The organism is Providencia sp. PROV210 (assembly GCF_028479445.1).
Classification (GTDB): domain Bacteria; phylum Pseudomonadota; class Gammaproteobacteria; order Enterobacterales; family Enterobacteriaceae; genus Providencia; species Providencia rustigianii.
On record NZ_JAMPNQ010000009.1, the window covers coordinates 57,672 to 115,342 of the forward strand.

Below are 57,671 nucleotides of genomic sequence, written 5' to 3' on the forward strand. Positions count from 1 at the left end.
ATCAATACCGCAAGGAAGAAGCTTCCATAATCACCAAATGTATATTGGACATATGCGTGTAAGATATCTGCGCCATCAGCAGGATTAGGGATCAGCGAGCCGCTATTTTCACCTAATTTAAACAGAGAAAGATAAACTAAGGTCAGTAATACACCAGCAATCAAACCAGCCCACATTGTATAGCGAGTCAGTAATGATGAGTTTTCAATTCCTCGGGAACGGGCAGCGTTAACAATGACGATACCAAATACCATGGCTCCCAAGGTATCCATGGTCAGATAACCATTAATAAAGCCATTGGAGAATGCCATCTCTTGGTATGCCTGAGTCGCCATAATCGGCTCACCGGCAGGCCACATGACAGCAGCAATACCTAACACCGCCAGCGCTAAAATTTTAACCGGTGCAAGAATATGCCCAACACTATCCAATAATTTGCCTGGATACAGAGAAATTCCGACCACTAAAACGAAATAAATCGCACTATAAATAAGTAACGAAATTTCTGATTCGCCACCCAGCAATGGTGCAATACCGACTTTATAGGAAACAGTTGCCGTCCTAGGTGTCGCAAATAGTGGACCAACAGATAAATACGCAACGATAGCTAATAAAAGCCCAGCCACTTTACCAACCGGCGTGCTGAGGGCTTCAATACCACCGCCAACTTTAGCGAGAGCAACAACAGTAAGAACGGGAAGACCGACCCCAGTAACAAGGAAACCCAGTGCCGCAGTCCACACTTGATCCCCTGCTTGTAAGCCGACCATTGGTGGGAAAATGATATTTCCAGCACCAACAAACAATGCAAAGGTCATAAGACCTAAAGCAATAATATCTCTGGATGATAAACGATGAGCCATAATATGTTAATTTTTAGTAATTTACGGAGACAAAATAGGATATTTCAAGAATAACCTATTGAAACATATATGACGAAATAGAGTTCTGATTAACATGGCATTAACAATATAAAATGCATGTCTTAGTTAGCTTTGCAATACTAAACATCAAAAAACAGTAAAAATCGCCAATAACTGGCGACAAGTAAAACTTTTATAGGGGAAAAAGGCAATAGCAAACCTTAAAACAAGAACAAACAACCAAACTAAATTTAAGAACCAGTGATTACTATCAGTAAAATTGCAATATCCACTATATATTCAGCTTAAAAATTAAGCAATAAAACATTATTTAGTCACTTAAGATGAAAACTAGCAGGATAAGATGAAGAAAATTGCAGGATTAAAACAAAAATATAGTGTAACCGTTAATTTTTACGCCAATTTTAGACGAGCAACAAGATAAAAAACCTTGGTAATTATATGATTTAATTACCAAGGTTTGTTTTTATCTTAGTTTTTCTCTATCAACTTTTTATCAGTAACAATAAATACATTCGGTAGGGTAAATGCGAATTCACTTCCTTTGCCTAATTGGCTCGTCACCGATAATTGACTGCTATGGTGCTGAACGGCATGTTTGACAATTGCAAGGCCTAACCCTGTACCACCTCCGCCTTGACGAGAGCGAGCCTTATCGACGCGATAGAATCGTTCAGTTAGTCGAGGTAAATGCTCTGCAGGGATCCCTGAACCATTATCACTCACGCTAAACCGTGCACCACTGCTGTTTCTCTGCCAAGTCACCTTAATTTTAGTGCCTTCTGGAGTGTGATTCACTGCGTTATACACAAGGTTTGCTACGGCGCTGCGTAGCTGTTCTTCATTACCATACACCCGTAGTTTTTCATCAATATTAAATTCAAACTCGTGGCGCCCTTGGCTTAAGCTAATCGCTTCCTGCTCAATCATTTTGAGGATCACCGGCATGTTAATCTCTTCATCGAGATTGATATGTGGTGCAACTTCAATACGCGATAGCTGCAACAGCTGCTTCACCAAGTTATCCATTCGATGGGTTTGCTCTTGCATCACCGTGAGCGCTTTTTTATTGATTGGTGAAATTCCATCTTGATCATCCATGACTTCAAGATACCCTTGGATAACGGTCAGTGGCGTACGTAACTCATGGCTGACGTTAGCAAAGAAATCTCTACGCGCTTTTTCCAGCCGGCGCTTTTCAGTCACATCCCTAGCAACCATTAATAACTGTCCACTGGTGTAAGGTAAAATACGAAACTCAACAATTTCCCCACTGTTCAATTCGATGGTCAACGCTTGTTCATACTGTTTGACAGTAAAGTAACGACTGAAATCTGGGTAACGCAGTAAATTGAAGATATGTTGTCCATTATCCTCAGGCCAACGAAAACCCAGAAGTTGCTGAGCATGCCGATTACACCAGAAAATACTTCCCTCCGTCGTCATCATCACGACAGCATCGGGAAGTGATTCAGCCCCACTTCGAAAGCGTTTAATCAATTGCCCAAGTTCACGGCGACGCTTACGGTTACGCTGCTGCATCTGATAAATACCGTAGAATATAGGCTCCCATCCGCCTTTCCCTTCTGGTGGAAGCATACTTCTATCAAGCCATAGCCAGTCAGATAATTTTAAGAGGTTATAACCGTGCCATAATAAAGCAGCCAGCAATGAAATCACCAGCAGCCATGAAAGATGACCGATAAAAATAGACAATATTAATGCGGGTAAAATAAATAAAAACAGCCCCCAAACCAGCTGTTTTATTGATAAGCGTTCAAGCACCCATGTTTCTCCCTAATGGTTTCTCAATAACGAACAGAGAAGCGATAGCCTGTACCACGTACCGTCTGTATCATTTTATCATGCCCTTCCTGCTCAAGTGCCTTTCTTAAACGACGAATATGCACATCCACCGTTCTATCCTCAACATAAACATTTGCGCCCCATACATTATTAAGTAGCTGTTCACGGCTATAAACTCGTTCAGGATGCGTCATAAAGAAATGGAGTAATTTATATTCAGTGGGTCCCATATCAATGGGGATTTCATTGCTTGTGACTCGATGAGAAGTAGGGTCTAACACTAACCCGTTCATTTCAATAATATCTTCCGTTGCCATTGGCGAAATGCGACGCAAGATAGCTTTCACCCGAGCAATTAATTCTTTTGGTGAGAAAGGTTTAATAAGGTAGTCATCGGCTCCCACCTCAAGCCCTTTTACGCGGTCTTCTTCTTCGCCACGCGCAGTGAGCATCATGACAGGAACATCACGCGTCGCACTATCGCGTTTCATGTGTTTGATAACTTGAATCCCAGAACCTCCAGGGATCATCCAATCTAGAAGGACTAAATCAGGTAAAGGATCGACTAACTGTGCGATTGCAGAATCATAATCATCGGCTTCTGTCGGTTGGAAACCGTTCTGTTCTAATACAAAACAAACCATTTCTCGGATGGGCGCCTCATCTTCAACAACTAGAATGCGTCTTGCCATGATTGTTCCTGTAAATAAGAAGAGATTTTTAATGTGAACGCATTATGCGTCAGTTTTGTGACAGAAATATGAATGCCTAAATGCAAAACTCAGATCCATCGCTAGATTAACAACTAAATGTCATTTAAGTGCAACATAAACCCCCTCTACAGTGACACATTCCTGCCTTCGTTGCGAAGCGCTTCGCAACTATTTTATCGGACTTTGCCATCATATTATCCCTATAGGGTATACTGTTCTCCAATAAACACATTGCATCTTAGTATAGTAAAAAGTGTAATAATCATAGGAAATGACAGCTCATGCGCATCATCCACACTTCGGACTGGCACCTCGGACAATACTTTTTCACCAAAAGCCGAGCGGCAGAACACCAACACTTTTTGAATTGGTTGATTGAGCAAATAACATTACACCACGTCGATGCACTGATTGTTGCAGGGGATATATTCGATACTGGCGCGCCACCAAGTTACGCCCGTGAGCTATATAATAAATTTATCGTTGATTTACAGCAGACAGGTTGCCAACTCGTGATATTGAGCGGTAACCATGATTCAGTTTCCGTGCTAAATGAGTCGAGTGAATTATTACGCTACCTTAATACCCATGTCATTACTTCAGGTGGCGAACCCCACATCATTACGTTGAAAGGCCAACATGGCCAACCCACAGGGCTAGTTTGCGCCATCCCTTTTTTACGTCCTCGGGATATTCAAACCAGTGTTGCAGGGCAAACCAGCGAAGAAAAACAACTTTCACTACAAACTGCAATTCATGATTATTACCAACATTGCTACCAACGTGCTGTTGAGCTGCGTAAATCCCTCGGATTAGATATCCCAATTATTGCCACAGGGCACTTAACCGTCGTGGGAGCTGCTCTTACTGATTCTGTCCGCGATATTTATATCGGTACGCTGGATGCTTTTCCTTCAGGCGCATTCCCTCCCGCTGACTATATTGCACTAGGGCATATTCATCGCTCCCAAGTGATTGGAGGGCAACCGCATATTCGTTATAGCGGCTCACCAATTGCATTAAGTTTTGATGAAGCACAACAGCAAAAAAGTGTTTGTTTAGTTGAATTTGATGGTCACCATTTTGTCGATGTCACTCTACTACCTATCCCGGTTTTACAACCGCTTCAAAGCTTAAAGGGCTCATTAAAAGAGCTTGAGCAACAACTTGACGCACTAAAAGAACAAGTTAGTGACCAACCAGTATGGTTAGATATTGAAGTCGCACCTCAAGACTATTTGGGGGATATTCAGCAGCGCATAGAAGAAATCACCCAACCACTTTCTGTGGAAGTCGTTCGCCTGCGCCGAGCTCGAAGGCTCCTTCAAGAGCAAAGTAATACAAAATCAAATGAAGCACTAAGCGAGCTGACTGCCGAAGAAGTTTTTTCTCGCCGCTTAGCACAAGAGTCTTTAGAAGACAAAGAATTAGAGCAACGTTTGCTACAACTATTCAAACAGTCCTATGCCATACTGCGTTCTGGACAGGGAGAATAAAAATGAAAATATTAAGTTTACGTTTAAAAAATATTAACTCTCTGAAAGGCGAATGGAAAATTGATTTCACCGAAGAACCATTTGCGAGTCATGGTTTGTTTGCCATTACTGGCGCAACCGGTGCAGGGAAAACATCCCTCTTAGATGCTATTTGTCTTGCCCTATATCACCAAACTCCACGTTTAGGTCAAATATCCATTGGGCAAAACGAATTAATGACTCGCCATACTGGGGACTGTTTAGCTGAGGTCGAATTTGAAGTTAAAGGTATTGCTTATCGCGCCTTTTGGAGTCAAAGACGAGCAGGCAATAAAGCAGATGGTAAACTGCAACCACCAAAAGCCGAATTGGCTACCGTTGTTGATGGTAAAATTCTTGCAGAAAAAATTAGCGAAGTCCGTGAAAAAATAACTCAAATAACCGGATTGGACTTTGGTCGATTCACGAAATCAATCTTACTATCCCAAGGGGATTTTGCCGCCTTTTTGAATGCGTCAGAAAAAGAACGCGCCGATCTGCTTGAAGAAATTACAGGAACTGAAATTTATAGCCAGATTTCGGTTTATATTTATAACCAACACAAACAAGCCAAAACTGATCTCGACCTACTACGCGCACAAGCCAGTAGTATAAATTTGCTAACCGAATCGGAGCACCAAGATATTGTTGAAAAACAGCAACAATTAGCCGATCAAGAGCGCGTAATCAGTCAGAATAAAAACCATCATCAGCAAGCGCTAACGTGGTATCAGCAGCATCAGCAGCTTTCGCTGAATTTACAACGTCTACAATCTGAACTTCAACAGGCTCAGCAGCAATACCAAGCGGCAGAACCAAGTTTACAGAAATTAGCCGCAAGCACTCCAGCAGAATCACTGCGCCCACTATGGCAAGAAGTCCAAAATCTTCAACGTTCACTTGAAGAACAGACACAAAAACAGCAACAACTGGCTCATGCATTAGAAACAGAGCAAAAACGGCACGAACCGCTGCTAATTCAACTCACACAAGCTCAGCAGAACCATACTCAACATATTGAGTGGGTAAAAAAAATGACTTCTGTGATCGATAATGAAGTTCGCCCATTAGATAACCAACTCACTCAACTTAGTCTGCAAAAAAATGAACTCACTGAGCACCTCCATAAATTGCAATCTGACTATCAACAAAAACAGCTGTTAGTCGACAATACCACGAACCAAATTGCACAATTCAGTCGTGAATTATCCTCAACAAATAACTTTCTACTGGAGCATCAGCAAGACGCACAAATAAGCTCTCATCTAGGAAGCTGGCAACAACAAGGAAAATTCATTTATGAACTGGAGGGGCTTCTACAAAAAAATATTAAAAAACAGGGGATTATCACAAAAGAACAGAGCGTTATACAACTTGACCAGCAACAAAAATCATCTATTTTTTTGAAAACTCAACAAGCGCTTGAGCAACAAACACATCTTTTTGCTCAGCTCGAAAAACATTTCCAAGAAAACCAAGCTAAGCTAGATATTGCCGCAACCAACCTTGCCATTTCTCAGCTACAAACTCGCTTACAACATGCTCGCTTACTTCCGATGCTGATCACCCAGCACGCCGATAAAAAACAGCAATTACAGAAACTACAACATCAACAAAATCAATTAATTGAAACCATTACTCAGCTAGAAAAACAAAGTACAACCGTCCAAGAACGTGTCATTCAGTTACAACCACAATTACAAATTTTAGAGCAGAAATTACAGCTTGAGCAAAAAATTGTTAGCTTAGAGCAAGAGCGCCAACAATTATTAGCAGGCACCCCTTGCCCATTATGCGGCTCATTGGAGCATCCCGCCGTACATGAATATCAAGGGATAACCGTCAATCAAACTCAGCAGCAATTAAAAGCACTGGCTAACCAAATTGAGTCTGAAAAAAAGCATGTTATTGAGCTACAAGCATCTCTACAAGCCGAAAAACAGCGCCAGCAAGAGAATCTCCAGCAAAGTTCGCAATTAACTGAACAATTAAGTGCACTCGACCTACAATGGCAGCAAATCTGTGAGCAAGCACTTACACCTGAATTAGCCAAAGAATTACTCGCTGTTGAGCAGCTACAAACAGAATTACAAAACCAGCTAACAAGCCAGCAAGCTATGCTCAATGAATTTGCCCAATTAGAGCGCCAATACCAAGATGCCAAAAACCAATTGCATGAGCAGCAAACTCAAGCCAAGCAACAGCAAGCTGAGTTAGCCTTACTGGATGAACGTTTAAAACATCAACGACAACAGCTAACTGAAAACCAAGTAGAGCACCAAACCCTACAACAGCGTTATGAACAGCAAGTTCAACAATTAGAAGCGTCCCTCGCGCCCTTCAAGTTAGCACGACCAACCCAAGAGCAGTTCGAGCCTTGGTTTATGGATATTGAAGAGCGTGCGAAACGCTACGAATCACAAAAAATGATAGCTCAGCAACTCACTCAAAAAATTGACGTCAATACTGCGGCTCTCACCGTTGAAACCGTCCACAAAAGTCAGTTGGAGCAAAAAATCACTTTAGATTTACAGCAATTACAACAGCTAAGCCAACAATTGGAACAGCAGCAGGCTCGACGCCGTACTTTATTGGAAGGGCAGACAGTGAATGCGTTTGTCACCCAAATGCAGGAAAAACAAACTCAGCTCTCCCTTGCTATAGAGGGACTAACTCAACAAATCAGCCATGTTGAGAAGAGCATGGCAGCCTTACAAGGTAGCTTGAAAGAACTTAACGAACTCGTTAAACAGTTAACCCATCGATATGAGCAAGTACAAAATCAATTCTCTGAATCACTGGCCAGTAGCCCATTCGATACTCAGGAACAATTTCTTAGAGCTTTGCTCCCAGCAGAAGAAAAAATGCAGTTGGAGCAATTAAAACAACAAGTTTCCCAGCAATTACTGCAGAGCGAAACGCGTTATAAAGAATGTCAGTTAGCAATCACTAACCATGAACAACAACAACTTAGTGATTTCTCTGAATTATCATTGGAACAAATTCAGCAGGCATTGCACCAATTAGATATAGAAATTAAAGAGATAAATCAGCAGCAAGGACGGCTAATCAGTCAATTAGATGCGGATAAACAACAGCGCCATCAGCAACGAGAGTTATTGAATAAAATTGAACAGAGCCAATTAAGTTACGATGATTGGAGTTATTTAAACAGTTTAATTGGGTCTGCTGAGGGGGATAAATTCCGCCGTTATGCTCAAGGGCTTACTCTCGATTGTTTAGTCTCATTGGCAAATCAACAACTCGATAAATTACATGGTCGATACCTACTCCAACGTAGTCACTTAGCGAACCTTGAACTGCAAGTGATCGACAGTTGGCAAGCTGATAGTGTACGCGATATAAAGACGTTATCTGGGGGAGAGAGCTTCTTGGTAAGTTTAGCCCTAGCCCTTGCGCTGTCTGATATGGTTAGTAATCGAACCCAACTAGAATCCCTCTTCTTAGATGAAGGTTTTGGCACTTTAGATGCTGAGACTTTAGACATTGCCCTTGATGCTTTAGAAAGCCTTAATGCATCGGGAAAAACGATTGGTGTCATCAGCCATGTGGAAGCCATGAAAGAGCGTATACCCGTTCAAATTCTCGTAAAAAAAACCAATGGTCTTGGTGTTAGTGAGCTTCCTAGTCAATATCGTATTAATTGACAAAAAATAGCATATCATTATGAATTAATTGATTTTTTAGTGCTTATTGCAAAAATTTGAATATATAGGTTAAATTTTTTTTCTATGATTTCGAATTGATAGCGCTATAGTTGTTAACAACAAAACAAGTTACGGCTTCTGAAGTTATTCAATAAATTGCCGTGCTCTACACAAAAGCAAGGGGACAAAAATGTCTAATGCATTTATCGAAATGATTAAAAATCGTCGCACTATTTACAACTTAGGCGATAAATTACCAATTTCAGAAGAGAAAGTCGCTGAACTGATTAAAGAAGCCGTCAAACATTCTCCATCCGCATTTAACTCACAAACTTCACGTATTGTCGTGTTATTTGGCGCAGAACATAAAAAACTGTGGGATATCACCAAAGAAGCTTTACGCGCTATCGTACCAGAAGCGGCTTTTGCTGGAACTGAGCAAAAAATTAATAGTTTTATCGCCGGTGCAGGTACCGTTTTATTCTTTGAAGATGAAAATGTTGTAACTGGCTTACAAGAACAATTCCCACTGTATGCAGATAATTTCCCTATCTGGTCAGAACAAGCGAGCGGTATGGCGCAACTGGCAGTATGGACGACTTTATCCCAGGAAAATGTGGGAGCATCACTGCAGCACTATAACCCATTAATTGATAATCAAGTCCAAAAAGAGTGGAATATTCCAGCTAATTGGATTTTACGTGCTCAAATGGTATTTGGTTCAATTGAACAGCCTGCTGGTGATAAAGACTTTATGGACGATGATGTTCGTTTCAAAGTTTTTAAATAAATTATCCTGAAAGATTTTTACTTAAAGGTTTCTGCATTCGCAGAAACCTTTTTTATTTTCCGTCATTTCCCTGTCATATAATCCTATTCACCAAACCATATTATCATTAATTTATTAACAATATAAAATTCCAACCTATTAGGAATATATCTACATTTAAATCTGCCATAGAATATATTAATAAAAATTAACCAACCCTATTCAAAAATAATATTTATATTTTATATTTTGGTCATTTATTTATAACAATTAAATTTGTTAATCAATAGCATGAAATAAAAACCAAACTTTAATTTGATTGATATCAATATGTTATATTCTAAAAATACTAGTATTTACGTATAGATTAAAATTTTCTTTTTGCATCATCGATATTTGAACTACACTAAAAATGAGAGCACAAAATACCATTGGATGGTGGGTCAGTGTTATAAAGGGGGTGGACTATGAAACGTTTATCTTTATTAACAACTGTTGTTGCAATATTCATTTCCAGCTGTTCTTTCGCCAATAATACAAGCCAGTCGTCAGGAGGAGCAGTTTCATTTAGTGGTTATGTTTATGAACCGCAATGCCAAGTTAATGTCTCAGAGAAAACGAATGTTAATGTTGAGTGTTATCGTAACGGCAAAACAGTTTCCGCTTCGGGTTCATTAAAAAATGGGCAACAAGTTGAATCTGAGTATGTCAAAGTCGAATATGACAAATCCAGTAAATTACCAATGTTGAACGTGCGTTATGAATAATTTAACTACCGAGAAAATAAGTCTGTATGCTCGAGGAGTCGATATTATTCCATTGCTTTAGCTCCTCGAGCTCTATTTAACATCTAAAGTCTATTTTATTGGCACATTAAATGGTCAATAAACATCCATTACTCCCTTAAATTATTTTTTTCATATAAATGTCATCCGCAAAACATTCATATGAAAAAAAGCCTGACATTCAGACAGGCTTAAAGACTTACTTTTACTGCTTAAATTATTTCTCAGTTAAATCAACTTGGTAAATAGCAAAACCAATATCATCGGTAGCGACTTGCTTCATTGGATACTGAGCATGTTGTTTAATAAATTCGGCAGCTTTCTCGCTTGGCGAAGTTTCAAAACGAACATCTAATTTTTTATCTGTTTTAATTGGTGTAAATGACCAATTGTTATCAGCTTTAGAGACTACTTCACCTTTCTCTTTCGATACTTTCGCAATATAAGCCGCTAAGATTGAACGGTTTTCATCTGGGGAAGCGAACGCAATATGGCTATCGCCTGTTCCGGCAAATTTACCACCGTAACCACGGTAGTTATTGGTTGCGATCAAGAACGTTGCTTTTGGATCAATCGGCTTGCCTTGGTATGTAACCTGTTTAATACGGTTAGCATCTTTATTAACCACTTGGCAATCAGTGTCATATTTCGCTGGCTGAGTCAGGTCAATTTGATAATTTACACCACTAATTGTGTCAAAGTTATACGTTCTAAAACCATCCCAATTAATTAAGCTTTGTGGCGCTGTAGACTGAGCATCAATCTGATTGAACATTCCCGCAGAGCATTCTAACCATTCAACCACATCGGCTCCGGTTGCTTTAACAACCACTAATGTATTTGGATATAGATAGAGATCTGCCGCATTACGGAAAGTTAAATCCCCTTTTTCGACTTCCACAAATTCAGCCGGAGCATTTTTGCGTCCACCCGCTTTGAACGGTGCAGCCGCAGCTAATACTGGTAAATCTGCCAGATCAGGGTCACCTTGGATAAAGTTACGGGTATAATCCATTTGTGCATCATTGACGATCTGTACGGTAGGGTCACTTTGCACCAATGCCAAATAGCTATACATATTTTCAGATGCTTTACCGATCAACTGCCCGACAAAATCTCGAGTTCCTTGGTGTTGCTGTTCAATAATTTTGACCAGACTTTCATCACGCTCCACCAGCGCCTTTTTATTGGCTTTATCATAGACTGGGCGAGCATGAGCTTGTGCTTCAACCACTTTCCAGTTGCCGCTGTCGTTATTCACAACTAAATCAACAACCCCTAAGTGATCTCCCCATTGTCCCGGCATGACAGCAGGAATACCATTCACGGTTCCTTTAGCAACATCGACACCTTTGATATCCGCGAACTCTTTGCTTGGAAACACACCATGGGAGTGGCCAAACATGATTGCGTTGATGCCCGGAACTTCACTGAGATAATAAACTGAGTTTTCTGCCATCGCTTTGTATGGCTCTTGAGAGAAACCAGAATGCGGGATCGCGACAATAATATCAGCGCCCTCTTTCTTCATTTGTGGAACAAATTTCTTCGCGGTTTCAGTGATGTCATTGACCTTCACTTTGCCTTCTAAGTTAGGTTTATCCCAAATCATGATTTGTGGTGGTACAAAACCAATGTAGCCCACTTTGATAGTCTGGGTTTTGCCGTCTCGGTCTTTAACTGGGGTATCCACAATAATGTATGGATTGAAGTAATTTTTACCCGTCTTAGCATCCACGATATTGGCATTAACGTATGGGAACTTAGCCCCTGCAATGGCTTGTTTTAAGTAATCTAATCCGAAGTTAAATTCATGATTACCAAAGTTACCGACCGTGTAACCCATGGTGTTCATCAGGCTATGAGCGGGATGAGATTCGCCCTCTTTTAAGCCTTTATTTGCCATGTAATCCGCCAGTGGGCTACCTTGAATTAAGTCACCGTTATCAACCAAAATCGCGTTGGTGGCTTCATTTTTAGCTGCTTTAATCAGTGTTGCCGTGCGTACAAGACCGAATTGTTCTGTTGGCTTGTCTTTATAGTAATCGAAGTCAATCAGGTTACTGTGAACATCGGATGTTTCCATTACACGTAGGTCGACGGTTGCTGCATTGACATTGAATGCCACCAGCAATGCCAGAGATGAGAGTTGTAAAACCTTTTTCACGATAAATCCCCTTAGCTGCCTTTTGAGAGAATGCCTCTCGAAAATCCCAGATTCATTTATTGGCTGTTGGCTAAAATTCCAACTGCAATTGAAATAAAACAGGTTACTGTGTGTTAGATATCAAGTTTTAATGATAATACATTGCAAACAGTAACCATTTTCTGTGACTAAATCACGGTTTTAGTCTTTTTATGAATCCTGAGTTTTATATGGCTCACAAAAATAGATTTATCTTCAAATATCCCCCTTCATTATTTGAGTTATCGACAAAATAATCTATTCACAAAATAACTCACCAGAACCTATTTCATATTCCACTTGATCAACTAAGCAACTTTTAAGTTATTTTTAGAATGATTTTTTCTATTTCATCGAGCAGTTGATTGAGAAAGCTTGAGATTTGAGATTTGAGATTTGAGATTTGAGATTTGAGATTTGAGATTTGAGATTTGAGATTTGAGATTTGAGATTTGAGATTTGAGATTTGAGATTTGAGATTTGAGATTATTTTTTACCTACTGACTATTTACAAGCTCTAAATAATTCGCGCTGTAGCAAGGCGGCAAGTGAAACTAATCCCTAGGAGCATACACAAGTATGTGACTAGGGTTAGTGAACGTAGCCAACACAGCTACGGCGTGAAGTATGACGAGCATTATTAGGCGGTAAATGACGCTAGACCCTAGGAGCATACACAAGTATGTGACTAGGGTTAGTGAACGTAGCCAACACAGCTACGGCGTGAAGTATGACGAGCATTAATTAGAGCCAGGCAGCCCCCCTCACCCCACTCGAATCCCCATGCACCGCCTTACGGATTGGCGTATCAAACTCTCTTCCAAACACCCATCTGCTAATTTTTTCTGGTAGATTTTGATACAGTTCATCCACGTTACTCATGCCTCCACCTAGTACAATCACATCTGGATCTAGCATGTTCACGGCTTGAGCTAGCGCTTTGGCTAGGCGGTCTTGATAATGTTCAAATGCTTTTATGGCATGCTTGTTGCCTTCTTGGGCTAACTGAATGATTTCTTCACCTGTTTTTGATTCGCCCGCGAGTTTTTTATAATCCGCCATAAACCCTGTGCCTGAGACAAATTGTTCAGTACAGCCTGTTAACCCGCAATAACACGTTTCGCCAGCGAGAAATAACCGGTCTTGGTCATCTTGCCAAGGTAAGGGATTATGCCCCCATTCGCCAGCAACCCCATTGCCACCAGAATGCACTTGCCCATTAATCGCAATTCCCGCACCGCATCCCGTGCCAATGATCACCGCAAAAACTACTTTAGCGCCAGCCCCTGCGCCATCCACCGCTTCAGACACCGCAAGGCAATTTGCATCATTCGCCATTTTAACTGGGCGCCCTAAACGCTGGCTTAAGTCGATATCAAAGGGTTGGCCATTTAACCAAGTAGAGTTAGCATTTTTAACTTTCCCCGTGACTGGCGATAAGGTTCCCGGAATACCCACCCCAACGCTTCCTGTTTGCCCTGTCTCAGCCTCTGCTGCGCCCACTAAGCCTTGAATCGCCTCCAGCGTCGCTTCGTAATCACCACGAGGCGTTGCAATACGCTGACGAAATAAGATCTGCCCATCATCATCCAACGCAATCACTTCAATTTTTGTACCGCCTAAGTCAATACCAATTCTCATAATGGCGCTCGCTTATTACCTATTTTAAATTTAATTGTCTCACTACATTATTAGGCTCCCTTGGTAGAAAGTAAAACACCACGAAGTTACGGGCATTTTTTTTCGCTTAATAACCGACAATTCGCTATCATAGCCCCCTTGCAAAACATGTTTTCAATGACAAAGGTAGGTTTTTCATGTGGTTCAAGAATATATTGGTCTATCGCCTGAATCGGGACTTGGCACTCTCCGCGGATGATCTGGAAAGACAACTTGCGCCGCTGGCTTATACCCCATGTGGAAGCCAGGACATGATGAAAACAGGCTGGGTTCCACCTATGCGTGGAGGCGATGCACTCACCCATGCAGCCAATAATCAGATTCTGATTTGTGCAAAAAAAGAAGATAAAATGCTGCCATCGCCAGTGATTAAGCAAGCATTACAAGATAAAATTGAAAAACTGGAAGCCGACCAAGCTCGAAAACTGAAAAAGACTGAAAAAGATTCGTTAAAGGATGAAGTGGTTCATGACCTTCTTCCGCGCGCTTTTAGTAAGTTCAGTAAAACCTACATTTGGATTGATACGGTTAACCAATTAATTATTGTCGAAGCTGCGAGTGCCAAACGAGCTGAAGATAATTTGGCCTTACTGCGTAAAAGTTTAGGCTCCCTGCCCGTCGTCCCATTGACCTTTAAAGATCCTATTGAGTTAACTTTAACTGAATGGGTTCGCTCCGGATCATTACCGCAAGGTTTTGCAGTAATGGATGAAGCTGAATTAAAAGCCATTCTAGAAGAAGGTGGGATCATTCGCTGTAAGAAACAAGATTTGATCTCAGATGAAATTGCGACACATATCGAAGCCGGTAAATTAGTCACCAAGCTCGCATTAGATTGGGAAGAACGGATCCAATTTATGTTATCCGATGATGGCTCGCTAAAAAAATTGAAATTCAGCGATACATTAAAAGATAAAAATGAAGATATCCCTAAAGAAGATTTTGCCCAAAAATTTGATGCCGACTATATCTTAATGACGGGTGAACTGAGTGCTTTAATCGCCCGTTTGATTGATGTATTGGGTGGCGAAGCCGAACAGTAATTTTTAATCCCCCCTATCTCTCGATGGCAGCGTGCATTTTTGCAAGTTGCCACTTCTTTTTAGACCCTGCTTGCATAGCCGTAATGAAGTCATTGACTGGCAATCGAATCTCTGGTTGATTAAATTACATTCACGTAACAAATCAGCAGCAATTTTCATTTATTCAATAAAAAAATAATAGCGCACTCCCTTTATGGAGTTATTGGTCAATATTAGAGCGAAGGAATTGTTATGAAAGAGTTCATCGAGCCGGAAGTGGATGAAAGTTCTCTAGTCTCCTTGCAAAAGGTTACCGCAGAAAATTTTTCCGAAATTTGTTTACTTAGCCATACACTGAGCGAAGCCCAGCGTAGCATGGTGGCAGATAATGCCTACTCCATGGTTGAAGCCCAGTTCTCAGATTGCGCTTGGTATCGAGGCATTTATGCAGATGATGTCCCTGTTGGATTCATTATGCTGCATTCTGGTTTAGATGATGATGAACTTGAATACAATGGGATCATGCTATGGCGCTTTATGATCGCTGAGCCTTATCAAAAATTAGGTTTTGGGCGTGAAGCCTTAATTCAAGTTATCCGCTATTTAAAAAAGAAAGGTTACCCACGCCTATATAATAGTTGTGGAGAAGGCGAAGAAAGCCCATTTGAATTTTATCAGAAGTTGGGATTTATCCCTACGGGTGGCTACATCGATGATGAGTGTGAGCTTGTGCTGGATATTGAGAACTGGCAGGATGAGTAACCGAACTATCACCTATAACAATCAGTTGTAATTTCACGACTGATAGGTAGCTTTAATATTTTAGGGTATCACTGAAATACGCTAAATAGTTTGTGCTGTCGCAAGGCGGCAAATGCGCTAGACCCTAGGAGCATACACAAGTATGTGACTAGGGCTAACGCATGAAGCCAACACCGCGACAGTGCAAAATATGACGCGTATTTGTTATTTTTGAATTAAATAACGAATTGTCGGACCATCCTGTTGAATATCCAACACTTTATAACCATAGTTTTTAGCATCCAACGGAATATTATTAATCGATTGAGGACAATCGCTGACCACCTCTAATATTTCTCCCGGCTTTAACGAAGGCATCGCTTCTAACGTCGCCACAGCAGGGTACGGGCAAGGTTCACCCACCATATCCAATCGATAATCAGGTACTATCTCTTTTTGGCTCATGCGGCCTCCATTGATGCACTCGCAAGTTTTTGATTACGTTTACGGAAGAAATGTTTTTCCCATAACAACATCAAAATAAATGCGATAGCTAATAAAACATAAGTCACGATCAAGCCACCTTGAGGTCCGAAGGTTTCCAGAAGGTTGACCTTATCAAAATCTGTCGCTAACCATGGGCCTAAATCATCCCAATAATACGCAAGGATAGTGGCACCAATGATATTACCGAAACCGACCCACCAGTAATGAACTTGGCCTTCTACTGCACGATACATCCAGCCCGTTTCACAGCCACCAGCGAGTACAATCCCGAAACCAAACAGTAAACCACCAATGATGGCGTTAGGACCTGCCCATAGGATTTTTGGCGTAGCGCCCAATTGCACATAACTGAAAATCCCAATCGCACTGACTGCCATACCGATAATAATCGCTTTCGCCATATGAGTGCGCCCGGTGATCCACAGGTCACGGAATGCCGAAGTAAAACAGATTTGTGCTCGTTCAATCAATAACCCAAAACCGATGCCGCAAAGGATAGCAAACCCCATCACTGGAGAGTCTAGCAATGTATAGAAGCCCCATGCCATCGCGGCAGCAAAAATAGCCATTCCTAGTTTGAAGCGCTTTTTCGCTGTATTTGGATTTTGTGTCAACGGGGATGCAGTAGAGACTTTTTTCAATTTTACAGGAATACGAAACATTGGCATCAGGGTGAATTTAGCACCGAAGTATGAACCAACTGCCGTTGCCACTGCAAAAAACCATGCATGCAGAGAAAACTGAGGGATCCCAGTAAAGAATGCCGCTAAATTACATCCCATTGCTAAGCGTGCACCAAAGCCAGCAATAATTCCGCCAAGAATGGCTTGGAAAATACGGATTCGATGTTGTGGCATTCTAACTTTGACATTATTTGCCCATAACGCAGCCGCGAAGCAACCCGCAAACATACCCAGAATCATTACACCATCAATTCTGTCGAGTGGACTTCCTTCAAAACCGATAATTTTGAAGTATCCCCATTCTTCAGGATGAGCACCAAATAATTGCATGATGTGCCCACCCCAGCGAGTAAACTCCCCTGTTACAGCCCAAAATGTCCCTGTTAACCCAAAATAATAAGTCGATAAAATCCCTGCTGCGATCACGGCAGGTAACGGTTTCCAAAAACCGATGAGATAGTGAGATTTAAACTCAGACCAAGTCATTGTTACTTCCAGATTTATTCAAGCCAGCACCTGGCAAAGAATTTCGCCGTTGTATGATGTGTTTTTAAAATGCCCCACAGCGAAGAGGGGCATATCATACTCTGTTCATTTTTATCGTGAAATAATAAACGTTAAATATTTTAAGAAATATTGATTTAAGCCTAGATTTTAGGCTCTTTTATCACATCAAATTTTCCTTATTTCAAATCTGATGACATCAAAATATTTTCAGTTAAGAGTATGCTGAAAACAAACAAAAAAAAGCGCTATCTATATGATAGCGCTTAGCGTTTTAGTCTTATATTATTTATAGAGGAGTATAATTTTAAATTATTTTTTATTACAGCTTTGCTATGTGTAGTCTAAAGTCAGCCCATTTGACTTCAGTAATAACATTTAAAACATCCTAACAATTACACTACAGATCTAAATTCAAATTTAAGTGGTTATATTTATTTTTAATATAAAGTCTAATTAAAAATTCATTTTGACTTTATGTATTCCCTAGCATTAGTAAATTTAAAAACAAGTAATTTGGAATTTAAAAAGTATGTAAAAGTGTTTCTAAATGTTATTGATTGCATTATAGCGTCATAGAAATGTTGCGCAAGTGTTTTTTCATTTTATTTAAGTCCCCCTAAGAAATTAGGGTAAAAACTAGTTATAACAGTAAGTTAATCAACTTACCTCATTATAAAGGCAACTCTTTCAATATTTATTATTTTATATTTTATTTATGCTTGAATATGATTCAATCAATAATATTTATATTAGAATACATTACAAATAAATTACCGGATTTTTTTATTTTTTCAATTAAATTAAAAGATATTAATATTTTTTATACTTATGGGAATTTATTATCATCGCGTAAAACAGGACTTATTTTAGCTTAAAATATTATTTTTTGCTTATTTTCGCATTAATCAATGACATCCGAGGAATATTCATCGTTTAACTATAAATGCATACTCTCGTTAAGAGTATGCATTTGTGGTGTATCAGGCCACATTAATCCCATACAATATGAATGGTTTATTTTAGATTAACTTTACTCGCTATACGTATCTACAAGCGAAGTAAATCATCAGAATTAAATATTACAATAGCATCAATAATCTGAGAAATTTACCCCTTAAAAATTAAACCATTTAGATGTGAAACTATAAAATAAAATATTATTTTGGAGGGAATCTCATTAAATTTAGAATGAATTTCAATCAAAAAAATGCGCCTTACTTCAAAATACTTACTCCATAGCAAGCGAGTAAACATCAAAAGTAAAGCGCACCTAGAGGAATGACGACTACTTAGCTGTAGTTGCTTCCATTCCGACTAAACCAATTTTTAGATAGCCAGATTGACGTAATGCATTCATTACGTCCATCATCGTTTCATAATCAACCGTCTTATCTGCTTGGAAAAAGATTGTCGTTTCTTTGTTGGTGTTCGTTGCTTGGTCTAATGTTATTCCAAGCTGGTCTTTACTGACCGCTTGCTCACCAATAAAGAGCTGGCTATCTGATTTCACCGTCAGAAATACAGGTTTTTCTGGGCGCGGCTGAGGCTTAGCGGTTGAAGCAGGTAAATCCACTTTAATATCAACCGTAGCCAGTGGCGCCGCAACCATAAAGATAATTAGCAAGACCAACATAACATCGATAAAAGGTGTTACGTTGATTTCATGCATTTCACCGCTATCATCTTGTTCGTCACCTAAACGCATTGCCATAATCGTTACCTTGCTTTGCTGTTTGCCAGATCGAGATCACGCCCCAGTAGTAGTGCCGCTTGAGCCGCAACATCACCAACTTGACCACGATAGTTATTGATCATACGAGCAAAAATATTATAGATAACCACCGCAGGGATTGCAGCGATCAAACCAATTGCCGTCGCGAGAAGGGCTTCTGCGATCCCCGGAGCAACCACGGCCAAGTTTGTGGTTTGCGAATGTGCGATACCGATAAAGCTGTTCATAATCCCCCATACGGTTCCAAATAAACCGACAAAGGGAGAAATTGCCCCGATGGTTGCAAGGTAGCCATTACCGCGCCCCATATAACGGCTGATTGCCGCAACCGCTCTTTCTAAGCGGAAGCCGGTACGATCTTTAATACCAGAAAGATCGTTACTGTTAGCGGAAAGCACTTTTTCAGTGGTTGCTTCAGCTAATAACATACGAGTGATACTGCCTGATTTAAACCCTTCTGCAATACTCACGGCTTCATCAAGAGATTTAGCTTCTGCAATCGCCTTCGCTTCATATTTTAAACGACGACGAGCAATTAAAATTTCAGTTCCTTTGGATAGGAATAGAGCCCATGTAATCACCGATGCGAGTAACAAGCCGATCATCACCGTTTTAACCACAACATCCGCGTTTTGATACATACCCCAAACAGATAAATCTTGGTCAAAACCTCCACCATGAGCATCCGTCGTAATATCGACGTTTTCAGTCACTACTGTATTGTTGACTGTTAATTCTTGGTTGGATGTTGCAGGCGCTGATGTCGCCTCTATATTTGAAGGTGTATTAGCGGGTGTTGATGATGTTGCTGAATTTTGAGTTGTTGCAGTTGTAGCGGGTGTGCTTGGGCTGACAGCTGGAGTTGTTTCAGCAACCGCTGTACCCATTAAGCCGATCGCCAATAGAATAGAAGCTGTTAATTTACGCATCAGTTGGCCTTTACTCTCTATATTTGTGTTGTATAAAAAAATTTATATCGATGATTGTGCCATTCATCGACTAACCATTAAAAGCAAAATTTGACTCACGCCATCCATCTCTTTCGTCAAGATGTGCAGATAATATCAAACACGGCACGAATTGATAGTAATTATCATTAGTATTCGCAATTTTTTGCAATTTCTTTGTTGTAAGCTAAATAAGCCCTTTTTTCTGTTAAGGTCATCGATACCTTTATTATGAAGAATATTCAGGTAGTCACTTTTACACTTGCTCTTATTCGCTGAAATCATTTAACTTCAGATGATAACCTAGCTACTCCCGTGAGTATTTATTAGCAAATAAGGTTATCGGCAAAGGCAAATAAGGAAGATATCATGGCAAAAATTAGACCTGAAACGCAGTTGGTACACCTAGGAAGAAACCCTAAATATACCCAAAAAGGGGTGAATCCCATTATCCAACGCACCTCTTCCGTGATATTTGACTCCGTCGAAGATAAGAAACACGCAATCCGTCATCGTGCAAATGGTGTACTTATGTATGGTCGCCGAGGAACTCAAACCCATTTTGCCTTTCAAGAAGCGATGACTGAGCTAGAGTGTGGCGCAGGCTGCGTTCTCTATCCCTCTGGCGCTGCTGCCATCACCAATGCCATTATGTCGTTTATCTCTTCCGGAGAACATATTTTGGTGACTGGCTCTGCCTATGATCCAACCCAAAATTTTTGCGATAAGATCCTCACTAATCTCAATGTTGAGACAACTTATTTTGATCCACTGATTGGTGAGCAAATTGCCGACCTAATTCGCCCCAATACGCGCATTGTGTTTTTAGAATCCCCTGGCTCTATCACGATGGAAGTTCATGATCTTCCCGCTATCGTCAAAGCTGTTCGCCACAAATCCCCGGATATTATTATCATGATTGACAATACTTGGGCGGCAGGTGTACTCCTAAAACCCCTACTGTTTGATGCTGATATATCCATTCAGTCCGCAACTAAATATATTAATGGGCACTCTGACGGAATGCTTGGGGTAGCGGTTGCCAATCAGCGCTGTATTGAAACTTTGCGAGAAAACTCCTATCTACTTGGGCAAACCGCAGATCCAGATACTGTTTATATGGCGGGCAGAGGTCTACACACCTTAGCCACTCGCTTAAAGCAACACGAAACCAGTAGCTTAGCTATCGCAAATTGGTTAGCTGAACACCCTGCGGTTGAACAAGTCTTTCATCCTGCACTTCCAAGCAACCCGGGGCATCAATATTTTAAACGTGACTTTACTGGAGCCAACGGGCTGTTTTCATTCCAATTAAAAAACCGGTTATCCCCCGAGCAATTTAGTCAATTTCTCGATCATTTTACTCACTTTAAAATGGGATATTCATGGGGGGGATTTGAGTCGCTCATTTTAGGCTATCAAACCGAAGATTTAATCAGCATGCACCAATATGATTATCAACCAAAACTTGGGTCGTTTTTCCGTGTGCATATTGGGTTGGAACATCCTCAAGATTTAATGGATGATCTACAACGTGCATTTGATCGTCTTTAGGTTGTCATTTCCGCGATATATGACTGGGCAGTTAGCCACTGCCTTTTCAATAATTCCCCGAACAAATCAAACTAGCCTAGCTTTTTTCCTGTAAGATAGAGGGCATAATTCGCTTTATGCAAACACAGGAACGATTATGGAAGTCATACGCGAAATCGTACTGGCACTTTGGCAACACGATTTTATGAAGCTTTCCAACCCAGAAGTACTTTGGGTGATATACACCGTGCTTTTTGTGGTGATTGTCTTAGAAAATGGAGTGCTTCCCGCTGCTTTTTTACCCGGTGATACCCTTTTATTACTTTCTGGCGCTCTGATCGCTAAAGGTGTTCTTCATTTTATTCCCACTATATTGCTGCTCGCGACTGCGGCCAGTTTAGGATGCTGGATTGGTTTTATCCAAGGGCGCTGGCTCAGCGAAACCAAAATGGTGAAACGGTGGTTAGCGCAACTCCCCGACGAATACCACAAAAAAGCCAACGATATGTTTAATCGACAAGGTTTATACGCACTATTAATCGGGCGTTTTTTAGCTTTTGTTCGAACACTATTGCCTTTGCTTGCTGGTCTTTCTGATTTAAGCCATCGCCGTTTTCAACTATTTAACTGGTTAAGTGGGTTCTTATGGGTGGGTATTATTGTGACTTTAGGTTATGCAATTAACCAGATTCCGTTTGTGAGAAATCATGAGCAAATCGTCATCACCGCCTTAATGATTATTCCCGTCATTCTTCTCGTCAGTGGCTTGATTGGTTCCATTGTGATGTATTGGAAACACCGTAAAGTTCTCAGCGGCAGTAAGAAAGATTAATCACGACTAATCTCATGATAATTTAACAAAATAAGATAGTTGAATATGAGATAAACATTTATAGAAAGAGGGGTCATCAATGGCCCTTTTATTTTACTTTAAATTCAAACGTCTAATCCCCCACGCTATTCCTATTGAAAAAATCTTCATGAGTTTATTTACCCACTCAAAAAAAATGAAAGCAAATGAAAAAATGTTAATGAGTGATATTTACCTTAGATACTGTGCTATTTACGCCATTTTCTCAAAAAATATATTTTTCATATAAATCATATGATTAATTGATTTTATTCAATTATCATTTTATTCCTCTAATATTTAACACATCTTTTTGCTCACTTTTTGTGATCTTCATTTCAATTTTAAAATCTTCGATAGCTTACTTTTTTAAGTTATGTAAAAGTATAAATAAGAAACAAACAACAAAGCGAAAGAAAACGCAAACAAAAAGAGGATGAAGCAATGACTGTTTCGCGTAGAACCTTTATCAAAGGACTAGCAGCCAGCGGTGCAGCAATATCGGTTTCTAGTCCCGTTTTAGCCAATACCGGGATGCCTTCAAATGGCATGCCTTCTCGACCAGAGAAAGCACCCAACTTATTAATTATCTTTCCCGATGAAATGCGTGCCCATGCATTACAATTTATGGGAGAAGATCCTTCGATTACCCCCAATCTGAATAAGTTTGCCAAACAAGCGAAAGTGATGACACAGATGGCTTCTAACTATCCATTGTGTTCACCTTTTCGTGGCATGTTTATGACAGGGCAATACCCTGTTCGTAATGGGATTACCGGCAATACTCATGACTATGGCGGAAAAGTCGGTATTGATTTATCTCCGTATGCAAAATGTTGGTCTGATGTCCTTCAATCCTTAGATTACAGTACTGGCTATATTGGTAAGTGGCATTTAGATGCACCTTATGCCCCTTATATTGAAAGCTACAATAACCCGATGGAAGGACGGTATTGGAATGAATGGGCAGCGCCCGACCGCCGCCATGGATTCGATTTTTGGTACTCTTACGGCACATATGATTTACATATGAAACCGATGTATTGGGGCAATAATACGCCTCGTGAAAAGCCGATCTATGTTGACCAGTGGGGACCAGAACACGAAGCCGATATGGCGATAAAATTCTTACGAAACGAAAATGGGCAATTTCGTGATGAAACCAAACCATTTGCATTAGTGGTTTCCATGAATCCCCCTCACTCACCTTATGACCAAGTTCCACAAAAATACCTTGATGTTTATAAAGGAAAAACATCTAAAGAATTAAATACTCGTCCGAATGTTCAGTGGGATGCTGAATATCAAGAAGGCTATGGTCCACAATATTTTAAAGAATATCTCGCCATGGTAAATGGCGTGGATGACCAGTTTGGCCGAATAATGAATGAGCTAGAAAAACAGGGACTTGATGATAATACGCTGGTTGTTTTCTTCTCTGATCATGGCAGTTGCCTTGGTGCTAATGGGCAGCCAACTAAAAATAACCCTTACGAAGAATCCATGAGGGTTCCAATGATGTTCCGTCTTCCGGGTAAGATTAAGGCCGGTCAAGACGATGCTTTAATGTCTGCACCGGATATTTATCCAACAATCTTAGGTTTACTTGGACTAGAACAATGGATACCTGGCTCTGTAGAAGGTAGTAACTTAGCTGAACGAGTCGCAACAGGTAAAGGGGATAGCGCCAGTTCTCAGCTTTATTTGTTTATCCCATACGGTGAACCTTCCTTTGGTAAACGCGGAGTACGCACCAAAACACACACATTGGTTATTGATCGCCAAGATGGACAACCATTGAAATATACACTTTACGATAATGTGAAAGATCCTTATCAAACGAAAAATGTTGCCGATGAGAATAAACCACTTATTGAGAAATTAATTAAAGAAGAGTTAACCCCTTGGTTAGAAAAAACCGGTGACTCTTGGAGACCAAGTGAATTTATTACTGCAACAACCAAAAAATTGAATAAGAAAATCACTGAATGTGAAGTGAAGTAATTCCATCCTTGCCATCTTATTATTGATGGCAATTCTATAAACAAAAAAAACAATTTCCCAAATAAAACAGGGAATCATTTAAATAATGCTTAAATAGCCTCTAGCTTCGGAATAAAGATAATGAAAAAATTATTAATATCTGGCACCGTTTTGTTTTTAATGGCATCTAACTACACCTATGCAAATAATTACAAAACAACCATTGAATACCGCCATCAATATTTAGATGCCTCAGGGAAAAGTGGTGACAGAATTAAAGCTTTTCTTGATACAGGGAAAAATATTGGTTTTGAATTAGATGCCCGTTATGGCAATAAAGACGGCGCATATGATGCCATGAAAATTGACGGCTCTGAATTTTCAGCATTTTATTATACCAAACTCAATTCAAATTTAGTTGGACTTGTAGGCTCCTCACTCGACTTCGATAAACAAGGTCTTGTCTATGTTCCTTATGTCCGTCTGAACTACACCTTTGACAACGGTATTCGCTTACAAGGCCGTTATAAGTGGAAAGTTTGGGATTACGGCCAAGTCGGGGAAAATGGCAGTAACTACCACTCTAAAATTCAAGAGTTCGACAGCTGGATTGGTTATAAATGGGGTAAACTGGATCTTCAGTATCAATTAGATTTAATGTGGGAAATGGCGGATAACGCACAGCCACTTTATAATAATAAGAAATTCGATTATCAACATAACGTACGTCTTCGTTATGATATAAAAACGGATGATGGTGCTTTATGGAGACCATTTGTTGAAGTTGGTAATGTGAAAGAAAGTAAGTTCTCCAGTGACCGACAAACCCGTTTCCGTGTTGGTATTCAATATACTTGGTAATATAATCAAAAATAAAATTCAATAATACAAAGAAACCCCATGATTATTATCGTGGGGTTTCTTTTTTATTTAAAAATAAAAACAAAAAAAATCGGCCAATATTTTGACCGATAAGCTAAAGCAAGTGCAATGGAAAAACGATGCGTATTAATTTATATAATTACTAATCTAATAACTTAATAACTTCACTACCCGCTAATAAATAAACTCCCGCACCATAATCCATGTTATGTTCAAATTTAACATCTCGAGGATTAAATGCAGGTAATTGAACCCAACCTAACATGCCATCTTCATGAATACAGTTTTTTAGCGCTCCCCATGCTTTTTCAAGTATTGGCAGATAACGCGTTTTATCTAATACACCTTGGTTTATCCCCCAAGCTAATCCATAACAAAATAGCGAGGTTGCACTACTTTCAGGAGCTGGGAAGCTTTGAGGATCCAACAGGCTTGTACGCCAGAAACCATCTTCTTGTTGATATTCCACAACAGACTCGATTAGCTCAACAAATAAATCTAAGTATTGTTGGCTTCCTGCAAAATCAGCTGATAAATGCTGCAAGATACGCGGTACGGAGGCTATCACCCAGCCAATACCTCGGCTCCAAAAAACTTTTTCCCCATTGGCTTCACGTAATTCGCCCCCCTTTCCATCAGGAATATAACGATAATCCCGGTAAATCAAACCCGTTTCGGGATCTCGTAAATGCTCTACTGCATCCCAATAGGCCTGATGCATATAAGCGAGATAGCGGGGATCAGCCGTTTTTGCTGACAATGCAGCGAAAGCCGGTGGAGCCATAAAAAGAGCATCACACCACCACCAGTCCTCTCGACCTAATTTCGGTTCATCCAACATCAAATCAAATGCTTTTATTGTCGGTTCAAGAACTTCCGGTTGAGAAAACTGCGAGCTGACGGCTAAATAAGCTTGTGTACACACATGATCATCGGCAAAACGAGGATTTGGCCCCGTGCGAAATCCGGTATGTAACGTATATTCCAACACCCCATCAAGATACTCACTGTCTTGAGTTGCTTGCCAAGCGGCAGCAACACACGACCACAGAACACCGCGTTCCCAATCTGTATCTTTGATAAAGCGTGTTTTACCACTGCGGCGAACCACACTACGAACCTGATGCTTTGATTGAAAACGATAAACACGTTTCATATCCTGCAAAACAACATCACGCTGTAATGACTGAGATGATAATACCTGTTCCATTTGGATCCTCCTGATGGACTAGCGAGCGAGCCACCCACCATCAACGGCAATCGTATATCCATTGATATAATCGCTGGCACTGGAAGCAAGGAAAATTGCAGGTCCCGCTAAGTCAGATGGCAGCCCCCAACGTCCAGCGGGAATACGCTCTAAAATCGCTGCATTACGCTCAGCATCAGCTCTTAGTGCTGCGGTATTATCTGTGGCCATATAACCCGGAGCGAGGGCATTCACATTAATATTATATTGAGAAAGCTCCGTCGCTAATGCGCGAGTTAACCCCATAACCGCAGATTTACTGGCAGTGTAAGAAGGCACTCGGATGCCACCTTGGAATGACAACATTGAAGCAATATTGATAATTTTTCCGCCATTACCTTGCTTCACAAACTGACGAGCAACACGCTGGGATAAGAAAAAGAGCGTTTTTTGGTTAATGTTAATGACATCATCCCAATCTTTTTCACTAAATTCTAATAAGTCTTCACGACGAATAATCCCCGCATTATTCACCAGAATATCAACGTGCCCCATGGCAGATACCGCATCATCTACGAGGTCTTGTAACTTATCTTGCTCCATTAAATTCATGACGACATAGTGGAATTTACGTCCCAACTTTTCGACTTCGGCACGTGTTTCTGGTGCATCTTGTATTCCAACACCAACAATATCCGCCCCAGCTTGAGCTAATCCAATCGCCATACCTTGACCTAGACCTGTATTACATCCAGTGACAATGGCTACTTTTCCTGTTAAATCAAATAAATTCATGGCATGCCTCTCTTACGGTGCCGCCAATTCAGCAACACCGTTTTGTTAGATAAGAAAATAAAAAGGAGTAATCGGGCGTTATTTCAAATCTGTCATTGCGACATGATCCATATCGTGGAATACCTGATTTTCACCCACCATTCCCCAGATAAATGTATAAGCCGCAGTACCGACACCTGAATGAATTGACCAACTCGGGCTAATCACCGCTTGCTCATTACGCACCACAATATGACGAGTTTCGGTTGGTTCCCCCATATAATGGAAAACCACGTTGTCATCTTTCATATCAAAATACAGATAAACTTCCATGCGGCGTTCATGGGTGTGGCATGGCATGGTATTCCATAGGCTGCCTGGCTCTAACACGGTCATTCCCATAGATAACTGACATGTTGGTAGAATCGATGGATGTAAGAATTTATAAATTGTCCGTACGTTACAGTTCTCAACCTTACCCAGTTTTTCCGGTGATGCTTGGTCAATGGTAATTTTGCGACTTGGGTAGGTATGATGGGCCGGGGCGCAGTTTATATAAAAACGTGCAGGATGATTGGCATCCGCACTGCTGAATTCTACTTCACGCGCGCCCATGCCAATGTAAAGTGCTTCACGAGGCGCAATTTCAAATATTTCCCCATCAACAACCACTTTACCTGCACCGCCAATATTGATGGCACCCAGTTCACGACGTTCTAAGAAAAAATCAACGCCTAATGCTTTCCCTGCCATCAGTGCCAATGGCTTATGTGTTGGAACAATACCGCCTACGATAATGCGGTCAATATGACTATAAGTGAGATTCATTTCCCCTTCACAAAACAATCCTTCGATTAAGAATTGTTTACGTAATCCAGCAGTATCCAGCGTTTTAGCGTGCTCACTGTGAATTGGTTGACGAATTTCCATTATAAATACCTCATAATTTACAGGGGGAGTACCAAACTCACGAGTTGGCTTTCCCATTAACAGAGTGAACGTGTTCACCTCTGATGAATGTGTCAGTTAAATAAAAGTTGTCATCGACAACCGCAAAACTTGCAACGGCGCCCTCGCGGATATAGCCATATTGCTGACCAATGCCGAGATACTCCGCAGGCACCGCCGTCGCCATTTGTACCGCTTCCCATTCAGGAACTTGAGCGAGTTTCACCATATTGCGCAGTGCCGCATCCAAGCTACAGGTGCTACCGGCTAAAGAACCGTCTGCGGTTCTGGCTTGCCCTTGAGTCACCTGAACCATTTGAGCGCCCAAGGCATACTCGCCATCCGGTAATCCCCCAGCACGCATACAATCAGTAATTAAGGCAACTTGCTGATAACCTTTCATGCGATATGCCAAGTTCATCATGACCGGATGAACATGAATGCCATCTGCTATCAATTCGGCGAGTACATCGTGATAGAGCACTGCACCACAGCAACCCGGTTCACGGTGATGTAATCCCGTCATACCGTTATAAAGATGCACGCCACAATCAGCGCCGTGAGAAAATGCCTCGCTAGTTTGGGCAAAATCCGCTGCGGTATGGGCAACACTGGTTTTGATATTTTGTTGAACTAGCCAATCAATAGCATCAATAGCGCCATCAGCTTCAGGAGCCACCGCGACCCGTAATAACGAACCACCAGCACACTCTTGCAAAGATTTAAGTTCGCTGACGGTCGGAGCCTTGAGGTATTTCACTGGATGAGAACCTCGATGACGTTCAGTGAAATAAGGGCCTTCAAGAAAGCTTCCTAACAGTTGTGCACCTGATGTTTGCTGATGAGCCATAAATTGACGAACTTGGATTAACGCGTGTTTAATATCGTCCATGGGTGCCGTAACCGTGGTTCCTACCCATGCCGCAACCCCCGTCTTGACCAAATCATCCGCAATAATTTGCAATCCCTCTAAGCTTGCATCCATCACATCAGAACCTGCTCGACCATGAATATGAATGTCGACAAATCCTGGAAGCAATGAACGTCCTTTTAAATGCACGATGGGACAATTTTCTGGAGCAATACCCGTAATTTGTTGCACGGTCCCATTGCTAACGCAGACATATTGGTGCTGCTGTATACCCTCTGGCGTAAAAATTCGATCCGCTAAAATTGCGTATTGCTGGCTCATAATCCGTCTTCTTCATCTTCAAATTCAGATAATGTTGACAGTTGCTCACGCAAGTCTTGGATACTGCTAACCCCAATTTCACGTAAGATGGAAATCAGCTCTTTTGCTGTGACGCCTTCTCGCTCAAACGCCGCATTCACAATCATGGGGAGGCTGACACCGGAGAGAACTTCAACTGAAGGATTTTCCATCATGATCGCCATGGCGCGATTACAGGGTGTTCCACCCGGAAGATCCGTAAGAAATACAACTTGCTCACAAGGCATAGCTTGCATCGCACAGCGCATTTGCTGCTCCAGCTCATCAGGGGATATCGTCTCGATAAAATCGAGAAACACCATATTCTCTTGTTCACCCGCTATAGCTCTGACCGCCGACGCCATTCCACTTGCAAAATTTAAGTGCCCAGAAACAACCAAACCGATCATTATTTACTCCTAAGCGGGTAAGTTTCTACCCGCTAAAATTCAATTTAATTCAGATAATTACAGCACACCCAGTACATGACCAATAACGCCGAAGGCCAATGTTGAGAAAATCAGAACTGGTGGTTTAGCCCAGAAACCTGTGCCTTTCACCATTTTGAACATGAGGAATACCAAACCTAACGGTAATAAATTCGGCATGATTTTATCGAATAGCGCGGTTTGCAATTCCACCACTTTCCCGCCCAGCTCTAAGGAGGCGGTGGTTTGCACTTTGACAAAGGTGGCGGAAAGCGCCCCAATCACAAAGATCCCCATAATGTTGGCGGCTTTGGCTAATTTCTCAGTGGCATCACTCATGTTCACCATCGCCGCAGTTCCTGCGCGATATCCCATGAACATCAACCCGAAATAGACAAAAAAGTGAACAATCTGGTAGAGAAAGAAGAAGACAAATGGGCCTGCAATCGAGCCATCCATCGCAATAGATGCACCTAACGCGAGGGTTAACGGCATCAATGTCATATGGTCAATAGCATCACCGATACCACCAGTAGGTCCCATACCCGCCACTTTCATGACGTTTACGGTTGATGGCTTCTCTTTGTTTTCTTCCATGGCAACCGCAGTGCCAAGTAAGAAAGTAAATAATTTTGGACTCGCATTGAAAAATTGCAGATGGTTTTTCAATGCCGTGGCATAGTCACGCTTGTTATTACCATGAATTTTTTTCAGTGCAGGAATAATGGAGAAAGCAAAACCGCCACCTTGCATACGTTCAAAGTTAAAGTTCCCTTCCATAAATAATCCACGGAATGCACAGCGCCATAAGTCCTTTTTGGTAATGACTTTCCGTACGGTTGTATCTTGATATTCATCGATACCATCAACGTAAGATTGAGCAGGTAAGTTTTTCGTTTCTACCACGGCTTTATTATCAGATACCATCTTCAAAATCCTCGCTTGGCTGTGAATTATTTTTGTTACCATTTCCACTGAAAAAGTAGTAAAGCGCTGCGGCAGATGCACCGAGAATAGCCACGGCCATGATTGGTAGTTTCAAGTAGGTTGTCATCACGAAACCAACGAAGAACACCCCAGCCACTTCTTTCGACCACATGATTTTTAATAGCATTGCAAAACCAATCGCAGGCACCATTTTCGCGCCAATACCTAAGCCTTCGAGCAATACTTTTGGTGTATTTTGATCAATCCATTCCGCAGCATGTTCGCCGAAATACACCGTGACGAAAGCCACAATGGCGTAAAGTAATGAACGTATCGTTATTGTGACGACTAAAAGCCTTGATATTCCCCCAGCATCTGCGTTTTCTGCATAACGATCAGCTTTACCCATGGTAAATGCAGTCATCGCGAAGAAACCAATAATCAACATTTGCATTAATACGGCGATGGGCATCCCAATCCCCATGGCAACTTCAGGGGGCTGTTTAGTCATTACTGCAAAAGCGACCGCGGCGATGGTACCTAATGTCACATCCGGTGGCTGAGCTCCCGCATTCGGTACTAATCCCAGCCAGGCCAGCTCAAGAGTTGCACCTGCGATTAACCCGATTTGCATATCCCCCATAATCAAACCCACAACAGGTCCGGTAATCAGAGGGCGGTGAATGTTTAATGCAACGTCATACTTATCAATACCGCAAAAGAAGGCCCATAAAGCCACTAACGAAGCTTCAAAGATCATAATAATTTTCCTTAAACGCCTAAGAATTAAGTTTTTTTCTCAATCCGACTTATGCGGATGCGAGAGCTAAAACATTCACGGGTGTTTGGTCGGGAGTATTTTGAATGGTGCAAGTCACGCCTTTATCAACTAGGCGGCGAAATGCATCTAAGTCACGCTCATCCACTGACACTGTTTTAGTGATTTGGCGCTTCCCTTCATGGAAATGCATATTGCCAACATTACAGTGAGTGATAGGCACTCCGCCTTCCACCAGACGGGCGACATCGGTCGGATTATTACAAAGAACGAAGATTTTTTGACGTGGTGATGCCTTGCTAATGACATCAATTGTCTTCTGAATAGAGAAAAAACGAACAGCATATTCTCCACCCGCAGACGCTTTCATTCCTGCTTGCATGAAGGCGGCATTAGGTCCTTCCGCAGCATCATCATTTGCAACAAGAATTAAATTTGCTTCAGTGTGTTTACCCCAAGTAATACGGATTTGCCCATGTAATAAGCGCTCATCGATTCGGGTCCAAACAATATTAGGTGTGTGCATAACTTGCTCTCTTATAATTTATTGTGTTTATCTTTAAGATGCGTTGACGCTATCTTTTTGATATGAGAACGGGTAAATAGTGACACCTTGAACAACACGATTAATTTCTCCTGTTGGAGATGGGTTGTCCGGTGTATTCCCCAGTGCAATCGAACTATGGAATGCAAATGCCTGTGCTAACATCAGATATGGAAAAAGTAATGCTGCATCAGAGCATTGCTCCATTTTTGGAATATAAATAAAATTTTCTTTTGAAAAAGAATTAGATGGAGATGCAGTGACCCCGATCACCATAGCTGATGCATTATCGTGAATTACCTCTCGTAATAAGTCAGTTTCGTACTGTCTGATATATTGATCATTCGAAAGGAACAGCACGACCAACGTTTCTTTATTAACGATAGACTTAGGCCCATGTCGAAAACCTAATGGTGTATCATAATTAGCCACGACTTTACCTGCCGTTAACTCCAACATTTTCAGAGCGGCTTCCTGCGCTAGCCCTTGTAAACCGCCACTACCTAAATAAATGACGCGTTTGAATTTCCCTGCATAATCATGACGAATTGTGCGGTTAAATTGCTGGTAGGTTTGGTGATAATCTTTAAAAAATGGTTTAACTTCATTGCAATAAAAAGTATCAGGTAGAAAAATAGACAATGCCGCCATCATCATTGACGAAAAACTGGAGGTCATTGCTAAAGAGCGATCATTTGACTCTTCCGGCATTAACAGTGCCAAGGCGTGAACATTATTTTGACAATAACGATATAGCTGGCCATCACTGTTACACGTTAAAACCAAATGATAGATTTTAGATAGACATTTCTCAGCAACATCCAGTGCAGCAACACTTTCAGGGCTATTCCCAGAACGCGCGAAAGAGATCAATAAAGTAGGTACATCTTCGGCTAAATATTCTTTGGGATCAGAAACTAAATCAGTGGTCGCTATCGCATCGACTCGGCGTTTTAAATGCCCGGTTAATATTGGTGCAAGAGCACGTCCTGCAAAAGCAGAGGTTCCTGCACCAGTCATGATAATTCGAGATTCTGGCGCTGCTAAAACATGCGCTAAAAAACCATCAATCTCTGTACGGCGCGCTTTTACTGCTGCGCTCACTTTTTCCCAGCACTCAGGCTGTTGTTCAATTTCTTTTGCTGTCCAGAACGCATTCAGTTGTTCCAGTTCAGCCGTTTGATAACTTAAATATTCCATGTCAAACCTCAGTGACTGAATTTACACGCATCGGCATACACCGATAACACATCGCGGATCTTCGCAAACACAAATGACTTAGGAGAGCCATCCAACAAACCTTCTCTGTATTGTTGGAATTGATGAGGCAAATATTGGCTCAATAGTGGTAACGGAATTGGCTTAGACGATAAGTTATTGATTAGCGTATTGATGGCTTGGTTAATTTCTTCATCAGGCCAATAATAACGAATGCGGTCACTGAAGCTGTACACGCGAGCAAAGGCTTGCTGGTGGGCGTCTCCATGATAATATTTCTGCCAGAAATGCGGCTCTCGGCACATCAGTTGCTCCATTTTTTCTTTTAAATGGGAGCATTGCTCTGACGGGAACATTTCATTTTCAATTTCACATAAGGAATACAACGCTTCACGCATCGCAAAGGTCAATGCAGGACCCACTTTTAAAATGGCGAAATGGTCACGGACTAATTGTTTGTAAGCTTCAGGATTTTGATAATCAGTGGAGTGAGCCTCAAAGACTAAATGAGAATAATCGTCCACTACTTTACTGAGGGACTGGGCTTTTTCAGGTTGATAATCAATCACACCGGTGTGGTCAAACTCCACCCCAGGCTGAACCACTAAGCCAATCACCCGAGACCAGCACTCACCCACACCGGCATCTTCGAATGCTTTCGCATGGCAATCTAATGTTTTTCGAGCAGCTTCAGGTGCCGTCACTTCAACCCCTTCAAGGGCTTCAGTTGCACCTCCCGGTACAGGGACTTCAGTTCCAATCACATACACAATGTCACTGTGACCAAATTTTTCTTTTGCGGTCTTTTCGGCAATCACGGCAAGGCGAGCTGCGCGAGCTGCGACGATTTCATCGGTGAGTGGCACAGGATCATCAGCACAAGACATGCTGCAATCGAGATGAATTTTTTTAAATCCAGCGGCAACATAATGAGCAATAAGCTCATCTGCATTTTTCATCGCTTCTTCAGCGTTGAGATCTTGCCAGCGATTAGGTCCTAAGTGGTCGCCACCTAGGATTAATTGTTGAAGAGGAAAACCTGCTTGCTCCGCTTTTTCAGTGACATACTGATAAAAGTCCGCAGGCGTCATTCCAGTATAACCACCAAATTGGTCAACTTGATTTGACGTGGCTTCAATAAGAAGAAAGGAATCATTGTCCAGCGCTTGCTGTAGTGAAGCCTCAATCACGAAGGGATGGGCAGAACAAACAGAATAAATACCGTTTTGTTTCCCTAATTTATTCTGCTGAACAATCTTTTCTAAAGGATGCATTAAACACTAACTCCACAATCAACATGGCCATGTTGTTAATGGAGTTAGCGCGCTACTGTTCCTTATCGACGATAATAACTTCGATTTTATGGTCCTTTAGCTCTTGGATATACTCTTCAGGAATACCCGAGTCAGTGACCAAAATGTCTATACCCCCAAACTCACGGATCATATGACAGCTGCGCTTCCCGAATTTCGTAGAATCGGCAACCGCAATCACAATCTCCGAGATTTCACACATTAAACGGTTAAGACTGGCTTCCTGTTCATTGTGTGTGGTGATACCAACGCGTAAATCGAATCCATCAACCCCAAGAAAAACTTTATCAAATCGATAATTTCTGAGGCTGTTTTCTGCTTGAGAGCCAGAAAACGATAAAGCACTTTTTCGCAATGCACCGCCAGTCATCAACACTTCGACACCAGCGGCATTCGCCAACTCCATCGCAACATCTAAACCGTTAGTCATGACCACTACGTTTTCACGCGACTTCAAATGTGTCGCAATCTCCCGCGTAGTTGTCCCCGAATCTAAAATGACGGTGTCCCCATTCTTGATTAGCGTGGCGGCAGCTTTCCCAATAAGATTTTTTGTGCCCGCATTCTGACCACGTTTCTCGTGGATACTGAGTTCAGCAATAAATCCGGTATTCGGAATTGCTGCCCCATGAGAGCGAACCACATAACCATTTTTCTCAAGAAAACTTAAGTCGCTACGAATGGTGACACTTGAGACGTTAAATTTTTCGGCTAGATCCTCGACTCTTGCTTTACCATGTAGGTTAATCATGTCGAGTATTTCCATACGCCGCTCAACTGCCGCTTTCACTTTCATCTCCTTACGAAATCAATCGAATTACTTTCGTTTGATTTCAAATTAAGTTTACTACGCCAAAAAATACCAACAACGTAAAAAAACAAAACTTTTGATCTCTTTCACAAAGTTTCGATTCATTCATTGTGTGCTTACGGATATTTTCAAATTTCCAATATGATAGCTTCGAATACAAAACTAACCAATTAATAAAGTGCTAAATACTGTATTTTAACTAATCAATTATTAAGCATATTGCCACTAAGCTAAGATTTATGAAATTTTAGGGAGTAAATCCACAGTAAATTAGTAAAAAGTGCTAATTTCAATTTTTACTTCGAAAAGTTCAGGTGTTACGTAAAGTAAAAAACCAACTCAACATTTCATTTTTTGATCGTAAAATTCATTTTTTTGCTATCAAAATCCCTTTACTTGAATTTCAAATGCTTTCATTTTTCAAATATGTGATTTCAATCTCTTTTGATTTTTCGTGATTTGCGTAATGCTATAAAAATAACCTGACTCTTTCGGATAAAATCCATGTCCTCAAAACAACCCGCTTATTTTCATATGATGGCAAAGCCCACTAGCTATCACTGCAATATAAAATGTGAGTATTGCTTTTACCTTGAAAAAGAAAATGTTTTCAATGAGGAAACCCAAAACGGTCAGCACGATGTGATGCCCGACAATGTATTGCGACGCTATATCAAAGACTATATTCAGTCCAATGCAGGCGACCAAGTCGATTTTTCATGGCAAGGTGGTGAGCCGACGCTCGCGGGGCTGCCATTTTTTGAACGCGTTGTGGAATACCAAAAGCAATATGCCCAAGGAAAAACCATCACCAATAGTGTGCAAACCAACGCTATCGCAATTAACCGCCAGTGGGCTCAGTTTTTCGCCGACAACCATTTTTTACTCGGAGTCTCTATTGATGGGCTCGAAGCCGTTCACGATAAATACCGTATTTCAGTCAACGGTAATCCAACATTTGAGCGCGTCAAAAAATCAATCCAACTCCTCATTGAGTATGGTGTTGAATTCAATACGCTGACCGTCGTTAACGACCAAAACTGGCGCAAGGGTAAAGAAACCTATCAAGCTCTCAAGGCACTAGGTTCCACTTTTTTCCAGTTTATTCCTATCGTTGAAGTGGATAGACGTTTCCCTCATACCCAAGGTGGTCATTACGCTCCGGGACCGAATGCGGTCATGGCTCCATTTTCCGTACCAAGTGACGGATATGGGCAATTTATGGCCGATGTATTTGATGAGTGGATCCGCCAAGGTGATGTAGGAAAAATCTACGTTCGTCTCTTCGACAGCTTATTAGGCACATGGATGGGCTACCCTGCCTCAACGTGTATTCAATCAAAAACCTGTGGTCAGGCATTAATTATCGAAGCAAATGGTGATGTTTATTCATGCGATCACTATGTTTACCCGGCTAATCGCCTCGGAAATGTGAATCAAAATACCTTGGCTCGCATTGTCACGTCAAAACAACAGCTGCGCTTTGGGCAAAACAAATACGACAAGTTAACCAATCTTTGCAAAAAATGCGAGGTTCAGAGCCTCTGTTACGGAGGCTGTCCAAAGCATCGCATTATTTCCATTGAAGGCGAAAAATATCGTCATAACTATTTATGTAGTTCTTATAAAAAGATTTTTAATCATACGGCTTTAGGTATGCGACTTATGCAGCAAGCGATTACTCAAGGTGCAATCGCCAGTGATGCGCTCCCTGCAATGCAGCGTGCTTATAAGCAATAATTTTATCTATCTGGAGATAGCTTCCGTGAATTTACCGTCTGTGAAAAAAAGCCTACTTGCTGGGCTGATAGCCACCAGTTGTTTAGTTCCCCCGATTGCTGCTAACGCTGGGGGAACACCGGAAAAGCCTAATGTTCTCTTAATTGTTATGGATGACTTGGGTACTGGTCAGCTTGACTTTGTCCTCGATAGCCTCGATGTGAATGAGTTATCCAAGCGCCCAGCGCCATCACGCTACGATGGTGACATTAATAAAATGGTGGAAGCCGCAAGAATCGCAATGCCAAATGTCTCTGAAATGGCAGCTGGCGGTATCAAGATGACCAACGCATTTGTTGCTCATCCGGTATGTGGCCCATCACGCGCAGGGATTTTTACTGGGCGTTCTCCCGCCAGCTTTGGCACTTATAGCAATGATGATGCGATGTTAGGCATTCCAGAAGATATCAAATTGCTTCCAGCTCTGTTCCAAGAAGATGGCTACGCCACGGCCAGTATTGGTAAATGGCACAATGCAAAAGTCATAAAAAAACCAAAAATTGCCGAAGATAAGCAAACCCGAGACTATCATGACAATATGATCTCTACACCAGAGCCGGGATTTGCCCCCCATGAAAGAGGATTCGATTACGCCTACAGTTATTACGCTTCTGGTGCGGCTCTTTGGAATTCACCCGCTATTTGGCGCAATGGTGAAAATGTTCCCGCACCGGGCTATATAACCCATTTGTTAACGGATGAAACCATTAAATTCATTGATGGCCACAAAGACAAACCTTTCTTCATTAATTTATCGTATAGCGTTCCTCATATCCCGCTAGAGGAGGCTTCTCCCGCCAAATATATGGATAAATTTAATACCGGTAATGTTGAGGCGGATAAGTATTTTGCTGCATTAAATGCCGCAGATGAAGGAATCGGTAAAATCATAACCACCTTGAAAGAAAATGGTGAGCTCGAAAATACCCTGATTTTCTTTATTTCTGATAACGGCGCCGTCCATGAGTCTCCAATGCCAATGAATGCGATGGATAAGGGCTTTAAAGGGCAAATGTTTAATGGTGGGGTTCGTGTACCGTTTGTGGCTTATTGGCCAGGCCATATTCCTGCGGGAAAACAAAGTGATGCGATGGTTTCAGCCATCGATATTCTACCGACCGCGTTGCAAAGCGCTGGGATCACCATTCCTGACAGCCTGAAAGTAGAAGGTAAAAATATTATGCCGCTACTTCAAGGGAAAACACAAAAATCACCACATCAATATCTGTATTGGACAGGTCCCGGAACTAAACATTACAGCGAAGAGAATCAGGATTTTTGGCACGGTTATCATGAGTGGATCACTTATCAACGTAAAGAGGCACCAAAAAATCCGAATCTCGAAAAATTATCTAAAGGTTCATGGGCTGTTCGTGATGGTGAATGGGCTCTCTATTTTTATGATGACGGTACCAACCAGCCTAAATTATTCAATGACAAACAAGATCCATCTGAATCCATTGATTTGGCCTCCAAATACCCTGAAAAAGTTAAACAACTGAAATCGGCCTATTACCAGTGGGTGAAAGACCAACCTAAGCCAGTGGTTTGGGGACAAGACCGCTATCAAGTTCTCGTTGATTCAGCAAAATAAAACCGAAATGGACGCACAAGGATGTGCCCATAAAACATGATAGAGATTCGTTATGGCGACACCAATCACTCCGACAGAACGTCCAAAGCTCCCTTATGAGCATCCCGACCTTCAGATCTATAAAAAATTATTCAAGCAGAATGTGATTAGACGATTTGTTCGTAAGTCTGCGTATAAAAACCATGATGATTTTATGATTAAAATCTTTCAAGATCGTACTCAATCACTTTCATCTCTTTGCGAAACTCTTGTTCGTTATGTTGCGGAAGCATTTTCCCATTATCAGGTTTGGGACTATACCCATGCTTATTATCCCGGCCGCCCGGGGCAGCAAACTGTTCGTACCGATGCTTTAGAGGGAGTAAGCCGCGTACTTCCTTTATTCGCGGCGTGGTTAATTCATAGCCGTCAAGAGACGCTGAACGGCTTAAATTTACAGTCTATTCATATCAGCGATATGATCCGCCAAGCTTTTATTCACGGTACCGACCCAACACATAAAGGCTACTGGGGAAAACTTGAAAATTATGACCAAAAAATTTGTGAATCCGCAGATTTAGCATTAACACTCTGGCTCAGTAAAGACTGGGTCTGGGATAAATTAGAACCCAGATTGCAGCAGCAAATCATCACATGGTTTGAGCAAGTTAATCATTGTGAGATTGTCGATAATAATTGGCATTTGTTCCCTCTCTTGGTTCAATTTGTTATTCGAGATCTCACCGGTATCAACCATATTGCCCTGTGGCGCTATGACCGAGTCAAAGAGTTTTATGTGGGAGATGGGTGGTTTCGAGATGGTGCTAAAGGCAATTTTGATTACTATAATGCATGGGGATTTTACTATTCCCTTTATTGGCTTAACCAAATATCCCCCGATTTCGATACTGATTTTATCCAACAATCACTCAATCACTTTAATCAACATTACCTGCATTTTATGACGCCGACTGGCATTCCTTTTTTTGGACGCAGTGCATGTTACCGACTGGCCGTTTCCGCGCCGCTTATTGCTGGCGTGGATTTAGGCTGTTCATCCGTCACTGTGGGTGAAGCAAAAAATGCCTTGGAAAATACGCTACGCTATTTTATTAGCCATGGGGCATTTAAAGCGGGAGCTCCAACACAAGGATTATTCAGTGATGATCCTCGATTAGTCGATAATTACAGCGGTCCAGCGAGCAGTTTTTGGTCATTAAGAGCCGTCATTGTTGCGCTCTATTGTGGTCAACGAATCGATCTTTGGGAGGCTCTAGCCAATCCCCTGCCTATCGAAAAATCTGACTTTCATTTCGAAATACCGGCCATCAAAGCCTCGGTGATTGGCGTCAAAGAAACCCAAGAAGTAACGGTGATATTTCGTGAGGAATATACCCACCAGCAAAGCCCGTTAACACGCCGCTTAGAACAGCAATCTTGTACACAAAAAATCGTTGAGAACCTGATAGGTCAATCAAGAAGACCAAAAAACAATCTGTTACGCAAAGGTATCACCAGCTATAGCTCCAAAATGTCACATTATTTTTAACTTAACTTTCACTAACTTTCGAAAAGAAAGGAATAAATGTGATTTAGATCTTTTACCTTTCTATTTCTTTCGATTATTATATATCGAAATCAAATGAAAGGCGAGAGGTCATTATGTACCTGGTATCAACCCGTAATATGCTAGCCCAAGCCCAACGGGACGGTTATGCCGTCCCCGCATTCAATATCCACAATTTAGAAACTATTCAAGTTGTGATGGAAACCGCAGCGGAGATGTCATCTCCCGTTATTTTAGCCGGTACGCCAAGTACATTTTCCTATGCGGGAAGCGACTATTTGATTGCGATTTGTCAGCAAGCCGCTGAGCGCTACAAAGTGCCTGTCGCTCTGCATCTCGATCACCATGAAGATATCCCTGATATTTTCCAAAAAGTCAGCGCCGGAGTGCGTTCTGCGATGATCGATGCATCCCATTTTCCTTTTGAAGAAAATATTCAGATCGTTAAGCAAGTTGTCAATTATTGCCATCAATGGGATTGCACCGTTGAAGCCGAATTAGGGCGCTTAGGTGGGCAAGAAGATGATTTAGTTGTCGATGCGGCAGATGCTTTATTTACCGATCCAGATTCTGCAGTGACATTTATCCAACAAACCGGGATCGATTCCCTTGCCGTTGCCATCGGTACTGCCCATGGCATGTATAAAAATGAACCGCGCCTCGATTTTGATCGGCTACATAAAATACGCCAAAAAACCGAGATCCCACTAGTGCTTCATGGCGCATCAGGGATCCCAGATGCCGATGTTCTCCGTTGTATCGATCTTGGTATCTGTAAGGTTAACGTTGCCACTGAACTCAAAATTGCGTTCTCTGATGCGATTAAACACTATTTTCTTGAAAACCCAGAGGCAACAGATCCTCGTCACTACCTTGTTCCCGGCAAAGCAGCGATGAAAGCCGTCGTAATGGATAAAATTCGGGTCTGTAAAAGTGCGGGAAAACTTTAGCTCCATTAATAATCAAGTGACATAACATCTCACGATGCAAGGAATACCATGAAACAAGTTGCTGTTTTACTCGCGGATGGCTTTGAAGAGGGAGAAGCCGTTGTTTTTATCGATATTATGCGTCGATTGGATATCCATGTTGATGTCCTTTCGTGTATGGATAGCTTAGTTTTAAATACCTATTTTGGGACAAAAATTAGTGCCGATTTCCTACTAAGTGAAAAATTATCTCACAGTTATGACGCTATCATGATGCCCGGTGGCCCAAAAGGCACTGATAGACTTTGCGCCAATAACGATGTTATTAACTTTATCCGTCGACATATTCAAGAAGATAAATACATTTGCGCCCTGTGTTCATCTGGCGCTAAAGTACTCGCCGCACATCATTTACTGGAAGGACGCCAATACAGCACTGGCGATAAACTTGCGGATAAATTCGAAGATGGAACCTACATTGATCAAGATGTCGTGGTTGATGGTAAATTTATTAGTGCGAAAGGTTTAGGTGTCAGTTTTGAGTTTGCGTTTACTGTTGCGCGCCATTTACTCAGTGATAATAGTGAAAAAGTAGACTGGCAAGCTAATCATATTTATTTTAAACACTGGCCACTAACTTATCTTTAATCCTATAAAAAATCGGAGTAAAGGCTGATTTTTCAGTCTTTACTTTTCACCCAACGCTCTCTATTTAATTCATAAAAATTCATGATCAACGATGGATCGTCATCACGCAGGTGATAAAAATGAGTACACATCAGCAAGTCGCGGTTATCGGCGAATGTATGGTTGAGTTACAGAAATCAGGTGAATTATACAAACAAAGTTTTGGTGGGGATACTCTCAATACTGCATTGTATCTTTCCCGTTTAACGAAAGATCATGGTGTCGTAACGCGCTATCTCACCGGATTAGGAAAAGATCCCTTTAGCCAACAGATGATTGAGAGTTGGGAAAAAGAAGGAATAAATACAGAAGATGTTTTTCTTTCTGAAAAAGCGCTACCTGGTATGTATTTAATTGAAACGTCCCCCGATGGTGAGCGACGTTTTTTCTATTGGAGAGATAATTCTGCGGCGAAGTTTTGGCTCAATGATCGCACCCAAGAACAAACTCAGCAGCGGCTTAACCAGCAAAATTATATTTATCTGAGCGGTATTAGCTTGGCAATTTTACCCGAGGAACCGCGTCAATGTTTATTAACGATGCTCAAAATAGCCAAACAACAGGGCGCAAAAATTATATTTGATAATAATTATCGCCCTACTCTTTGGCAATCGCCCAACATTGCCCAGCAAGCTTATCAGCAAATTCTCCATCTTACCGATATCGCTTTTCTCACCTTTGATGATGAAAAATCTCTCTATGGTGATACTCATGAAAATGACACTATCGCCCGTACACAACAATATGGGGTACCAGAAATTGTGATTAAACGCGGAGGGGATGATTGTTTCGTCATCATTGATAACCACTGCATTAGCATTGCAGCCAATCAAATTGACCACATCATTGATACAACCGCGGCGGGGGACTCATTTAGTGCAGGATATTTAGCCAGTCGAATTCTCGGCGCATCCCCTAATGAAGCCGCAAAAATGGGGCATTTATTAGCCGGAACAGTTATCCAACACCGGGGCGCTATCATTCCACTAGATGCAATGCCAACTATTGACTGAGCAAAAGATAAAAGGATACCCAATGAACCAACTCATTGAAAAATTAACCGCACTCAGCGTCGTGCCCGTAATCACTATCAATCATGCTAAGCACGGCACTTCAATTGCCAAAGCATTAATGGAAAATGGTTTACCTTGTGCCGAAGTCACTTTTCGTACTGATGCCGCCGTTGATGCAATTAAAAATATGCGAGCCGCCTATCCAGATTTACTGATTGCCGCAGGTACTATTTTAACGACCCAACAAGTTGATCTTGCTATTGATGCCGGTGTCGATTTTATTGTTAGTCCGGGGTTTAATCCTAAAATTGTTAGCTACTGCCAACAAAAAAATATCCCCATCATCCCCGGTGTGAATAACCCGAGCTTAGTTGAACAAGCTCTTGAATTTAATCTGACTACATTAAAATTCTTTCCAGCGGAAGCTTCAGGCGGTGTATCGATGCTCAAGGCTTTAGGGACGGTTTATCCCGTTCGTTTTATGCCTACAGGGGGAATTAATACAGAAAATATCCACCAATATAATTCATTATCTTCGGTCATTGTCTGTGGTGGGTCTTGGATGGTTCCGGCTGATTTGGTCGATAATGAACAGTGGGAAGAACTCGGTAAGCTTATCGCTGAGGCGGCGAACATTTAATCCACATTATTAACATGATAAAAAAGCCCCAGTAGCGATAACACCACTGGGGCTGCTCATTATTAACTCAATGATTACTTAATTAATGCGTGCATCTCTTGAACAGAAATCACTTTATCGGTTGGGTCTGCGCTTAATGATAATGCCGTCGCGAAACCGCCATTGAGCGTTGTATCATAGTGAACTTTGTAGCGAAGTGCGCTGCCGCGAATGAGTTTTGAATCTTCAATCGCTTGGCGGCCTGCCGTGGTGTTCACGATGTAGTCATACTCACCGTTTTTGATTCTGTCTTGAATGTGCGGACGACCTTCATGTACCTTGTTAACTAAGCGAGGGTTAATACCCGCTTCACCCAGAACAATCGCCGTTCCGTGAGTTGCATCCAGCTCAAAGCCATGTTTCAGCAATTTAGCTGCTAAATCCACAACGCGAGTTTTATCCCCTTCACGAACCGATAACAGTGCGCGACCTGATTTCTTCATGGTGGAGCTGCTGCCTAACATCGCCTTCGCAAATGCTTCTGCGAATGTGCGACCAACGCCCATGACTTCACCCGTAGATCGCATTTCTGGTCCTAGGATTGGGTCAACACCTTGGAACTTGTTAAATGGCAGAACCACTTCTTTCACGGAGTAGTAAGGCGGAATGACTTCTTCGGTGACACCTTGCTGAGTCAGTGTTTGACCCGCCATCACACGAGCAGCAACTTTCGCTAAAGGAACCCCCGTTGCTTTAGATACAAATGGAACTGTTCTGGCTGCGCGAGGGTTCACTTCAATCAGATAAACTTCGTTATTTTTCACTGCGAATTGGACGTTCATCAAGCCGCGAACACGTAATTCAAAGGCAAGATTACGCACTTGTTCACGCATCACATCCTGAATTTCTTGGCTTAATGTATAAGCTGGCAGTGAACAAGCTGAGTCACCAGAGTGAACGCCCGCTTGTTCAATGTGCTCCATAATGCCGCCAATCAGTACCATTTCGCCGTCACAGATAGCATCAACATCCACTTCAATCGCATCATCAAGGAAACGGTCGAGTAAGACTGGCGCATCGTTAGAAACGCTCACTGCATTTTGGAAGTAACGACGCAGGTCAACTTCGTCATAGACGATTTCCATTGCACGGCCACCGAGGACATAAGATGGGCGAACCACCAGCGGATAACCGATGCCTGCCGCTTTTTCTACAGCCTGTTCGATGGTTGCTACCGTCGCATTTTTTGGCTGCTTCAAGTTTAAGCGGTTAACGGCTTGTTGGAAACGTTCACGGTCTTCTGCACGGTCGATAGCATCTGGGCTAGTCCCAATGATAGGAACTCCCGCCGCTTCCAGCGCACGCGCTAATTTCAGTGGTGTCTGTCCACCATACTGGACAATCACGCCTTGAGGCTGTTCAATGCGGACGATTTCTAGTACATCTTCCAGCGTTACCGATTCAAAATATAAGCGGTCTGAAGTGTCGTAGTCGGTAGAGACTGTTTCTGGGTTACAGTTCACCATGATGGTTTCGTAACCATCTTCACGCAGCGCTAGAGAAGCATGTACGCAGCAGTAGTCAAATTCGATACCTTGACCGATACGGTTTGGACCACCGCCTAACACCATGATTTTTGGCTTGTCGTTATTCGGGTTGGATTCACACTCTTCTTCATAAGTGGAATACATATACGCGGTATCTGTGGCAAATTCAGCGGCACAGGTATCCACTCGCTTATAGACTGGGTGTAAATCATAGCCTTGGCGTAATTTACGTAGTTCTGTTTCAGAAACACCCACTAAGCTCGCTAAACGTGCATCCGCGAAACCTTTACGTTTTAGGTGGCGTAAAAATTCTTTGTTCAGGCCATTAATGCCTAGCTCTGCCACTTCATTTTCTAAACGTACCAGCTCTTCGATTTGCACTAAGAACCAGCGGTCGATATTGGTCAGGTTAAAAATACCGTCGACCGATAAGCCAGCGCGGAATGCATCCGCGATGTACCAAATACGGTCAGAGCCAGCATCTTTCAATTCACGACGAATGCGAGTTAATGATTCAGGGTCATCTTGGCTCACTTTCGGGTCGAAACCTGTTGCGCCCACTTCCAAGCCACGCAGTGCTTTTTGCATAGATTCTTGGAAAGTACGGCCAATCGCCATCACTTCACCAACCGATTTCATTTGCGTGGTTAGACGGTCGTTGCTACCTGCAAATTTTTCGAAGTTAAAGCGAGGAATTTTTGTCACAACATAGTCGATTGATGGCTCAAATGATGCTGGGGTACGGCCACCAGTAATGTCATTCATTAACTCATCGAGGGTGTAGCCCACTGCCAGTTTCGCGGCGATTTTAGCAATTGGGAAGCCCGTTGCTTTTGATGCTAGTGCTGATGAGCGAGATACGCGAGGGTTCATTTCGATAACAATTAAGCGACCATCTTTTGGGTTAACCGCAAATTGAACGTTAGAACCACCAGTCTCTACCCCAATCTCACGCAATACTGCCATCGAGGCATCACGCATGATTTGGTATTCTTTATCAGTCAGCGTTTGCGCAGGCGCTACGGTGATAGAGTCGCCAGTGTGGATCCCCATCGCATCAAAGTTTTCAATTGAGCAGACGATAATGCAGTTGTCTTTTTTATCGCGGACAACTTCCATTTCATACTCTTTCCAGCCAATCAGTGACTCATCGATTAATAATTCGTTGGTTGGAGATAAATCTAAACCGCGAGTACAAATTTCTTCAAACTCTTCACGGTTATAGGCGATACCGCCGCCACTTCCACCCATGGTAAATGATGGACGGATAATACAAGGGAAGCCAACGTCGTCAGCGACGGCATAAGCTTCTTCCATTGTGTGGGCAATACCTGAACGCGCAGTGCCTAAGCCAATTTTTTTCATCGCTTTATCGAAGCGTTGACGGTCTTCAGCTTTATCAATCGCATCGGCTGTTGCACCAATCATGGTGACGCCAAATTCAGCCAGTACACCTTTACGCTCAAGTTCCAGCGCACAGTTTAGGGCTGTTTGCCCTCCCATGGTCGGTAATACCGCATCTGGGCGCTCTTTTTCAATAATTTTGCGTACGACTTCCCAGTGAATCGGTTCGATGTAGGTAGCATCTGCCATTTCAGGATCAGTCATGATGGTAGCAGGGTTAGAGTTCACCAAAATAACTCGGTAACCTTCTTCTCTCAGCGCTTTACACGCTTGTGCACCAGAGTAGTCAAATTCACATGCTTGACCGATAACAATTGGACCCGCACCTAAGATCAGAATGCTTTTTATATCTGTACGTTTTGCCATTTCTCTGCTCCCCGATTATTTTGCGTTTTGACGTGGTGTGTTTTGACGATATTCATTTATTAAATCAATGAAGTGGTCAAAAAGACCGGCTGCATCATGAGGACCAGAACTCGCTTCTGGGTGACCTTGGAAACTGAATGCAGGTTTATCTGTGCGGTGGATACCTTGCAAGGTTCCATCAAACAGAGATTTATGCGTCACACGTAATGTATCGGGTAATGTCGACTCATCTACCGCAAAACCGTGGTTTTGAGCGGTGATCATCACAACATCTTTGTCTAAATCTTTAACTGGGTGGTTGGCGCCGTGGTGACCAAACTTCATTTTCACCGTGTTAGCACCGCTGGCTAACGCCAGTAATTGGTGACCTAAACAGATTCCGAATACCGGAATCTCAGTCTTCAGAAACTCTTGAATGGCGTTAATGGCATAGTCACAAGGTGCTGGGTCGCCTGGGCCGTTAGATAAGAAAATACCATCTGGGTTCATGGCTAAAACGGTTTCTGCTGGAGTCGTTGCAGGAACCACCGTCAAGCGGCAACCACGGTCAACTAACATGCGCAGAATATTACGTTTGGCACCAAAATCATAAGCAACCACATGTAATGGTAATTCATCGGCCTTCGTTGCTGCGGGTTGCCCTTCATCTAGATTCCAAGAGCGTTGAGTCCAGCTATAAATTTCTTTGGTGCAGACTTCTTTGGCTAAATCCAGACCATTTAATCCCGTAAAGCCACGCGCTTTTTCTAGTGCTAATGCGACATCAGGATTGTCACCGGCAATGATGCAACCATTTTGCGCACCTTTTTCTCTCAACAGGCGGGTTAATTTACGTGTGTCGATATCTGCAATAGCCACCACATTGTGACGTTTTAGATATTCAGACAATCCTTCCTGACCACGAAAGTTACTGTAGATTAATGGTAAGTCACGAATGATGAGGCCTTGAGCATGTACTTTAGGAGATTCTTCGTCATCAGCATTAGTGCCGACATTACCAATATGGGGATAAGTGAGAGTAACAATTTGGCGGGAATAGGAAGGGTCGGTAATTATTTCTTGATATCCGGTCATTGAAGTATTGAAAACGACTTCTCCAATAGCGGCCCCTTCAGCACCTATGGCGCGCCCGTGGAATTGGGTTCCGTCTTCCAGAACCAATATAGCTGACTTAATCAAAACACCCTCCGGAGAATAATCAATCACGTTTTTTGCATATTAATTCAGATTTTGCGATCTAAATCAATGCCAAAATGAGTTTTTAAGCAGATTTTTGGCAAATTGCGCGCATTCTAATGATGAGATAGGGTCTTGTCTAGAAAAAAATGCTTTTTTTTCACATTTACCTTACTTTTTTACTTTATTACCTACTTTTTAGTCGAGAAGGCAATGAAATAACTATTCATAGGTAGAAAAGCAAACGATTAATAGCAAAGAAAAGTTAAAAATGATGATAACGCAGTCAGAAGTGAATCCAAAGTTAAATTTTCAATGAAAAACAATGGAAATAAAACACAAAACAACAACAAACAATAAACTCAATAAAAAATAAATTCATAACACTTAAAAAAAGCATCATTAAATAATGATGCTTGATTTTATTATGATTTTTATTTAAAAAAATTATAAAACATCAAGATTTAAGACATCTTTCATATTATATAACCCATTATTTTTAGCACTAATCCATGAAGATGCTTTAATTGCACCTTTAGCAAACGTCATACGGCTAGAAGCCTTATGGCTTATCTCTACACGCTCACCAATATCAGCAAACATCGCCGTATGCTCACCAACAATATCACCAGCACGTACAGTAGCAAAACCAATCGTGCCCGGTTCGCGCTCTCCGGTATAGCCTTCTCGTGCATACACTGCACACTCATTCAGATCTTTTCCTAATGCATCCGCGATAGATTCACCCATCGCTAATGCAGTGCCTGAAGGAGCATCAACTTTATGGCGATGATGAGCTTCAATAATTTCAATATCAGTGTAATCTCCCATTACTTTCGCCGCTTTTTCCAGTAATTTCAGCACCAAGTTCACACCAACACTGAAGTTGGCAGCGAACACAATCGGAATAACTTTTGCTGCATCAGCAATGGCTTGCTTGCCTTGTTCATCAAACCCTGTTGTACCGATTACCATGCCTTTTTGGTGTGTTTTGCAAAATGCTAAATGTTGTAATGTGCCTTCGGGACGTGTGAAATCAATCAAAACATCAAAGTCATCAACGACAGAATCTAGCCCACCGACAACCTTAATTCCGATTTGACCAATACCCGCCAATTCCCCCGCATCTGTTCCTATTAGCGATGAGCCTTCACGCTCAAGAGCCGCGCCTAATTGAACACCTTCTTGTTCTTGCACTGCCTGAATTAATTGGCGTCCCATACGACCACCTGCACCGACAATCGCAACACGTACCATTGAATCTGCCATTTTTGATCCTTGAATAATAAATTGGGCGATAACTAAGACTAAATCATAGTTACACCTTAAAGAATCTTGTATCGAGACGCCAGCAATAATCAGGGGGTATTAATAAAAGCGTAGAAAGGGAAATGATTATCAGAAAAATTTGTATCGTAGGGGATAAAATGAGGAAATAGAGCGTGATAGCCATGCTTAACAATGGCTATCACTTTATTAATTTTTTAAATTAGCTAATTTCTTTGACGTCGACGCGTAACTCTTTCGGTACTTCAAATACGATATTCTCTTCGCGCCCTTGCAGCTCGACAACAGAATCAGCACCTAACGCTTTCAAACGATCAATAACTTGGCGAACTAAAATATCTGGCGCGGATGCCCCTGCTGTTAAGCCAATAATTTGCTTACCCACTAACCAGTCAGTCTGGATATCTTCTGCACCGTCAATTAAGAAAGCCGCTTTTCCCATTCGGGATGCTAGCTCTGCCAAACGGTTAGAATTCGAGGAGTTTTTCGATCCCACAACCAGAACGATATCCGCTTTTTCAGCTAACTCACGCGCCGCTTCTTGGCGGTTAGTCGTTGCATAGCAAATATCATCTTTGCGTGGTCCGACAATGTTCGGGAAACGGCGAGTTAAAGCGTCGATCACATCGGAGGTATCATCCACCGAAAGCGTGGTTTGGGTCATAAAACACAGGTTATTTTCATCTTTTACCTGTAAATGCCAAACATCGTCAGGGCTTTCCACGAGATACATTCCCCCTTCAGGGTTACTGTATTGCCCCATGGTGCCTTCGACTTCTGGGTGACCCGCATGCCCAATTAAAATGGCTTCTTTGCCTTTACGGCTCGCTCTTGCCACTTCCATATGGACTTTTGTCACTAATGGGCAAGTCGCATCAAACAACATGGTTAAATCACGTGAACGAGCTTCTTGGCGGATAGCTTGAGAAACGCCGTGAGCAGAGAAGATTAAAATCGAGCCATCTGGGACTTCTGAAATATCTTCAATGAAAATAGCGCCGCGCTGACGTAAATCATCCACCACATAGCGGTTATGTACCACTTCATGACGCACATAAATTGGTGCGCCATAAATTTCTAACGCACGCTCAACAATACTGATTGCACGGTCAACACCCGCACAAAATCCACGAGGATTAGCCATTAATATTTGCATGTTGACTCTCCAATTGTGGGTCTATTTCGATAACTTCAATTTCAAACGTAATCTGCTGTTCAGCCAGTGGATGGTTAAAATCAACCGTAATAGATTCCCCTTCAATGGACTTTACAACACCCGGCATTTCACTGCCATTCATTGAAGTAAACAGCATGATAGTGCCAATTTCAGGAATGCCTGTATCCATAAAATCACGTAATGAAAAGTATTGCATTAGATCTGGATTATGCTTCCCAAATACCGTATCCCCAGCCAAAGAGAATGTCTTCTTGTCACCAACTGAAAGCCCAATTAATTGCGCTTCCAATTCGGGGGATAGAGAATCATTGCCGAGGACAAATAACGCAGGTTTTCCTTGTGCAAGAGAAGAATCCGCCGTTGAGCCGTCTTCCAATTTCAAAGTGAAATGCAGTAAAACAGAACTCTGCGGCTGTATTTGAGTAGACATATCTAAACCTATTTTCTGTCATAAAATTCAGCCCGGCTATATCCGGGCTGTGATTATTAATGTGCAATATCAGGTTTTTAGTAACCTATCGCGCTATCTGCTCTATTTGGTGTCTTCTTGCTTGGGTTTCTCAGGCAAAAAGCCTTCAAATATGACTAATGCTGCGCCAATACAAATCGCCATATCCGCTAGATTGAAAGTCGGCCAATGCCAGTCGCCGACATAAAAATCAATATAATCGACAACAAAGCCATGGACGAGTCGGTCAAATAAATTACCGATTGCTCCCCCGATAATCAATGCATAAGCAATGTTGCTGAGGCGTTTTTTAACACTTTGACGATACATCATCACCATTAAGATGATAGAAATCGCAATCGCAATTCCAGCAAAGAACCAACGTTGCCAGCCGCCTTTATCCGCCAGAAAACTAAATGCGGCTCCAAAGTTTTGAGCATACATAATGTTAAAAAACGGAATCACTGGATGTGCTTCATACAGAACCAGGTCTTTTAAGACTAAATGCTTAATCCCTAAATCTGCGATGATAATCACAACCGTTAGCCACAGCCAACGCAAACCCGTAGAACAAATAGGTGTTTTCATTAAGCAAACTTACGCAATTCACCGTTACCGGCTACGTTAGTCACACAGCGACCACAAATATCTGGTTGTTCAGCCACTGCACCAATATCACTAGCATAGTGCCAGCAACGAGGGCATTTTTCACCCGCTGCTTTATTAAAGGTAATTTTCAGACCTTTCAGTTCGCTCTGCTGTGCATCTGCTGGAGCCGTTGCAATATCAGCAACATTCGCTTGAGATGTTAGCAATGCGAAACGCAGTTCATCACCTAAACTATTCAGCTTCGCTGCCAGTTCTGGATCTGCGTATAAGGTCACAGAGGCTTCCAGAGAACCACCAATGTGTTTATCTGTACGCGCTTGTTCCAGAACCTTGTTCACTTCGTCACGAACCGCTAATAAGTCAGCCCAGAAGTTATCATTCATCGCTTCAGAAGCATCTAAACCAAATAAAGCGTCGTACCATTCTTCAGTGAGAACAAACTGTGAACGCTTACCTGGCAATTCTCTCCAGATTTCATCCGATGTGAAGGACAGAACTGGCGCGATCCAACGAACTAACGCTTCCACGATATGGAACAGTGCCGTCTGGCAGCTACGACGAGCTAAGCCATCACTTTTCGCAGTGTACTGACGGTCTTTGATAATATCGAGGTAGAATGAGCCCATTTCGATCGAACAGAAATGCATTAAACGTTGGATAACGCCTAAGAAATCATACTCATCATACGCTTTTGTAATCTCTTTTTGAGCCTCAAGCGCACGACCTACCGCCCAACGATCTAACACCACCATATCTTCTGGTTTCACCATATCAGTTTCTGGATTGAAACCATTTAAGTTTGCCAGTAAGAAACGTGCGGTGTTACGAATACGGCGGTAAGAATCTGCTGCACGTTTTAAGATTTCATCAGAAACGGCGATTTCGCCAGTATAATCTGTTGATGCAACCCAAAGACGTAAGATATCCGCACCCAGTTTGTTCATGACTTCTTGTGGGCTCACTGTGTTGCCTAAAGACTTAGACATCTTACGGCCTTGGCCATCTACAGTGAAACCATGAGTCAATACTTGGCGATAAGGCGCTTTACCTTTCATCGCGGTAGACAGCATCAATGAAGACATGAACCAGCCGCGATGCTGGTCTGAACCTTCCAGATACATATCTGCGGAATTCCCGTGGAATTCTGGACGCGCATCAACCACAGCAAAGTGGGTCGATCCTGAATCGAACCATACGTCTAACGTATCTGGAACTTTGCGATAGCTTTCCGCATCTGCGCCTAACAACTCAGCAGCGTCAAGATCCCACCATGCTTGAATACCATCGACTTCAACACGCTTAGCAACCTCTTCCATTAACTCTAAGGTACGTGGGTGCAGTTCTTCGGTGTCTTTGTGTACGAATAACGACATTGGGGTACCCCAAGTACGTTGACGAGAAATACACCAATCCGGGCGGTTTTCAACCATTGATTCAATACGGGCGCGCCCCCAACCAGGGATCCACTGAACGATATCAATTTCTTTCAGAGATTGTTTACGCAGACCGTTTTTATCCATGCCGATAAACCATTGTGGTGTCGCACGGAAAATAACGGGCGTCTTGTGGCGCCAGCAACATGGATAGCTGTGAGAAATAGCTTTTTTGTACATCAGTAAGCCTTTCTCATTTAAAATATCCAGCACCACATCGTTGGCTTTAAAAATAAATAAGCCATCTAATGTTGGGTAGGTATTGGGTAAGAAACAACCATCTGGACCCACTGGGTTTGCGGTTTCTAAACCATATTTTTGACCGACCACATAGTCTTCAGGGCCATGACCCGGTGCAGTATGAACCGCACCAGTACCCGCATCTAACGTCACGTGGTCACCTAAAATTGCAGGTACATCAAAGCCCATAAATGGATGTTCGAAGCGCAATAATTCTAATGCGCGGCCTTCACATTCACCCAATACAGCCCATGACTCAATACCGACCGTTTTCATCACATCTTCAACAAGGTCAGTTGCCAGAATGACTAAATCACCATTGGCATCGACCAGAGAGTATTTGAATTCTGGATTCAACGAAATCGCACGGTTTGCTGGCAAGGTCCAAGGCGTTGTCGTCCAGATCACTAAAGATGGGACTTTATCACTAGCAACACCAAATTTTTCGCATACCGCTTTGCTATCTACCGCAGGGAAGCGAACATAGATAGATGGCGACGTTTTGTCGTAATACTCAACTTCAGCTTCTGCCAGTGAAGAACCACATGCGGTACACCAGTGAACAGGTTTTGCTCCTTTCACTAAGTGGCCGTTGGCGATAGTTTTTGCTAATGCGCGGATGATGTTCGCTTCGGTTTTAAAATCCATGGTCAGGTAAGGTTTATCCCACTCACCTAACACACCTAAACGGATAAAATCAGCTTTTTGCCCTTCGATTTGCTCTTTAGCATATTCACGGCATTTCGCACGAAATTCAGCGGCGGAAACTTTTTCCCCTGGTTTACCCACGATTTGTTCAACTTTGTGTTCAATAGGTAAGCCATGGCAATCCCAACCAGGGATGTATGGGGAATCAAAGCCCGCCAGCCCTTTGGATTTAATAATAATATCTTTGAGAATTTTGTTTACTGAGTGACCAATATGAATACTGCCGTTCGCATACGGAGGACCGTCGTGCAGAATAAACGTCTTCTTGCCCGATTTTGCTTTACGGATTGCCTGATACAAACCTTCTTTGTACCAGCGCTCTAACATCTGTGGTTCGCGTTTAGCGAGATCGCCACGCATTGGGAACCCTGTTTCTGGTAGATTCAGGGTATTTTTATAGTCACTCATCGATTCTCAGTTCCAATTTTCCGCTAAATTATCTGATTCCAATTGCTGCGAGGTATTCCCTTGCGGCAACTACATCATTAGCAATTTGCTCCTTCAGCGCGTCTAGGGAAGCAAACCGCTGTTCATCACGTAATTTTTTACGTAACACTACGTCAATATGACGCCCATATAGATCCATGTTGGCATCAATAAGATGGACTTCTAACTGGGTACCTTTTCCAGATACCGTTGGGCGTGTGCCAATATTTGCCACACCCGGTAGAGGCTTATCGCCTAAACCATGAACTTCTACAGCATACACGCCAGTCACTGGTGTGACTAAACGTTTTAACGGTAGGTTTGCTGTCGGAAAACCTATCGTGCGACCAAGTTGATTACCATGAACAACACGACCGCTAATGCAGTACGTGTGACCTAATAAATTTTCGGCTAATACGAGGTTATTTTCTTGGATCGCTTTGCGAATTGCCGTACTGCTAATGCGTATACCTGAATCACAGAAGCTTTCAGTATCTGCAACCTCAAAGCCGAGCCTTTCACCTGCTTGCTGCAAAAAGGTGAAATCTCCCATGCGATTTTTTCCGAATCTAAAATCATCACCAATCGCAAGGTATTTAACCCCAAGTTTGTCGACCAGTAAGTCAGACACGAAAGCTTCAGGCGTTAGTGAAGCAAAATGCTGGTTAAACTCGACACACAATAGGTAATCCACCCCGCTATCAGCAAGGTATTTTACTTTATCTCTCAGGCGAGTTAATCGAGCAGGCGCCTTATCCCCTGTAAAAAACTCAAGAGGTTGTGGCTCGAAAATCATCACAACAGTAGGTAGTCCTAACTGCTTGCCTTTGAGCTTCAAATTTTGAAGTAACACTTGGTGTCCGCGATGAACACCATCAAAATTACCAATAGTCAGCACGCAACCATGATGGTACGAGCGGATATTCTGTATACCGCGAATTAGCTCCATAACAGGCTCAATACCGAGGAAATTGCAGGATTATACCTTGTACGACGCATAAGGTTAACCTAAGTTCGTAAAAGCTTTCATTAAACCCTATTTTTTTGATTTCTACACTATTTAATCAAATGATTTTACACTGTTCAGCCAGCATTCGCACGAGGCGGGCTCACTAATCACATCTGAGTAGAGTGGGATATCAAAAAGTTGGGATAACCAGTGGGTTATCAATACAACAAATTTCCGCTGAGGTCTCTAAAAATATTCAATTTTTATCGTTTTATCCTCAGCGATTTTACTTGAAACCATGCGCAGTACAAAAAACAGGCAAAATATGGGTAAATTCGAGCTTGTTGACCTATTGATATCCCTAAAAAAATTTATTCACCAAAAATGATTTGCATTATCTGCCATCAATTATGCTTTTTTTCATGCTAAGATCTGTATTCTTCTAATATTTACTGATAGAATCTTGCACCATTCACAACGCATGTTGACATCGAAGTACACGATGTTTATTTGCACAAATCCATTGACAAATGAAGGGCGACAGGGCATATTCCTCGACCTTTGAATTGTCCTCATAGAATACATTTGGGAGTTGGACCTTGGCTAATATCAAATCAGCTAAGAAACGTGCCGTTCAGTCAGAGAAACGTCGCCAGCACAATGCTAGCCGTCGCTCTATGGTACGTACTTTTATCAAGAAAGTTTACCTTGCTATCGCTGCTGGCGATAAAGAAGCTGCACAGAAAGCATTCAATGACATGCAACCGCTTGTTGATCGCCATGCTAGTAAAGGCTTGATCCACAAAAACAAAGCAGCACGTCATAAAGCTAACTTAGTTGCTCAAATCAAAGCAATGTAATTTCGCTTCTTGATTACTAAAAAAACCGGCTTAGGCCGGTTTTTTTGTCTGCTAGACTTTTTGTTCGAGACTATCAAAAGGTGTTGAGAACAAATCAGAGAAGTCTTTATTACAGACTCGTTGTACCGCCGGATGTTGGATCATTCTTTCGGCAAAAATCACATAATACTCTTCTTTTACGCTGTCTAACCGCCCTATTTCCTCAACTTCATTGTCTGCAAAAATATCTAATGCGTATAAAGATGGTGCAACAAATATTGCATTGTGATACATCCCAAATGCTTTCATTAGCGCCGCATCATCAAATTCGCCAAGTACTTCAACTTGTAAGTTTTGATTACGTATCCACGTTAGCAGGTGACGACCTAGCATAGAACGGCGCCCCGGAATTAATAGTCGACGCTCTTCAAGGCATTCTGGGAAAGGTTTCTTCGGCACAGGCTGACGACAGAAAAAGCTTACGCTACACTCCCCTAATTTAACCGAGAACAGCCCTTCTTGCTGTGAAGAGTCCACTGGGCAGTCAGATAAAATCATATCCAATTTATGTTGGCTAAGCTGCTCCAGTAGGAGTTCATGGGTCGATTCAAAACAGCGCAAATGAATTTGCTCATGCTCCACAACTGCCGTTTCTAATACTCGACTCACCAAACGTTTCGATAATGCATCAGCAACGCCCACATCAAACAATAGGTTAGATTCCCGACTATAGTTAACGATATCGAGCATCTCTTGGCTGAGCATAAACATTTTATCCGCATAACGGAAAATCAATTGCCCTAGTTCTGAAGGTACTAAACCACGCCCTTGGCGTTTAAACAATTTACCGCCCAAACGCTCTTCAAGGGCTTTTATCTGCCCTGTGATAGTTTGTGGAGTCAGATAAAGTGCTTCTGCTGCCCCAACGACAGAACCTTCTTTACAGACATGCCAAAAATAGTAAAGATGGTTAAAATTTAGATGTGAAACCCGCATATCGATTCCTTTTGTATCGCCAATAATTGTCGTAGTACATACTGACCATACGATTTACCTGTTCCCATCATTCAGGAGTTATAAAGTTAAAATACCCGCAGTAAAGTACTTATACCACGGGTATATCATAGATGATTGACTCGGAAATTCTTACTAATAATTACGCTTTAGATGTTAATTCATCATCTGATTGAGTCACCTTTGGTTTTGGCAAGACAATCCTTAACATCACATAGCCTAACAATGCCGCAGTGGTAGAACCAATTAAAATTCCCAGTCTAGAGTATGTACTATACACCTCATCTAACCCTTCAAAGGCTAGACCAGTGATAAATATAGACATGGTAAAACCGATCCCACAAAGTACA

General features: G+C 41.9%; 48 protein-coding genes (2 of these 48 cut by a window edge). 18 read left to right on the forward strand and 30 right to left on the reverse strand.

What is annotated here, in order from left to right; translation table 11 throughout:
• The 3 genes from brnQ to phoB all read right to left on the reverse strand — a co-directional run.
• On the reverse strand, window positions 1–863 hold the 5' portion of the coding sequence (brnQ, locus tag PR761_RS07870) for a branched-chain amino acid transport system II carrier protein (RefSeq protein ID WP_006815791.1). It extends 466 nt beyond the left edge of the window; 863 of the gene's 1,329 nt are visible here — the first part of the coding sequence; its start codon is at window positions 861–863; its stop codon lies off the left edge, out of view.
• A 492-nt stretch (window positions 864–1,355) separates the two neighbouring features.
• Window positions 1,356–2,669, reverse strand: coding sequence for a phosphate regulon sensor histidine kinase PhoR (gene phoR, locus PR761_RS07875; RefSeq protein WP_112836195.1), 1,314 nt, complete (start codon window positions 2,667–2,669; stop codon window positions 1,356–1,358).
• 23 nt (window positions 2,670–2,692) lie between these two features.
• Window positions 2,693–3,382 (reverse strand): phosphate regulon transcriptional regulator PhoB, encoded by a 690-nt coding sequence (gene phoB, locus PR761_RS07880; protein ID WP_115163991.1) that lies wholly within the window; start codon window positions 3,380–3,382, stop codon window positions 2,693–2,695.
• A gap of 302 nt (window positions 3,383–3,684) precedes the next feature.
• Here phoB and sbcD point away from each other — a divergent pair, with 302 nt between their 5' ends.
• The 4 genes from sbcD to PR761_RS07900 all read left to right on the forward strand — a co-directional run bounded on the left by sbcD (window position 3,685) and on the right by PR761_RS07900 (window position 10,121).
• Entirely contained in the window at window positions 3,685–4,899 is a 1,215-nt protein-coding gene (gene sbcD, locus PR761_RS07885; RefSeq protein WP_154611209.1) for an exonuclease subunit SbcD, read from the forward strand.
• A gap of 2 nt (window positions 4,900–4,901) precedes the next feature.
• Complete coding sequence (locus tag PR761_RS07890) at window positions 4,902–8,585, forward strand: AAA family ATPase (protein WP_154611210.1); 3,684 nt, start codon at window positions 4,902–4,904, stop codon at window positions 8,583–8,585.
• A 190-nt stretch (window positions 8,586–8,775) separates the two neighbouring features.
• On the forward strand, window positions 8,776–9,375 hold the full coding sequence (locus PR761_RS07895) for a nitroreductase family protein (RefSeq protein WP_006815796.1): 600 nt from the start codon (window positions 8,776–8,778) through the stop codon (window positions 9,373–9,375).
• A gap of 446 nt (window positions 9,376–9,821) precedes the next feature.
• The gene (locus PR761_RS07900) at window positions 9,822–10,121 is read left to right on the forward strand and encodes a hypothetical protein (protein ID WP_006815797.1); all 300 of its coding nucleotides are present in this window, start codon (window positions 9,822–9,824) and stop codon (window positions 10,119–10,121) included.
• A gap of 235 nt (window positions 10,122–10,356) precedes the next feature.
• Here the strand turns inward: PR761_RS07900 and PR761_RS07905 are convergent, their stop codons facing one another.
• Complete coding sequence (locus PR761_RS07905) at window positions 10,357–12,309, reverse strand: bifunctional 2',3'-cyclic-nucleotide 2'-phosphodiesterase/3'-nucleotidase (RefSeq protein WP_039855612.1); 1,953 nt, start codon at window positions 12,307–12,309, stop codon at window positions 10,357–10,359.
• 759 nt (window positions 12,310–13,068) lie between these two features.
• Window positions 13,069–13,965 (reverse strand): fructokinase, encoded by an 897-nt coding sequence (mak, locus tag PR761_RS07910; RefSeq protein WP_154611211.1) that lies wholly within the window; start codon window positions 13,963–13,965, stop codon window positions 13,069–13,071.
• Between the two features lie 176 nt (window positions 13,966–14,141).
• Between mak and rdgC the strand changes: the two genes are divergently transcribed.
• Window positions 14,142–15,047 (forward strand): recombination-associated protein RdgC, encoded by a 906-nt coding sequence (rdgC, locus tag PR761_RS07915; protein WP_006815800.1) that lies wholly within the window; start codon window positions 14,142–14,144, stop codon window positions 15,045–15,047.
• Between the two features lie 231 nt (window positions 15,048–15,278).
• Window positions 15,279–15,788, forward strand: a complete 510-nt coding sequence (locus PR761_RS07920; protein WP_006815801.1) for a GNAT family N-acetyltransferase — start codon at window positions 15,279–15,281, stop codon at window positions 15,786–15,788.
• A 204-nt stretch (window positions 15,789–15,992) separates the two neighbouring features.
• Here the strand turns inward: PR761_RS07920 and yedF are convergent, their stop codons facing one another.
• The 4 genes from yedF to exbB all read right to left on the reverse strand — a co-directional run bounded on the left by yedF (window position 15,993) and on the right by exbB (window position 20,125).
• Window positions 15,993–16,232, reverse strand: coding sequence for a sulfurtransferase-like selenium metabolism protein YedF (yedF, locus tag PR761_RS07925; protein WP_006815802.1), 240 nt, complete (start codon window positions 16,230–16,232; stop codon window positions 15,993–15,995).
• Window positions 16,229–17,443, reverse strand: a complete 1,215-nt coding sequence (gene yedE / locus PR761_RS07930) for a selenium metabolism membrane protein YedE/FdhT (RefSeq protein WP_006815803.1) — start codon at window positions 17,441–17,443, stop codon at window positions 16,229–16,231. Before yedE ends, yedF begins: the two co-directional genes overlap by 4 nt.
• A 1,306-nt stretch (window positions 17,444–18,749) precedes the next feature.
• A complete protein-coding gene (gene exbD / locus PR761_RS07935; protein WP_006815805.1) occupies window positions 18,750–19,175 on the reverse strand; it encodes a TonB system transport protein ExbD in 426 nt (141 codons plus the stop codon).
• Between the two features lie 5 nt (window positions 19,176–19,180).
• Window positions 19,181–20,125, reverse strand: coding sequence for a tonB-system energizer ExbB (gene exbB, locus PR761_RS07940; protein WP_006815806.1), 945 nt, complete (start codon window positions 20,123–20,125; stop codon window positions 19,181–19,183).
• Between the two features lie 387 nt (window positions 20,126–20,512).
• Between exbB and metC the strand changes: the two genes are divergently transcribed.
• From metC to PR761_RS07960, 4 genes are all read left to right on the forward strand, one after another.
• The gene (gene metC, locus PR761_RS07945) at window positions 20,513–21,697 is read left to right on the forward strand and encodes a cystathionine beta-lyase (RefSeq protein ID WP_154611212.1); all 1,185 of its coding nucleotides are present in this window, start codon (window positions 20,513–20,515) and stop codon (window positions 21,695–21,697) included.
• Window positions 21,698–21,833: 136 nt separating this feature from the next.
• Window positions 21,834–22,508 (forward strand): DedA family protein, encoded by a 675-nt coding sequence (locus tag PR761_RS07950; RefSeq protein ID WP_006815809.1) that lies wholly within the window; start codon window positions 21,834–21,836, stop codon window positions 22,506–22,508.
• Between the two features lie 462 nt (window positions 22,509–22,970).
• The gene (locus PR761_RS07955) at window positions 22,971–24,530 is read left to right on the forward strand and encodes a sulfatase-like hydrolase/transferase (protein ID WP_006815811.1); all 1,560 of its coding nucleotides are present in this window, start codon (window positions 22,971–22,973) and stop codon (window positions 24,528–24,530) included.
• 120 nt (window positions 24,531–24,650) lie between these two features.
• Window positions 24,651–25,370, forward strand: a complete 720-nt coding sequence (locus PR761_RS07960) for an oligogalacturonate-specific porin KdgM family protein (protein ID WP_006815812.1) — start codon at window positions 24,651–24,653, stop codon at window positions 25,368–25,370.
• Between the two features lie 163 nt (window positions 25,371–25,533).
• On the opposite strand, the gene PR761_RS07965 is transcribed toward PR761_RS07960, so the two are convergent.
• The 11 genes from PR761_RS07965 to agaR all read right to left on the reverse strand — a co-directional run bounded on the left by PR761_RS07965 (window position 25,534) and on the right by agaR (window position 35,510).
• Complete coding sequence (locus tag PR761_RS07965; protein ID WP_115163984.1) at window positions 25,534–26,601, reverse strand: glycoside hydrolase family 88/105 protein; 1,068 nt, start codon at window positions 26,599–26,601, stop codon at window positions 25,534–25,536.
• A gap of 18 nt (window positions 26,602–26,619) precedes the next feature.
• On the reverse strand, window positions 26,620–27,375 hold the full coding sequence (gene kduD / locus PR761_RS07970) for a 2-dehydro-3-deoxy-D-gluconate 5-dehydrogenase KduD (RefSeq protein WP_115163983.1): 756 nt from the start codon (window positions 27,373–27,375) through the stop codon (window positions 26,620–26,622).
• A 78-nt stretch (window positions 27,376–27,453) separates the two neighbouring features.
• The gene (kduI, locus tag PR761_RS07975) at window positions 27,454–28,284 is read right to left on the reverse strand and encodes a 5-dehydro-4-deoxy-D-glucuronate isomerase (RefSeq protein WP_039855615.1); all 831 of its coding nucleotides are present in this window, start codon (window positions 28,282–28,284) and stop codon (window positions 27,454–27,456) included.
• Between the two features lie 37 nt (window positions 28,285–28,321).
• Complete coding sequence (gene nagA / locus PR761_RS07980; RefSeq protein ID WP_006815816.1) at window positions 28,322–29,494, reverse strand: N-acetylglucosamine-6-phosphate deacetylase; 1,173 nt, start codon at window positions 29,492–29,494, stop codon at window positions 28,322–28,324.
• Entirely contained in the window at window positions 29,491–29,922 is a 432-nt protein-coding gene (gene agaF / locus PR761_RS07985) for a PTS galactosamine/N-acetylgalactosamine transporter subunit IIA (protein WP_112836187.1), read from the reverse strand. The genes nagA and agaF overlap by 4 nt, the downstream gene beginning before the upstream one ends.
• A 57-nt stretch (window positions 29,923–29,979) precedes the next feature.
• Complete coding sequence (locus tag PR761_RS07990; RefSeq protein ID WP_006815818.1) at window positions 29,980–30,867, reverse strand: PTS system mannose/fructose/sorbose family transporter subunit IID; 888 nt, start codon at window positions 30,865–30,867, stop codon at window positions 29,980–29,982.
• The gene (gene agaW, locus PR761_RS07995) at window positions 30,857–31,627 is read right to left on the reverse strand and encodes a PTS N-acetylgalactosamine transporter subunit IIC (RefSeq protein ID WP_006815819.1); all 771 of its coding nucleotides are present in this window, start codon (window positions 31,625–31,627) and stop codon (window positions 30,857–30,859) included. The genes PR761_RS07990 and agaW overlap by 11 nt, the downstream gene beginning before the upstream one ends.
• A 49-nt stretch (window positions 31,628–31,676) precedes the next feature.
• On the reverse strand, window positions 31,677–32,171 hold the full coding sequence (gene agaV, locus PR761_RS08000; RefSeq protein WP_006815820.1) for a PTS N-acetylgalactosamine transporter subunit IIB: 495 nt from the start codon (window positions 32,169–32,171) through the stop codon (window positions 31,677–31,679).
• 33 nt (window positions 32,172–32,204) lie between these two features.
• A complete protein-coding gene (locus PR761_RS08005; protein WP_112836185.1) occupies window positions 32,205–33,389 on the reverse strand; it encodes an SIS domain-containing protein in 1,185 nt (394 codons plus the stop codon).
• Between the two features lie 8 nt (window positions 33,390–33,397).
• On the reverse strand, window positions 33,398–34,681 hold the full coding sequence (gene kbaZ / locus PR761_RS08010) for a tagatose-bisphosphate aldolase subunit KbaZ (protein ID WP_006815822.1): 1,284 nt from the start codon (window positions 34,679–34,681) through the stop codon (window positions 33,398–33,400).
• A 52-nt stretch (window positions 34,682–34,733) separates the two neighbouring features.
• Window positions 34,734–35,510, reverse strand: coding sequence for a transcriptional repressor AgaR (gene agaR / locus PR761_RS08015; RefSeq protein WP_039855619.1), 777 nt, complete (start codon window positions 35,508–35,510; stop codon window positions 34,734–34,736).
• A 525-nt stretch (window positions 35,511–36,035) separates the two neighbouring features.
• On the opposite strand from agaR, the gene PR761_RS08020 reads away from it, so the two are divergent.
• The 7 genes from PR761_RS08020 (at window position 36,036) to PR761_RS08050 (ending at window position 43,719) form a co-directional block, all read left to right on the forward strand.
• The gene (locus PR761_RS08020; RefSeq protein ID WP_006815825.1) at window positions 36,036–37,271 is read left to right on the forward strand and encodes an anaerobic sulfatase maturase; all 1,236 of its coding nucleotides are present in this window, start codon (window positions 36,036–36,038) and stop codon (window positions 37,269–37,271) included.
• A gap of 25 nt (window positions 37,272–37,296) precedes the next feature.
• Complete coding sequence (locus tag PR761_RS08025) at window positions 37,297–38,904, forward strand: sulfatase family protein (RefSeq protein WP_126436388.1); 1,608 nt, start codon at window positions 37,297–37,299, stop codon at window positions 38,902–38,904.
• Between the two features lie 52 nt (window positions 38,905–38,956).
• Complete coding sequence (locus PR761_RS08030; protein WP_006815827.1) at window positions 38,957–40,432, forward strand: DUF2264 domain-containing protein; 1,476 nt, start codon at window positions 38,957–38,959, stop codon at window positions 40,430–40,432.
• A 113-nt stretch (window positions 40,433–40,545) separates the two neighbouring features.
• Window positions 40,546–41,400 (forward strand): tagatose bisphosphate family class II aldolase, encoded by an 855-nt coding sequence (locus PR761_RS08035; protein WP_112836181.1) that lies wholly within the window; start codon window positions 40,546–40,548, stop codon window positions 41,398–41,400.
• A gap of 48 nt (window positions 41,401–41,448) precedes the next feature.
• Window positions 41,449–42,027: a DJ-1/PfpI family protein gene (locus PR761_RS08040; RefSeq protein WP_112836179.1), complete on the forward strand. Its 579-nt coding sequence runs from the start codon at window positions 41,449–41,451 to the stop codon at window positions 42,025–42,027.
• Between the two features lie 119 nt (window positions 42,028–42,146).
• Complete coding sequence (locus PR761_RS08045; RefSeq protein ID WP_006815830.1) at window positions 42,147–43,079, forward strand: sugar kinase; 933 nt, start codon at window positions 42,147–42,149, stop codon at window positions 43,077–43,079.
• A gap of 22 nt (window positions 43,080–43,101) precedes the next feature.
• Window positions 43,102–43,719 carry a bifunctional 4-hydroxy-2-oxoglutarate aldolase/2-dehydro-3-deoxy-phosphogluconate aldolase gene (locus tag PR761_RS08050; RefSeq protein ID WP_039855625.1) on the forward strand — a complete coding sequence of 206 codons (618 nt, stop codon included), beginning with the start codon at window positions 43,102–43,104 and terminating at the stop codon, window positions 43,717–43,719.
• Window positions 43,720–43,793: 74 nt separating this feature from the next.
• Here the strand turns inward: PR761_RS08050 and carB are convergent, their stop codons facing one another.
• From carB to ribF, 8 genes are all read right to left on the reverse strand, one after another.
• Window positions 43,794–47,015 carry a carbamoyl-phosphate synthase large subunit gene (gene carB / locus PR761_RS08055; RefSeq protein ID WP_006815832.1) on the reverse strand — a complete coding sequence of 1,074 codons (3,222 nt, stop codon included), beginning with the start codon at window positions 47,013–47,015 and terminating at the stop codon, window positions 43,794–43,796.
• A gap of 15 nt (window positions 47,016–47,030) precedes the next feature.
• A complete protein-coding gene (gene carA, locus PR761_RS08060; protein WP_039855671.1) occupies window positions 47,031–48,194 on the reverse strand; it encodes a glutamine-hydrolyzing carbamoyl-phosphate synthase small subunit in 1,164 nt (387 codons plus the stop codon).
• A gap of 444 nt (window positions 48,195–48,638) precedes the next feature.
• Window positions 48,639–49,460 carry a 4-hydroxy-tetrahydrodipicolinate reductase gene (dapB, locus tag PR761_RS08065; RefSeq protein ID WP_154611213.1) on the reverse strand — a complete coding sequence of 274 codons (822 nt, stop codon included), beginning with the start codon at window positions 49,458–49,460 and terminating at the stop codon, window positions 48,639–48,641.
• 220 nt (window positions 49,461–49,680) lie between these two features.
• On the reverse strand, window positions 49,681–50,634 hold the full coding sequence (gene ispH, locus PR761_RS08070; protein WP_006815836.1) for a 4-hydroxy-3-methylbut-2-enyl diphosphate reductase: 954 nt from the start codon (window positions 50,632–50,634) through the stop codon (window positions 49,681–49,683).
• Window positions 50,615–51,085 carry an FKBP-type peptidyl-prolyl cis-trans isomerase gene (fkpB, locus tag PR761_RS08075; RefSeq protein ID WP_112836171.1) on the reverse strand — a complete coding sequence of 157 codons (471 nt, stop codon included), beginning with the start codon at window positions 51,083–51,085 and terminating at the stop codon, window positions 50,615–50,617. Before fkpB ends, ispH begins: the two co-directional genes overlap by 20 nt.
• A gap of 102 nt (window positions 51,086–51,187) precedes the next feature.
• Window positions 51,188–51,691 carry a signal peptidase II gene (gene lspA, locus PR761_RS08080; protein ID WP_006815838.1) on the reverse strand — a complete coding sequence of 168 codons (504 nt, stop codon included), beginning with the start codon at window positions 51,689–51,691 and terminating at the stop codon, window positions 51,188–51,190.
• Entirely contained in the window at window positions 51,691–54,501 is a 2,811-nt protein-coding gene (ileS, locus tag PR761_RS08085; RefSeq protein ID WP_154611214.1) for an isoleucine--tRNA ligase, read from the reverse strand. Before ileS ends, lspA begins: the two co-directional genes overlap by 1 nt.
• Before the next feature lie 28 nt (window positions 54,502–54,529).
• Complete coding sequence (gene ribF, locus PR761_RS08090) at window positions 54,530–55,468, reverse strand: bifunctional riboflavin kinase/FAD synthetase (protein ID WP_006815840.1); 939 nt, start codon at window positions 55,466–55,468, stop codon at window positions 54,530–54,532.
• 599 nt (window positions 55,469–56,067) lie between these two features.
• Between ribF and rpsT the strand changes: the two genes are divergently transcribed.
• Window positions 56,068–56,328: a 30S ribosomal protein S20 gene (rpsT, locus tag PR761_RS08095; protein ID WP_036950300.1), complete on the forward strand. Its 261-nt coding sequence runs from the start codon at window positions 56,068–56,070 to the stop codon at window positions 56,326–56,328.
• 51 nt (window positions 56,329–56,379) lie between these two features.
• On the opposite strand, the gene nhaR is transcribed toward rpsT, so the two are convergent.
• Entirely contained in the window at window positions 56,380–57,303 is a 924-nt protein-coding gene (gene nhaR / locus PR761_RS08100; RefSeq protein WP_006815843.1) for a transcriptional activator NhaR, read from the reverse strand.
• Window positions 57,304–57,463: 160 nt separating this feature from the next.
• A protein-coding gene (gene nhaA, locus PR761_RS08105; RefSeq protein ID WP_006815844.1) for a Na+/H+ antiporter NhaA crosses the window boundary here: on the reverse strand, window positions 57,464–57,671 show its end. 995 nt of this gene lie beyond the right edge of the window; the window shows 208 of its 1,203 coding nt (coding positions 996–1,203); its start codon lies off the right edge, out of view; the stop codon is at window positions 57,464–57,466.

Coding starts and splice junctions, on each gene's coding strand:
- phoB (WP_115163991.1), bottom strand. CDS start 3,382: ATGGCAAGACGCATTCTAGTTGTTGAAGATGAGGCGCCCATCCGAGAA.
- sbcD (WP_154611209.1), top strand. CDS start 3,685: ATGCGCATCATCCACACTTCGGACTGGCACCTCGGACAATACTTTTTC.
- PR761_RS07890 (WP_154611210.1), top strand. CDS start 4,902: ATGAAAATATTAAGTTTACGTTTAAAAAATATTAACTCTCTGAAAGGC.
- PR761_RS07895 (WP_006815796.1), top strand. CDS start 8,776: ATGTCTAATGCATTTATCGAAATGATTAAAAATCGTCGCACTATTTAC.
- PR761_RS07900 (WP_006815797.1), top strand. CDS start 9,822: ATGAAACGTTTATCTTTATTAACAACTGTTGTTGCAATATTCATTTCC.
- mak (WP_154611211.1), bottom strand. CDS start 13,965: ATGAGAATTGGTATTGACTTAGGCGGTACAAAAATTGAAGTGATTGCG.
- rdgC (WP_006815800.1), top strand. CDS start 14,142: ATGTGGTTCAAGAATATATTGGTCTATCGCCTGAATCGGGACTTGGCA.
- PR761_RS07920 (WP_006815801.1), top strand. CDS start 15,279: ATGAAAGAGTTCATCGAGCCGGAAGTGGATGAAAGTTCTCTAGTCTCC.
- yedF (WP_006815802.1), bottom strand. CDS start 16,232: ATGAGCCAAAAAGAGATAGTACCTGATTATCGATTGGATATGGTGGGT.
- yedE (WP_006815803.1), bottom strand. CDS start 17,443: ATGACTTGGTCTGAGTTTAAATCTCACTATCTCATCGGTTTTTGGAAA.
- exbD (WP_006815805.1), bottom strand. CDS start 19,175: ATGGCAATGCGTTTAGGTGACGAACAAGATGATAGCGGTGAAATGCAT.
- exbB (WP_006815806.1), bottom strand. CDS start 20,125: ATGCGTAAATTAACAGCTTCTATTCTATTGGCGATCGGCTTAATGGGT.
- metC (WP_154611212.1), top strand. CDS start 20,513: ATGGCAAAAATTAGACCTGAAACGCAGTTGGTACACCTAGGAAGAAAC.
- PR761_RS07950 (WP_006815809.1), top strand. CDS start 21,834: ATGGAAGTCATACGCGAAATCGTACTGGCACTTTGGCAACACGATTTT.
- PR761_RS07955 (WP_006815811.1), top strand. CDS start 22,971: ATGACTGTTTCGCGTAGAACCTTTATCAAAGGACTAGCAGCCAGCGGT.
- PR761_RS07960 (WP_006815812.1), top strand. CDS start 24,651: ATGAAAAAATTATTAATATCTGGCACCGTTTTGTTTTTAATGGCATCT.
- PR761_RS07965 (WP_115163984.1), bottom strand. CDS start 26,601: ATGGAACAGGTATTATCATCTCAGTCATTACAGCGTGATGTTGTTTTG.
- kduD (WP_115163983.1), bottom strand. CDS start 27,375: ATGAATTTATTTGATTTAACAGGAAAAGTAGCCATTGTCACTGGATGT.
- kduI (WP_039855615.1), bottom strand. CDS start 28,284: ATGGAAATTCGTCAACCAATTCACAGTGAGCACGCTAAAACGCTGGAT.
- nagA (WP_006815816.1), bottom strand. CDS start 29,494: ATGAGCCAGCAATACGCAATTTTAGCGGATCGAATTTTTACGCCAGAG.
- agaF (WP_112836187.1), bottom strand. CDS start 29,922: ATGATCGGTTTGGTTGTTTCTGGGCACTTAAATTTTGCAAGTGGAATG.
- PR761_RS07990 (WP_006815818.1), bottom strand. CDS start 30,867: ATGGTATCTGATAATAAAGCCGTGGTAGAAACGAAAAACTTACCTGCT.
- agaW (WP_006815819.1), bottom strand. CDS start 31,627: ATGATCTTTGAAGCTTCGTTAGTGGCTTTATGGGCCTTCTTTTGCGGT.
- agaV (WP_006815820.1), bottom strand. CDS start 32,171: ATGCACACACCTAATATTGTTTGGACCCGAATCGATGAGCGCTTATTA.
- PR761_RS08005 (WP_112836185.1), bottom strand. CDS start 33,389: ATGGAATATTTAAGTTATCAAACGGCTGAACTGGAACAACTGAATGCG.
- kbaZ (WP_006815822.1), bottom strand. CDS start 34,681: ATGCATCCTTTAGAAAAGATTGTTCAGCAGAATAAATTAGGGAAACAA.
- PR761_RS08020 (WP_006815825.1), top strand. CDS start 36,036: ATGTCCTCAAAACAACCCGCTTATTTTCATATGATGGCAAAGCCCACT.
- PR761_RS08030 (WP_006815827.1), top strand. CDS start 38,957: ATGGCGACACCAATCACTCCGACAGAACGTCCAAAGCTCCCTTATGAG.
- PR761_RS08035 (WP_112836181.1), top strand. CDS start 40,546: ATGTACCTGGTATCAACCCGTAATATGCTAGCCCAAGCCCAACGGGAC.
- PR761_RS08040 (WP_112836179.1), top strand. CDS start 41,449: ATGAAACAAGTTGCTGTTTTACTCGCGGATGGCTTTGAAGAGGGAGAA.
- PR761_RS08045 (WP_006815830.1), top strand. CDS start 42,147: ATGAGTACACATCAGCAAGTCGCGGTTATCGGCGAATGTATGGTTGAG.
- PR761_RS08050 (WP_039855625.1), top strand. CDS start 43,102: ATGAACCAACTCATTGAAAAATTAACCGCACTCAGCGTCGTGCCCGTA.
- carB (WP_006815832.1), bottom strand. CDS start 47,015: ATGGCAAAACGTACAGATATAAAAAGCATTCTGATCTTAGGTGCGGGT.
- dapB (WP_154611213.1), bottom strand. CDS start 49,460: ATGGCAGATTCAATGGTACGTGTTGCGATTGTCGGTGCAGGTGGTCGT.
- ispH (WP_006815836.1), bottom strand. CDS start 50,634: ATGCAAATATTAATGGCTAATCCTCGTGGATTTTGTGCGGGTGTTGAC.
- fkpB (WP_112836171.1), bottom strand. CDS start 51,085: ATGTCTACTCAAATACAGCCGCAGAGTTCTGTTTTACTGCATTTCACT.
- lspA (WP_006815838.1), bottom strand. CDS start 51,691: ATGAAAACACCTATTTGTTCTACGGGTTTGCGTTGGCTGTGGCTAACG.
- ileS (WP_154611214.1), bottom strand. CDS start 54,501: ATGAGTGACTATAAAAATACCCTGAATCTACCAGAAACAGGGTTCCCA.
- ribF (WP_006815840.1), bottom strand. CDS start 55,468: ATGGAGCTAATTCGCGGTATACAGAATATCCGCTCGTACCATCATGGT.
- nhaR (WP_006815843.1), bottom strand. CDS start 57,303: ATGCGGGTTTCACATCTAAATTTTAACCATCTTTACTATTTTTGGCAT.